Annotated in this window: 44 protein-coding genes and 1 riboswitch; of the genes, 29 read left to right on the top strand and 15 right to left on the bottom strand. The window is 63.1% G+C overall.

The genetic code is table 11. From position 1 onward, the window contains the following. Positions 1-218: 218 nt before the first annotated feature. On the top strand, positions 219-1,265 hold the full coding sequence (locus ABI546_RS00785; protein WP_348043124.1) for a homocysteine S-methyltransferase family protein: 1,047 nt from the start codon (positions 219-221) through the stop codon (positions 1,263-1,265). A 205-nt stretch (positions 1,266-1,470) separates the two neighbouring features. Continuing rightward, positions 1,471-2,475: a tripartite tricarboxylate transporter substrate binding protein gene (locus ABI546_RS00780; protein WP_348043122.1), complete on the top strand. Its 1,005-nt coding sequence runs from the start codon at positions 1,471-1,473 to the stop codon at positions 2,473-2,475. A 58-nt stretch (positions 2,476-2,533) separates the two neighbouring features. On the opposite strand, the gene ABI546_RS00775 is transcribed toward ABI546_RS00780, so the two are convergent. Beyond that, positions 2,534-3,139, bottom strand: a complete 606-nt coding sequence (locus ABI546_RS00775; protein ID WP_348043120.1) for a cyclic nucleotide-binding domain-containing protein — start codon at positions 3,137-3,139, stop codon at positions 2,534-2,536. An 88-nt stretch (positions 3,140-3,227) separates the two neighbouring features. Next, a riboswitch (S-adenosyl-L-homocysteine riboswitch) is annotated at positions 3,228-3,324 on the top strand. A 15-nt stretch (positions 3,325-3,339) separates the two neighbouring features. Here ABI546_RS00775 and metH point away from each other — a divergent pair. After that, positions 3,340-6,159 (top strand): methionine synthase, encoded by a 2,820-nt coding sequence (metH, locus tag ABI546_RS00770; RefSeq protein WP_348043118.1) that lies wholly within the window; start codon positions 3,340-3,342, stop codon positions 6,157-6,159. Between the two features lie 268 nt (positions 6,160-6,427). Then, positions 6,428-7,228 (top strand): glycine zipper 2TM domain-containing protein, encoded by an 801-nt coding sequence (locus tag ABI546_RS00765; protein WP_348043116.1) that lies wholly within the window; start codon positions 6,428-6,430, stop codon positions 7,226-7,228. A gap of 75 nt (positions 7,229-7,303) precedes the next feature. Here the strand turns inward: ABI546_RS00765 and ABI546_RS00760 are convergent, their stop codons facing one another. Continuing rightward, complete coding sequence (locus ABI546_RS00760; RefSeq protein ID WP_348043114.1) at positions 7,304-9,229, bottom strand: sensor histidine kinase; 1,926 nt, start codon at positions 9,227-9,229, stop codon at positions 7,304-7,306. A 77-nt stretch (positions 9,230-9,306) separates the two neighbouring features. On the opposite strand from ABI546_RS00760, the gene ABI546_RS00755 reads away from it, so the two are divergent. The 7 genes from ABI546_RS00755 (at position 9,307) to ABI546_RS00725 (ending at position 24,689) form a co-directional block, all read left to right on the top strand. Next, positions 9,307-9,999, top strand: a complete 693-nt coding sequence (locus tag ABI546_RS00755) for a response regulator transcription factor (RefSeq protein WP_348043112.1) — start codon at positions 9,307-9,309, stop codon at positions 9,997-9,999. A 214-nt stretch (positions 10,000-10,213) separates the two neighbouring features. After that, complete coding sequence (locus ABI546_RS00750; RefSeq protein ID WP_348043110.1) at positions 10,214-17,908, top strand: SdrD B-like domain-containing protein; 7,695 nt, start codon at positions 10,214-10,216, stop codon at positions 17,906-17,908. Then, positions 17,905-22,044, top strand: a complete 4,140-nt coding sequence (locus ABI546_RS00745) for an OmpA family protein (protein ID WP_348043108.1) — start codon at positions 17,905-17,907, stop codon at positions 22,042-22,044. The genes ABI546_RS00750 and ABI546_RS00745 overlap by 4 nt, the downstream gene beginning before the upstream one ends. A 342-nt stretch (positions 22,045-22,386) precedes the next feature. Continuing rightward, the gene (locus tag ABI546_RS00740) at positions 22,387-23,025 is read left to right on the top strand and encodes a DsbA family protein (protein ID WP_348043106.1); all 639 of its coding nucleotides are present in this window, start codon (positions 22,387-22,389) and stop codon (positions 23,023-23,025) included. Positions 23,026-23,095: 70 nt separating this feature from the next. Next, entirely contained in the window at positions 23,096-23,992 is an 897-nt protein-coding gene (locus ABI546_RS00735) for an MBL fold metallo-hydrolase (RefSeq protein WP_348043104.1), read from the top strand. Then, complete coding sequence (locus tag ABI546_RS00730; RefSeq protein ID WP_348043102.1) at positions 23,983-24,387, top strand: nuclear transport factor 2 family protein; 405 nt, start codon at positions 23,983-23,985, stop codon at positions 24,385-24,387. The genes ABI546_RS00735 and ABI546_RS00730 overlap by 10 nt, the downstream gene beginning before the upstream one ends. A gap of 65 nt (positions 24,388-24,452) precedes the next feature. Further along, positions 24,453-24,689 (top strand): hypothetical protein, encoded by a 237-nt coding sequence (locus ABI546_RS00725; protein WP_348043100.1) that lies wholly within the window; start codon positions 24,453-24,455, stop codon positions 24,687-24,689. 30 nt (positions 24,690-24,719) lie between these two features. Here ABI546_RS00725 and ABI546_RS00720 read toward each other — a convergent pair whose 3' ends face one another. Then, complete coding sequence (locus ABI546_RS00720) at positions 24,720-25,670, bottom strand: LysR family transcriptional regulator (protein ID WP_348043098.1); 951 nt, start codon at positions 25,668-25,670, stop codon at positions 24,720-24,722. Between the two features lie 96 nt (positions 25,671-25,766). Then, positions 25,767-27,311: a YifB family Mg chelatase-like AAA ATPase gene (locus tag ABI546_RS00715; protein WP_348043096.1), complete on the bottom strand. Its 1,545-nt coding sequence runs from the start codon at positions 27,309-27,311 to the stop codon at positions 25,767-25,769. A gap of 525 nt (positions 27,312-27,836) precedes the next feature. Between ABI546_RS00715 and glnK the strand changes: the two genes are divergently transcribed. The 8 genes from glnK to ABI546_RS00675 all read left to right on the top strand — a co-directional run bounded on the left by glnK (position 27,837) and on the right by ABI546_RS00675 (position 35,378). Continuing rightward, positions 27,837-28,175, top strand: a complete 339-nt coding sequence (gene glnK, locus ABI546_RS00710) for a P-II family nitrogen regulator (RefSeq protein ID WP_077591625.1) — start codon at positions 27,837-27,839, stop codon at positions 28,173-28,175. Positions 28,176-28,203: 28 nt separating this feature from the next. Beyond that, on the top strand, positions 28,204-29,748 hold the full coding sequence (gene amt / locus ABI546_RS00705; protein ID WP_348043094.1) for an ammonium transporter: 1,545 nt from the start codon (positions 28,204-28,206) through the stop codon (positions 29,746-29,748). A gap of 216 nt (positions 29,749-29,964) precedes the next feature. Further along, positions 29,965-30,891: an SMP-30/gluconolactonase/LRE family protein gene (locus ABI546_RS00700; RefSeq protein ID WP_348043093.1), complete on the top strand. Its 927-nt coding sequence runs from the start codon at positions 29,965-29,967 to the stop codon at positions 30,889-30,891. Between the two features lie 95 nt (positions 30,892-30,986). Then, the gene (glcE, locus tag ABI546_RS00695) at positions 30,987-32,072 is read left to right on the top strand and encodes a glycolate oxidase subunit GlcE (RefSeq protein WP_348043092.1); all 1,086 of its coding nucleotides are present in this window, start codon (positions 30,987-30,989) and stop codon (positions 32,070-32,072) included. A 7-nt stretch (positions 32,073-32,079) separates the two neighbouring features. Next, the gene (gene glcF / locus ABI546_RS00690) at positions 32,080-33,318 is read left to right on the top strand and encodes a glycolate oxidase subunit GlcF (RefSeq protein WP_348043090.1); all 1,239 of its coding nucleotides are present in this window, start codon (positions 32,080-32,082) and stop codon (positions 33,316-33,318) included. A gap of 247 nt (positions 33,319-33,565) precedes the next feature. Further along, positions 33,566-33,949 carry a VOC family protein gene (locus ABI546_RS00685; protein ID WP_348043088.1) on the top strand — a complete coding sequence of 128 codons (384 nt, stop codon included), beginning with the start codon at positions 33,566-33,568 and terminating at the stop codon, positions 33,947-33,949. Between the two features lie 22 nt (positions 33,950-33,971). After that, a complete protein-coding gene (locus ABI546_RS00680) occupies positions 33,972-34,493 on the top strand; it encodes an EVE domain-containing protein (protein WP_348043086.1) in 522 nt (173 codons plus the stop codon). Positions 34,494-34,697: 204 nt separating this feature from the next. Then, positions 34,698-35,378, top strand: a complete 681-nt coding sequence (locus tag ABI546_RS00675) for a YafY family protein (protein WP_348043084.1) — start codon at positions 34,698-34,700, stop codon at positions 35,376-35,378. Between the two features lie 74 nt (positions 35,379-35,452). Here the strand turns inward: ABI546_RS00675 and ABI546_RS00670 are convergent, their stop codons facing one another. The 3 genes from ABI546_RS00670 to lplT are packed head-to-tail and all read right to left on the bottom strand — an operon-like array spanning position 35,453 to position 38,234. Continuing rightward, the gene (locus ABI546_RS00670) at positions 35,453-35,944 is read right to left on the bottom strand and encodes a glutathione peroxidase (protein WP_348043082.1); all 492 of its coding nucleotides are present in this window, start codon (positions 35,942-35,944) and stop codon (positions 35,453-35,455) included. Positions 35,945-35,970: 26 nt separating this feature from the next. Beyond that, positions 35,971-36,954 (bottom strand): DMT family transporter, encoded by a 984-nt coding sequence (locus ABI546_RS00665; protein ID WP_348043080.1) that lies wholly within the window; start codon positions 36,952-36,954, stop codon positions 35,971-35,973. Further along, positions 36,954-38,234 carry a lysophospholipid transporter LplT gene (gene lplT / locus ABI546_RS00660; RefSeq protein ID WP_348043078.1) on the bottom strand — a complete coding sequence of 427 codons (1,281 nt, stop codon included), beginning with the start codon at positions 38,232-38,234 and terminating at the stop codon, positions 36,954-36,956. The genes ABI546_RS00665 and lplT overlap by 1 nt, the downstream gene beginning before the upstream one ends. 198 nt (positions 38,235-38,432) lie before the next feature. On the opposite strand from lplT, the gene alr reads away from it, so the two are divergent. The 3 genes from alr to ABI546_RS00645 all read left to right on the top strand — a co-directional run bounded on the left by alr (position 38,433) and on the right by ABI546_RS00645 (position 40,663). Next, positions 38,433-39,527 (top strand): alanine racemase, encoded by a 1,095-nt coding sequence (gene alr / locus ABI546_RS00655; protein WP_348043076.1) that lies wholly within the window; start codon positions 38,433-38,435, stop codon positions 39,525-39,527. A 135-nt stretch (positions 39,528-39,662) separates the two neighbouring features. Then, positions 39,663-40,136, top strand: a complete 474-nt coding sequence (locus ABI546_RS00650) for an RDD family protein (RefSeq protein ID WP_348043074.1) — start codon at positions 39,663-39,665, stop codon at positions 40,134-40,136. Between the two features lie 59 nt (positions 40,137-40,195). Further along, complete coding sequence (locus ABI546_RS00645) at positions 40,196-40,663, top strand: GNAT family N-acetyltransferase (protein WP_348043072.1); 468 nt, start codon at positions 40,196-40,198, stop codon at positions 40,661-40,663. 89 nt (positions 40,664-40,752) lie between these two features. On the opposite strand, the gene ABI546_RS00640 is transcribed toward ABI546_RS00645, so the two are convergent. The 4 genes from ABI546_RS00640 to ABI546_RS00625 form a co-directional block, all read right to left on the bottom strand. Then, the gene (locus ABI546_RS00640; RefSeq protein ID WP_348043070.1) at positions 40,753-41,646 is read right to left on the bottom strand and encodes an NAD(P)-dependent oxidoreductase; all 894 of its coding nucleotides are present in this window, start codon (positions 41,644-41,646) and stop codon (positions 40,753-40,755) included. 43 nt (positions 41,647-41,689) lie between these two features. Further along, the gene (locus tag ABI546_RS00635) at positions 41,690-42,664 is read right to left on the bottom strand and encodes a 2-dehydropantoate 2-reductase (protein WP_348043068.1); all 975 of its coding nucleotides are present in this window, start codon (positions 42,662-42,664) and stop codon (positions 41,690-41,692) included. A gap of 213 nt (positions 42,665-42,877) precedes the next feature. After that, on the bottom strand, positions 42,878-43,864 hold the full coding sequence (locus ABI546_RS00630; RefSeq protein WP_348043066.1) for a Bug family tripartite tricarboxylate transporter substrate binding protein: 987 nt from the start codon (positions 43,862-43,864) through the stop codon (positions 42,878-42,880). Positions 43,865-43,954: 90 nt separating this feature from the next. Continuing rightward, entirely contained in the window at positions 43,955-44,362 is a 408-nt protein-coding gene (locus ABI546_RS00625) for a 5-carboxymethyl-2-hydroxymuconate isomerase (RefSeq protein WP_348043064.1), read from the bottom strand. Between the two features lie 98 nt (positions 44,363-44,460). On the opposite strand from ABI546_RS00625, the gene radA reads away from it, so the two are divergent. The 6 genes from radA to waaF all read left to right on the top strand — a co-directional run bounded on the left by radA (position 44,461) and on the right by waaF (position 49,723). After that, positions 44,461-45,828: a DNA repair protein RadA gene (gene radA, locus ABI546_RS00620; RefSeq protein WP_348043062.1), complete on the top strand. Its 1,368-nt coding sequence runs from the start codon at positions 44,461-44,463 to the stop codon at positions 45,826-45,828. A 20-nt stretch (positions 45,829-45,848) separates the two neighbouring features. Continuing rightward, complete coding sequence (locus ABI546_RS00615) at positions 45,849-46,637, top strand: metallophosphoesterase family protein (RefSeq protein WP_348043060.1); 789 nt, start codon at positions 45,849-45,851, stop codon at positions 46,635-46,637. A gap of 170 nt (positions 46,638-46,807) precedes the next feature. Next, the gene (locus ABI546_RS00610; protein ID WP_348043058.1) at positions 46,808-47,242 is read left to right on the top strand and encodes a glycerate kinase; all 435 of its coding nucleotides are present in this window, start codon (positions 46,808-46,810) and stop codon (positions 47,240-47,242) included. 99 nt (positions 47,243-47,341) lie between these two features. Continuing rightward, on the top strand, positions 47,342-48,283 hold the full coding sequence (locus tag ABI546_RS00605; RefSeq protein WP_348043056.1) for a branched-chain amino acid transaminase: 942 nt from the start codon (positions 47,342-47,344) through the stop codon (positions 48,281-48,283). A gap of 105 nt (positions 48,284-48,388) precedes the next feature. Then, positions 48,389-48,616 (top strand): zinc-finger domain-containing protein, encoded by a 228-nt coding sequence (locus ABI546_RS00600; RefSeq protein WP_348043054.1) that lies wholly within the window; start codon positions 48,389-48,391, stop codon positions 48,614-48,616. 99 nt (positions 48,617-48,715) lie between these two features. Next, entirely contained in the window at positions 48,716-49,723 is a 1,008-nt protein-coding gene (gene waaF, locus ABI546_RS00595; RefSeq protein ID WP_348043052.1) for a lipopolysaccharide heptosyltransferase II, read from the top strand. 24 nt (positions 49,724-49,747) lie between these two features. On the opposite strand, the gene ABI546_RS00590 is transcribed toward waaF, so the two are convergent. The 4 genes from ABI546_RS00590 to ABI546_RS00575 form a co-directional block, all read right to left on the bottom strand. Continuing rightward, positions 49,748-50,386, bottom strand: coding sequence for a carboxymuconolactone decarboxylase family protein (locus ABI546_RS00590; RefSeq protein ID WP_348043050.1), 639 nt, complete (start codon positions 50,384-50,386; stop codon positions 49,748-49,750). 290 nt (positions 50,387-50,676) lie between these two features. Next, positions 50,677-51,912, bottom strand: coding sequence for an ATP-binding protein (locus ABI546_RS00585; protein ID WP_348043048.1), 1,236 nt, complete (start codon positions 51,910-51,912; stop codon positions 50,677-50,679). Between the two features lie 158 nt (positions 51,913-52,070). Continuing rightward, on the bottom strand, positions 52,071-52,787 hold the full coding sequence (locus tag ABI546_RS00580; protein ID WP_348043046.1) for a response regulator transcription factor: 717 nt from the start codon (positions 52,785-52,787) through the stop codon (positions 52,071-52,073). 186 nt (positions 52,788-52,973) lie between these two features. Further along, the gene (locus ABI546_RS00575; RefSeq protein WP_348043044.1) at positions 52,974-54,371 is read right to left on the bottom strand and encodes an AmpG family muropeptide MFS transporter; all 1,398 of its coding nucleotides are present in this window, start codon (positions 54,369-54,371) and stop codon (positions 52,974-52,976) included. A gap of 31 nt (positions 54,372-54,402) precedes the next feature. Here ABI546_RS00575 and ABI546_RS00570 point away from each other — a divergent pair. Then, on the top strand, positions 54,403-55,222 hold an 820-nt coding region (locus ABI546_RS00570), incomplete at its 3' end, for a M48 family metallopeptidase (RefSeq protein WP_348043042.1).

The following is a 55,222-nucleotide window of genomic DNA, read 5'->3' as shown; positions in this document are numbered from 1 at the left end:
CCTTGGGTTGAAAGTTTTTCATGATGGGGCCAATCCCCCTATTGTCGTCTAAGGCCCCCACGCTTTTCACTTCGTGTAATGCGCTGCCCCCCGAGGGGGCCGGTGCGCCTGCGGCCCGGCAAAGCCGGTTCCGCGGCCCTGGCTGGGTTGTGGGATTCATCGCTTGCTCGGGTGGCATCGTCGTACAGGGTTAAGCGCCCCGGCCTTAAAATCGGGGCATGAAGCCAATCATCTACACCCGTGGGCAGCAACTGCCGGCCATCCTCGAACAACGCATCGCCATTCTTGACGGCGCCATGGGCACGATGATCCAGCGCTTCAAGCTCAATGAAGCCCAGTACCGCGGCGAGCGCTTCAAGAACTTCCACAAGGACGTGAAGGGCAACAACGAGTTGCTGAGCCTGACGCGCCCCGACGTGATCCAGGACATCCATGAAGGCTACCTGGCCGCGGGCGCCGACATGATTGAAACCAACACCTTCGGCGCGACCACGGTGGCGCAGGCCGACTACGACATGGCCGAGCTGGCCATTGAAATGAATTACGAGTCAGCCCGCATTGCCCGCGCCGCCTGCGACAAGTTCTCGACGCCGGACAAACCGCGCTTTGTGGTCGGTGCCCTCGGCCCCACGCCCAAAACAGCGAGCATCAGCCCCGATGTGAACGATCCGGGCGCACGCAACACCAGCTTTGAGGAGCTGCGCAAGGCTTACTACGACCAAACCGAAGCACTGGTCAAGGGTGGCAGCGATGTGCTGCTGGTTGAGACCATCTTCGACACGCTCAACGCCAAGGCGGCGCTGTTTGCGATTGACGAGTACTTCGACAACTCCGGCGAGCGCCTGCCGCTCATCATCAGCGGCACCGTGACGGATGCGTCGGGCCGCATCCTGAGCGGCCAGACCGTGACGGCTTTCTGGCACAGCGTGCGCCATGCCGCTCCGCTTGCCGTGGGCCTGAATTGCGCCCTGGGTGCAACGCTGATGCGTCCTTACATCCAGGAACTGGCCCGTGTGGCGGGCGACACCTTCATCAGCTGCTACCCCAATGCCGGCCTGCCCAACCCCATGAGCGACACCGGCTTTGACGAAACGCCCGATGTGACGTCGCGCCTGCTGCGCGAATTTGCCGAAGAAGGCCTCGTCAATATTGTGGGCGGCTGCTGCGGCACCACGCCGGACCACATCGGCGCCATCGCGCACGCAGTCGCGCCGGTTGCCGGCCGTGCCCTGCAGCCCGGCATGTTCTACAAAGAAGCCGCCTGAGCATCGGGCGGCTTCGTCCCGGCCTGGGATAAAGCCGCCGTCGAGAAGGTTGGCGCTCGCAGCCGCGCCGTCAATAAGCATGCTTATAAAAATGCCATGCGGCTGTGCCGGAATGTCACATTTCGCGGCTATAGTCAGGCCCTTTTGCCAAGCCCTGTTTCATTCTTTGCGCTGCGCCCTGCGGCGCTGACGGCTGGCAAAACCAATGCAATACACAAAGGAAATCATGAAGGTGGGTTTATTTATCAAAGCTGCAGCGGCGTTCACGCTGGCCATGACGGCTCTCGCTGGCCATGCGCAGCTGTCTCCCCAAAAACCGGTGACGATCATCGTCCCCTATCCAGCCGGCGGCCCGCTGGACAACGCCGCGCGCATCCTGGCCGAGAAGCTGCGGCCCCTGCTCAAAACGGAAGTCACTGTTGACAACCGGCCGGGATCCGGCGGAAACGTGGGCGCGGCCCTCGTCGCCAAGGCGCCTGCAGACGGCCATACCCTGGTGATGGGCGCAGTGGCCACCCACGCCATCAATCCCTGGCTCTACCCGAACATGCCGTACGACGCGTTGAAGGACTTCACGCCCATCACGCTGGTGGCGCGGGTGCCGAACGTGCTGATCATGAATGCCGAAACGGCCAAGCGGCTGAAAATCAAGGACACACGAGACCTCATCGCGTACGCGCGCAAGAATCCCGGACGTCTGACCTACGCCTCGGGAGGCAACGGGAGCGCGGGCCACCTGGCTGGTGAGCTGTTCAAAAACCTGGCCAAGATCAGCGTGGTGCACCTGCCGTCCAGCGGTTCGGCGCAGGCGCAATCAGGCCTGCTGACCGGCCAGACCGACCTGATGTTCGACAACCTGGCCTCCGCCAGCGCCAACATCAAGTCGGGCAAGCTGGTCGCTTTTGGCGTGACCACCATCAACCGCTCCAGCAGCTTCACGGAAATCCCCACCATCAACGACGTGCTGCCCGGCTTTCACATCAGCACCTGGTTCGGCATTTTTGGCCCGGCCAATCTCCCCAAAGCCACGGCAGACCAGCTTCAGCGGGCGTTTGCTGACGCGCTCAACACCCCCGACACCGCGGAAAAGTTTGCGCGTATGAGCGCGACGCCCAGCCCCATGAGCTCTGCCGATTTTGCCTACCTGGTGATGAAAGAGCATGCCGACTATGGCCGCCTGATCAAGGTCGCCAAGATCAAGCTCGACTAGACAGAAGAAGTACGAAGGGTGTCTGCGAAGGGGCGTCCGGCCCCTTCGGTCAGAAGGTTCAGCCTGGCATCAGCCGGTCGATTTCCTGCTGCATGGCGAGTACCAGCTGGCTGTACATCTTGAGTTTTTCGCTGGCATCGCGCAGCCGTTCGGCGATGCGCAGCGAAACGGCAAACATCAGTTTGGCCGCAGTCACCGGTTGCTCCGCCCCCATTTTTTCAAGCGCCGCGCGCGACAGCACGGCGCAGCGCACCTCGCTGCTGGCGGTGCAGGACGCCAGCCGGGCCTGCCCGTCGACCAGCCCCATCTCACCGATCAGGCTGCCAGGGCCCAGCACCGTGATGGTGATGGGCGTGCGCCGGCTCACGACAATGCTTTCGACGGTGACTTCGCCCTCGAGCAGCAGCACCATATACCCCGTGTCGCTCTTGTCGCCTTCGCGGATGAAGGTGGTCCCCTCGGCAATCCGGCGCGGCATCATGTAGCTGACGACAGTGAACGCTTCCTCCAGCGTGAGCTGCATCAGTGCGGTGGGTGCAATCAGCAGCTGGGCGGCGAGTTCGGCCGTGCTGGAGCCTTCGATGGCCCGCATGCGGTCTTTGGGGCGCATGGACTCGGGCGCGTCGGGCATGTGCCGCTTTTTGCCGAAGAGGTTTTCAAACATGATGGCTGGCAATCCCTTGACTTTGTCGCATCTGTGGGCTTTGGCGCCGGAATATGGCGCGGGCTGCTTTCAGCCCTTAAAATGATGGTAACCCAAGGAGCGTTGCAGCGGACCATAGCGTTCGTCAGGCTTGGGTTACAGGCGGCCTCTTTTGGCGGTCCCTGCGGCAACGACGCTCACCTTTGCCTCAAGGTGAGTCCGTGTCTGAATCTGAATCTTTGTCCTCTGTCCCTCCCATGAAGCTGTCCGGCCTGGAGCCGGTCGCCATCGGCGCGGGCACGCTGTTCGTCAACATCGGCGAGCGCACCAATGTCACCGGCTCCAAAGCCTTCGCCCGCATGATCCTGAACGGCGAATACGAGCAGGCGCTGGCGGTGGCGCGCCAGCAGGTGGAAAACGGCGCGCAGATCATCGACATCAACATGGATGAAGCCATGCTGGACAGCCAGGCGGCCATGATGCGCTTCCTGAACCTGATCGCCAGCGAACCCGACATCGCCCGCGTGCCCATCATGATCGACAGCTCCAAATGGAGTGTCATCGAGGCTGGCCTGCGCTGCATCCAGGGCAAGGGCATCGTCAACTCGATCTCGATGAAGGAAGGGCTGGAGCCTTTCAAGCAACAAGCCAAGCTGCTCAAGCGCTACGGCGCGGCGGCGGTGGTGATGGCCTTCGACGAAAAGGGTCAGGCCGACACCTACGAACGCAAGGTCGAGATCTGTGAGCGCGCTTACCGGGTGCTGGTTGACGAGCTGGACTACCCGCCTGAAGACATCATCTTCGACCCCAACATTTTTGCCATTGCCACCGGCATCGAAGAGCACAACAACTACGCGGTTGACTTCATCAACGCCACGCGCTGGATCAAGCAAAACCTGCCGGGCGCCAAGGTGTCGGGCGGGGTTTCCAACGTGTCCTTCAGCTTTCGCGGCAACGACCCGGTGCGCGAAGCCATCCATACCGTGTTCCTCTACCACGCGATCCAGGCCGGCATGGACATGGGCATCGTCAACGCCGGCATGGTCGGCGTGTACGACGACCTGGACCCGGTGCTGCGCGAGCGCGTCGAAGACGTGGTGCTCAACCGCCAGCCGGTCTACAAGCCGGGCGAGGCGGAACTCACGCCCAGCGAGCGCCTGATCGAAGTGGCCGAAACCGCGAAAAGCGGCGCCAAGGACGACAGCAAGAAGAACGAATGGCGCGCCCTGCCCGTGCGTCAGCGCTTGTCGCATGCGCTGGTGCACGGCATGAACGAGCACATCGTGACCGACACCGAAGAGGTGTACCAGCAGATCGTGGCCGAAGGCGGCCGGCCGCTGCACGTGATTGAAGGCCCGCTGATGGATGGCATGAACATCGTCGGTGACCTGTTTGGCCAGGGCAAGATGTTTTTGCCCCAGGTCGTTAAAAGCGCCCGCGTGATGAAGCAGGCTGTGGCGCACCTGCTTCCCTATATTGAAGCGGAAAAACTCTTGCTGGAAGCCGCTGGCGGCGACGTCAAGACCAAGGGCAAGATCATCATCGCCACGGTCAAAGGCGACGTGCACGACATCGGCAAGAACATCGTGACGGTGGTTTTGCAGTGCAACAACTTCGAAGTCGTCAACATGGGCGTGATGGTGCCCTGCCACGAAATCCTCGCGCGCGCCAAGGTCGAGGGCGCCGACATCGTCGGCCTCTCGGGCCTGATCACGCCGAGCCTGGAAGAGATGCAGTACGTGGCCGCTGAGATGCAGAAGGACGACCATTTCCGCATCAGGAAGATTCCGTTGCTCATTGGTGGCGCCACCACCAGCCGCGTGCACACGGCGGTCAAGATCTCGCCGCACTACGAGGGCCCGGTGGTTTATGTGCCCGATGCATCCCGCAGCGTGAGCGTGGCGCAAAGCCTGTTGTCCGACCAGGCCGCCAAATACATCGACGAGCTCTACACCGACTACGACAAGGTGCGCACGCAGCACGCCAACAAGAAGCAGGTGCCGATGTGGCCGCTGGCCAAGGCGCGCGCCAACGCCACGGCGATGGACTGGGCGCACTACACACCGCCCGTGCCCAAGTTCATTGGCCGCCGTATCTTCAAGAACTTCGATCTCGCCGACCTGGCGCAGTACATCGACTGGGGCCCCTTCTTCCAGACCTGGGACCTGGCCGGTCCGTTTCCAGCCATCCTGAAGGACGAAGTGGTCGGCACCGAGGCCGTGCGTGTCTATGCCGACGCCCAGCGCATGCTCAAGCGCCTGATTGAGGGCCGCTGGCTGACTGCCAATGGTGTGATGGCGCTGTACCCCGCCAACAGCGTGGGCGACGACATTGAAATCTACACCGACGAGACGCGCAGCGAAGTGGCCATGACCTGGTATGGCCTGCGGCAACAGACTGAAAAAACAGCCGTTGACGGCGTGATGCGCCCCAGCCGCTGCCTGGCTGACTTCGTGGCGCCCAAGGTGCTTGCTCCTGATTTGATAGCTGCTCGCGCTCATTCAACGGGGGCTACAGGCCAAAATGCCTCAAAAATCGCAGACTACATCGGTCTTTTTGCCGTCACGGCCGGAATAGGCGCCGAGAAAAAGGAAAAGTACTTCCTCGACGACCACGACGACTATTCGTCCATCATGCTCAAGGCGCTGGCCGACCGGCTGGCCGAAGCTTTCGCTGAAGGCTTGCACCAGCGTGTCCGCAAGGACTTGTGGGGCTATGTACCGACCGAGTCCCTGGACAGCGAAGCGCTGATCTCCGAGAAATACCAGGGCATACGTCCGGCCCCCGGCTATCCTGCCTGCCCTGACCACAGCGTCAAGAAAGACATGTTCGAGCTCCTCAAGGCTGAAGAGGTCGGCATGGCCTTGACTGAAAGCCTGGCCATGACTCCGGCGGCCAGTGTGAGCGGCTTTTACCTGAGCCATCCGCAAAGCGCGTATTTCAACGTTGGCAAGATTGGCGATGACCAGCTGCAAGACCTGGCCCAGCGGCGCGGGCTGAAGGCGCAGGAACTGCAGCGCCTGCTTGCGCCGAATCTTTAGCAAGCGCCACACCCGCGAGGGCCCAGGCTCTCGGTGCGGGCGGCGACCCTCTTTGGCGCCTTTACCGCCCCTTTACCGAACCATCGCGGGCGTTTACAAAAAAACACCGCGAATTGCCCGGCCGTGTGTACTTTCCAGCTGTCGGCGCGTTGAAGGTCATGAAGGGTCCGCGTCTGACGCACTGCACGCCGGTCATAACGGCTTTGTGCCGGACCTGAAATTCGCGAGAGCGGACTCAAAAATCGGTTTACCAGGAAGGGAAAATGTCATGAACACATCCATCGAAAATCTTCAACCGGGGCAACAAGCCTCGTCGGCCAGCAAACCTTTGTGGGCCGCCGTCGGCATACTGGGCGTGGCCGTGCTGGCCATGGGCGGCACCATGATTTACCAGATGCGCAACCCTGTCACGGCAAGCCCCGTGGCGCTGGCTGCACCGCAGGCGGCGCCCCAAGTGGCCCCACCCCTGGCCGCCGCCAGCAATGCGGCTGACGATCTGGCCGAAAAGCCGGTGGCTGCACCTGCCAAACCCGCGCCCGTGCCGGTCAAGAAGGTGGTCAAGCCGACACCCAAACCTGCGCCCGCCCCGAGTTATGCGGGTGTCTCGCCCGCGCCGGCGCCATACCCCGCTCCTTACCCGACGCCGGTGGCTGCGGCACAGGTGTGCCATGTCTGTGGCGCGGTTGAATCGGTCACCCCCGTCGAGCGCTCGACCAAACCACCAGGCGTTGGCGTCGGCACGGTCGCCGGTGGTGTGCTGGGCGCGGTGCTGGGTAACCAGGTCGGCCATGGTAACGGCCGCACGGCTGCCACCATTCTGGGCGCGGTCGGCGGTGGTTTCGCGGGCAATGCCATCGAGGGGCATGTGCGCAAGGAAACGGTTTACCAGGTCGGCGTGCGCATGGAAGACGGTTCGCAGCGTATGGTGGAAGTGGCCCGTGCTCCCAGCGTTGGCAGCCGTGTGACGGTGGAAGGTTCCACACTGCGGACCCAGGACGGCGCCAGCTACGGTCCGAAGCCGCCGCCGGCCCCGGTCGTTCAGCAACAGCCTGAATACAACAACCGCTGATCAAGGCGCCTTGCCGGCAGCGCCTGTGAACGCCTGCCTGGCGACTCCGACGGGCCAGGTCCGAATCTTGTCAGGTCAAGATGACGATTGAGGTGAGGCCGATCCTCTGGGAAGATGAATCCTGAAGGTGCTGCCGTTTTCCGACGAAGACACCTCGGCCGACCCGCGATGAATTTCGGCGACCCACATGACCAGGTAAAGCCCCAGGCCCGATCCTGAAACGCCGCTTTGGTTTTCCAGGCGCACGAACTTCTCAAATATCCGTTGCTGAGATTCGGGGGCAATGCCCGGGCCCGTGTCGATGACTTCAATCGACAGCGTGTCATCTGCAGCAAGCACCCGCAGCACGATGCCGCTTCCGGGCGGTGAATACTTGGCGGCATTGTCGACAAGGTTGCCCACGGCGATGCTGATCAGCTTCCAGTCCGCCATCAGGTCAGCCCCTGCCGCTGCCGGCTCAAACCGGATGACGCGGCCGTGCCGATCCGACAGGGTCACCGCCAGATCGCGGCAAAAAGCGTTCAGGTCACCGCGTCGGGTCTGCACCGCCTTCAGGCCCATGGCCAGGCGATCTTCATCGAGCAGGTCTGTGATCAGAAGCGAAAGCCGGTTGACGGCGCCCATGATTTTGTCCAGCCGCGGTTTCCATTCCTGTTGCTTTGCCTGCGTCAGGATGGCGAGCATCTGGGTGGTGTTGCCAATCACCGCCAGCGGCCGGCGCACTTCGTGGGCCATGGTGTACAACAGGTTGGCCTGGGTGGCGCGCAGTTTTTTCTCGCGGTCAAGCGCAACGGTCAAAATCTTTTGGGCATCCAGCAACTGCTGCGTGCGTTGCTCCACTGCGTTGGTAAGGGTGTTCTGGTTCTGCTGGACGGCGTGTGCCATGGTGCGAAAACGCGTCTTCAACGCCATGATTTCCCCACCGCCTTCCTCGTCCGGCTCAGGGATGAATTCGCTGTCTTCAATGCGCGTGGCGGAAGCGGCCAGGTTGCCCACAGGACGCAGCACAAGCTTGTGCAGCGAGTACGCGAGGATGGTGAGAATGCTCGCAATCGAGAGGAGGGAGAGCCCAAGTATTTGCAGAAAATCGCGCTGCGGCAGCAACACGCCCAGGTCCAGCAGGGTGACGTCGTACCAGCCGAGTTCGGGCAAGGCCGCCACAGCGGCAAGGTATTTTTTCCCCGCAAAACGCACGAACCGCGTCTCCACGCCCGACGGCTCATTCTGCAATTCATGAATGGTGGAGCGAATCCAGTTTCTGTCTGCGGGCCTGCTCAGCAAACGATCCACCGAACTTTGCTCCGCCGCAGAGTTGGCCACACTGGCAAAATTGATGTGATTGATGTCACGGGAGATCTGGATTGCCGCATCCTGGTTGATCAGGAAGTTGCTGATGCCAGGCTGCGAAGTATCGGCCACGCGGTTGATGAACTGGTCCAGATCCAGCCCGGTGCCAATCGTGCCCAAAATGGTGTCGCCGTCGCGCAGCGGCACATTGATCCAGACTTTGGAAACCCCGAGGGTTTTGTCTTCATCAACATGGAGCAGGACATCCTGGTTCTTTTTCAGCGCTGCATAAAACCAGGCGTGTGCAGGGTCAGAGGGATTCAGCGGGTAGCTTCCCCTTGCCTGCTTTCCCCGCGGTTCGTAAAAATAGTAGTTCCCTGAACGGGCCACCGCGACGGTGTAGCTTTGGCTGTGGAGGTTGAGGCGGAACTGCTCCAGCACGGCCTGTGCGGCTTCATACAAAACGGGATTTTTTTCGTCTTGCGCCCATGCCTTGATGGTGGGGCTTTGTGCCATCTGGCGGGCCAGCGCGACGTCGCTGATAAGCGGCTGCAGGGTGCGTGTCTTGTCATAAAGCACCTGCTTTTCGGCAAAACGCGCACCGAGCCGCTCAACCAGGCGCTCGGCAGCGTTGTAAAACGCTACCCAGATCACCAGGAGAAAGAAAAGCGAAACGGAACCGACGATCAGAAAAAACCTGCTTTGCAGATTCATCCCGCCGACAAACGATCTCAGGCGTTGAAATGACTTGGGTAAAGTGGGTGGCAACGTTACTTTCAGGCAGACGACTTATGGCCCGCATTATCGTGGTGGAAGATGACCTCGAGCAACAAGAGGAATTGCTCTCCTTTTTGTCCCACTCAGGGCACGCGGTTTTGGGGGCCAGTAGCCGCGCGCAGCTCCTGGATACCCTGCGCCGCTTTACGCCCGACATCGTGTTGCTGGACTACAACCTTGGCAGCGATACCGAAAACGGTGCGTCACTGACCCGTGAACTGCGGGAGAGATACGGGCCGTCCATCGGCCTGGTGATGGTGACCGCCCGCGGCATGGCCGCTGATCGCGTGGAATGCCGGCGCGCCGGTGCGGACGATTACCTGGTCAAGCCCATCAATTTTTCCGAACTGCAGGTCTTGATCGACAACCTTCGCCTGCGGCTTGCGCCTGGAGGGCGGGAGCAGGCCTGGCGGCTTCTTGTTGCGCAATCCCAACTGGATATTCAAGAACACGGCTCCGTCTCCCTGACGAGATGGGAGCTGGTGGTACTGGGCGCTATCGCCCGGTCGGCCGACCAGCAGGTCAGTCGCGAAGCCCTGATCGAGGCCATTGGGAAGAACCCAGCCGCCTACGACCCCCGAGCGCTGGAAGCGGGAATCAGCCGCCTACGACGCAAGTTGCCCGTCCTGCAAGACGGCCGGGCACCGCTGCAAGCCGTCTGGGGGCACGGTTACAAGTTGATGCACCTCTTGGTGGTCGTGCGTTAAATAGTTCCCACTTTGTTTCCAGAAGCCGACAAATATCAGCATTTGTCAGTACAGCCTAGCGCCATCTAGTTACTCTCCACACAGTTTGAAACCGGCACGTTGTCTGACGTGAGACCTGCCGAGTGACGCTGTGTTCTTTTTATGCAGCGTTGACTCGGTGCTCACGGACCGCCTGCCGGCCTGGTTCCCAAGCATTCAGAGAGTCGATCTGCCTATGTTGTTCTCAAAATTTCTGGCGAAAGCCGCTGCCAGCTCGCTGTTTCGTGTTGCAGCCTTTGGGCTGGCTACCGGGCTGATGCCCGCCGCGGCCTTTGCCCTGACGGCGTCCGTCACTGCCATCATTGCGCCGGCCGGGATGTATCCCGGCGAGACAGCCACGTTGCGGATTACCTTGTCCAACAGCGATGCCGGCGCAGCCACGAATGTGGCGTTCAACAACACCCTTCCGGGGGTTTTGCCCAACGGCCTTAGCGTGGCTTCGGCAGCGACCAACGGTTGCGGCGGTGCCTTTACGACCACCCCCGGCACACAGGGGCTGACCCTGACCGGCGGGACCATACCTGCCGCTTCGGGGGGTATCGACGGCCAGTGCGTCATTGACATTCCCGTCACGGCCGGCACGTCGACGGGCAACGCAACCTCTTACGCGTACCAGATCCTGAATGGCGCCGTTACCAGCAGCGTCGGCAGCAACAGCGGCGATGTGTCACAGACCTTTACGGTGCGGCAGCTGTTGCAGCCTCAAATTTCCAAGGCCTTCACAAGTAACAACCTGGTGCTTGGCGGTGCGTCGACGCCGCTGACCATCACGGTGAACAACCCAAATCCCGTCGCGATTTCGGGGTTCAGCATCACTGACGCCTTTCCCCAGCTTGGTGGCACCGCCATCATCAAGGTCGCAGCCGCACCCGGCGCGAACGCGACTTGTACCAGCGGGCCGGCACCGGCATTCAACCCCGCACCGGCCGCCGGCGCGACCAGCGTGACCGGAACCGGCGATTTGCCGGCGAGCGGCAGCTGCACCTTCGTGGTCAACGTAGAGGCGGCCCAGACCAATGGCCAGTACTCAACGGGTTCCCAGAACAACACCATCAATCGGAGCACCCAATTCACCAACGCGCTCGGGTTGCCCGCCCAGGCCAATGCGCAAGCTGGTGTGACGGTTGTGTCGCCGCTCAGCGTGGGCAAGATTTTTTCCAGCACGTCGCTTTCAAGCGGTTCGACCGGCACCCTTACCATCACGCTGAGCAATGGCGGCGGCACACCCCTGACCGTCGCCACCTTCGACGACAACCCGATCGATGGCATTGGCGGAGTCGACCCGGCCAAGGGGCTGACCGTCACGACGGCAACGACCGACTGTCCAGGTGGCAACGTTGCGAATATCAACAGCAACAAGGGTGTCAGGCTGACGGGTGGCGTTATCCCGGCCAATGGCAGTTGCACGGTAACGGTCAACTACAACGCGGCGGTTCAGACGACCGGCGTGCCCGTGACCTATACCAACACAATCCCTCAGGGCGCCGTGGATGTCGGAAACCCCGCCATCATCAGCCAAACGTTCTCCGCCACCATACTTGTGGCTGACGACCTGCGCGTGCTCAAGTCGGTACAGCCGTCGACTCCTGTGGCGCCGGGTAGCCCGATCCGGTACACGATTACCGTGCAAAACTTTGGTACGGGTCCCCTGACCAACGTGTCGGTCACCGACACCCTCACCAACGGCCAGACTTTCCTGACCGGCACCATCAACGGTTTCGATTACACGCCCACCGTGGCACCAGCTTGCGGCATCACGACGGGCAGTGTGGTTGGCAGTGCCGCACCGGTATTGACGATCGGCACATTGCCGGGCCGCGGCTCTGTCAGCACACCGGGCGCTTGCGTCATCACGATGTGGACGATGGCCTCCACCGCCACAGTGGCTTCGGCATCCAACACGATTGCCCCTGGTGGGGTTTGCTACAACTCGGGTGCGACCTGCAATGGCGGTGGCTCCAACTCCACGAATATCGGCACGAATGCGGCTGTTCTGGCCGCCAGCAAGGCGTTCGCCCAGTCGTCTCCGGGCGCCAGCGTTTTTGCCGAAGGCACCATTGTCCGGATGACGATCACGCTGACGAACAAGTCGGCGAATCCGCTGACCAACGTGTCGATCTCCGACACCCTGCAACTGGCAAACAGCGGCGGCGGCCAGCTTCGCCTCGCCAATCCGGCCAACGCGGCAAGCACCTGCGGCGCTCCGAGCATCACGGCGGTGGCGGGGGCCACTTCGGTGGGCATGAACGGCGGCACCGTTCCGGCTCGTGCCAACAACGGCCTGGGCGCGGACGGTACCTGTACCTTGCAGGCGGATGTCGTGGGGCCGGCCGGCGTTTATCCCAACACCGCGACGGTTGGCGGCACCGAAACCTACGGGAACGGCACTACACACACGCTGGTTCCGGTGTTGACCAATACCCCAAGCCTGACCTACACCTCCGCGCTGACCGCGAACAAGAGCTTCAATCCACCCAGCGTGTCCTCGGGCGGCAAATCCACGGTCACGGTTCAGCTCCTCAATTCGAGCGCGCTCGCGCTGACCAACGTCAGCGTGACCGACCCACTGCCTGCGGGCATGGTGCTGGCCACGCCGCCCAATGCGCAGACCACCTGCGCGGGAAGCACCTCCATCACGGCGGTTGCAGGCGCAAGCAGCGCAACGCTGACGGGCGCCAATGTGGCAGGCAGCGGTAATTGCGCGTTTCTGTTTGATGTGGTGGCAACAGGTGGGGCGAACTGGGTCAACAGCATTCCTCCCAACAATATCGTGGCCGATGGAGGCGTGCGAAATGTCAGCGCCGTTACCGGTACGCTGCTTTTCAGTGCGCCCACCGGCCTGTCGATCAGCAAAACCACCTCCATCAGTTCCCTGGCTTTTCCGGGCCAGGTGAGCCGACTGACCATCAATGTGTCCAACGGCACGCAGCCGGTGACCAATCTGCAACTGACCGACTACTTCACGGTAGGCGGTACTTCGGGTGCTGCTAACAATGGATGGGTGTTGACGCCTGACCCGGCGCCGACAACGACGTGCCCCGGCGGCGTGGTAACGGCTGCGGCAGGCGCGCGCCTGGTAAGCCTGACCGGCGTCAATCTTGCCGCGAACGCAACTTGCCAGGTATCGGTCAACGTGACTTCCGCGGTGACGGGTGGCAACACCAACACCATTCCGCCCGGCGCGATCATCACAGACCAGAATCTGACCAACGCCAATCCGGCGACGACCAGCCTGGCGATCAGCACGAATATCGGCATCGTCAAGCAGTTCACGCCCAATGTGGTGAAGCCGGGCACCCGCTCGCGCCTGCGAATCACCTTCTATAACCCGCTGTCCCAACCGGTCAGCAGCCTTGCGGTGACCGACACCCTGCCAGCGGGCGTGACGATCCCTAGCGGCGCCAACCCGACGACGACGTGCCAGGGCGCGACCATTTCCTCAACGGCCAACACCGTGCAGCTTTCCGGCGGAACCATTGTCGCGGCAAGCGGAAATACGCCAGCGACCTGCCAGGCGGAAATTGACGTCTTCGTGGCCGCGCAAGGTGACTATGTCAACACCATCCCGGTCAATGCACTGACAGCCATGGCCGGCGGCAATGCCCTGGCCAATACCCAGCCGACCAGCGACACGCTGCGCGCGCGGTCCCCGGTCGTGGTGCACAAGGCTTTCAGCAGCCGTACGCTTGATGCAGGCAATCCGGTCGGATTCACAACCGGGTCCGATACCAAGGCGCCCGGCGCGGCGGCGGTTTTGACGATTCGTTTCGACAACCCGAACAACACGCAGCTCACCGGCACGACCTTGACGGATAGCTTGCCTGCAGGGATGGTCGTTGCGCCTACGCCGGCCGCAGCGACAACCTGCACTGCGGGTACGGTGGTCGCCGCGGCGTCCACAACCAGCGTTCGCTTGACGGGCGCCACACTGGCGGCCAACGGGTTCTGTACGGTCACGGTCAATGTGCTGAGCAACATCTCGGGTGTGTACACCAACACGATTCCCAATGGCAGCATCGCCACCACGGAAGGCGTGACCAATGAGGAGCCCACCAGCGCGCAACTGATCACTTCAACGCCGCCGACCGTCGGCAAACAGTTCGCCCCTGCGGTGATTCCGCCAACGGGTGTCTCGCGCCTGAGCATCGTCCTCGGCAACGGAAACGCCGCTGCGATGACGCTGAGCGCAAACTTTGACGACATCCTGCCAACGGCGCCCGGCCAGATCAGCCTGACGGCGACTCCCGGCATGACAACCACCTGCGTGGGCACGGTGGTGGCTGCGGCGAATGCCACCACCGTGAGACTTAACAGCGGCGGCACCGTCCCTGCGGGCGGCTGCACGATTGATGTCAATGTGACGGGGCTGACGCCAGGTGTGCACACCAACAACATTCCAGCCGGCGCCCTGCAAACCAACCTGGGCAACAACCAGGCGCCCGCCAACGCGACCCTGACGATCAGCACCCTTGGCTACATATCGGGCAAGGTTTTCAAGGACAACAATGTTGCGCCAAATGGAACTTTCCAGAGCGGCACCGACACGCCCATTGCCGGCGTCGGCATTGAATTGCGCAACGGCCCGAACTGCAGCGGCGCGTTGCAAGCCACCGGTACCACCGACGCGTTGGGCAACTACCTGTTCTCGGCCCTCGCGGCCGGCAGTTATTCGGTCTGCCAGACTGCACAGCCCGCTGGAACGACCAACGGCATCACGACAGCCGGCACCATCAGCAGCATCAATGGAAGCGCGGGCTCGGCCGGTGTGGCGAACAATCCCACGGCAACGACCAGCCAGATCACGAACATCACCCTCAATGCCAATGGCGGCGGCGAAGTTTCGGGCTCCGTGAACAACAACTTCGCTGAAGTCGCGCCTTCCACGATTTCGGGCAAGGTCTTCAAGGACCAGAACAACAACGGCGCCCAGGATGGCGCAGATGACCCGCTCGCCGGTGTCACCGTGGAGCTGCGAGACGGCGCCAATGTGTTGGTCGCCACCACAGTTACCGATGCGGCGGGCAACTATTCTTTTGCGAACCTGTTGCCCGGGACTTACAGCGTGGTGGAGCCTACACAACCTGTGGGCACCTCCAACGGCATTACCACTGCAGGCGCTGTTCCCAACGGAGGAACCGCTGGAACCGCCACCACGCCAGCCGTGACGCCGAGCCGGATCAGCAGCATCGTGTTGCCTCCCAACACGGTTTCTACAGGCAACAACTTTGCTGAAGTGCCCAACGGCGGCACCATCTCCGGCAAGGTCTTCCTGGACTATGACAACAGCGGTGCGATGAATGGCAGCGACCACGGCATTGACGGACAGACGATCAACCTGACGGGCACGGACGTCAACGGGTTGGCTGTTTCCAAGTCCACGGTCACATTGGCCGACGGCACCTACAGCTTCACTGGGTTGGCCCAGGGGACCTACACCGTCACGCAGCCGCTGCCGCAGGCGGTAGGCACGACCAATGGCAAAACCATTGCCGGAAGCACCGGTGGGGTGGCGACCACGCCAGCCGCTCCGGTGTCCGTGATCTCGGCGATTCCGCTCGCCAGCGCAAATGCCGTGTCGGCCGACAACAATTTCGCCGAGATTCCGGGCAACGCGCCCGATCTCGCGATCGCAAAAACACACTCGCCGACCAGCTTTGCGCAAGGCTCCAGCACCGGCTTCTACAGCATCACTGTTTCCAATGTTGGCGCAGCCGCGACGTCGGGAACGGTGACGGTGGTTGACACCTTGCCCGCGGGCATGACGGTGGCTGCTGTCAATGGTGGCGCCACGTGGTCGTGCACCAACACGGCAACAACGATGACCTGCAACACCAACAGTGTGATCGCCTCCGGCGCACAGGCTCAGCTCATCACCGTGCGCGTCGCGGTTGCCGCCGGCTTGTCCGGCCAGGTTCTGGTGAATACGGCCGTGGTGTCGGGCGGCAACGAGCCGAGCGGATTCACGGGCAACAACACCGCGACCGACCCCACCGTGATTTCCGACGTGGCGGCGGTGCAAGGCACGGTGTGGCGCGACCTCAACCATGACCGCATCCGCGATCCGGGCGAGTCGTTGGTGCCCGGCTGGATTGTTGAGCTGACATTGGGCGGCGTGGTCGTGGGCACCACCACCTCTGATGCGAATGGCGCTTACAGCTTCCCGAGTGTTGCACCGGGCTCGGGTTACCAGATCCGTTTCCGTGAACCCACAAGTGGCCGCATCTATGGACGTCCGGTGCCCAACGAAACCGGATTGCCCTACACCAATGGGCAGATCAATTCGACGTCCAACCCTGCCGGTGCCAACAACACCGACGGTACGTTGAAAGGACTTACGCTGACCGCGGGTACCACGACCGTATCCCAGAGCTTGCCGCTGGATCCGAGCGGTGTGATCTACGACGCTGTCAGCCGTCAGCCTGTACCCAACGCCATCGTCACGCTTTCGGCGCCTGGTCTGACGGCAGCCGACGTGATTGGCGGCAGCCTGACGCAGACGACCGGACCCGACGGTTCCTACCAGTTCCTGCTGCTGGGCGGCGCGCCGACCGGCGCCACGCTCTACACGCTGACGGTGACGTCGCCGCCCGGCTACCTGCCAGGCCCATCGGCGATCATTCCTGCCTGTACCGCCACCCTGGGTGTGGGCCTGGCTCCGCCAAGCCCTGACCCGGCACTGGTGCAGAACAGCAACTTCGCACCTGGTACGGGCGTGCCACTGCACAACCCTGCGGCCTGCCCCAACAGCACCCTTGCTCTGGCGGGTGGTGCGGCCACGACGCAGTACTTCTACACGTTTACGTTTGCCGCGGTGCCAGGTTCTGCCAATGTGCTGAACAACCACATACCACTGGATCCGGTGCTGGGCGGCGCAATCGCGATGACCAAGAGCACCCCGCTGGTCAATGTGGTGCGCGGTGACCTGGTGCCCTACACCATCACTGCCACCAACACGCTCAATGCGGTGCTGGGCAATATCAGTGTGGTGGACGTGATTCCGGCGGGCTTTCGTTACCGCACCGGCTCGGCGTCGCTCAATGGCGTTGCGCTGGAGCCCGTGGTGAGCGGTCGCAACCTGACATGGGCCAACCAGACATTTGCCGGCGGCGAACGCAAAACATGGCGCATGTTGCTGGTGGTCGGAAGCGGCGTGTCGGAAGGCACCTATGTCAACCAGGTTGCGGCGCGCAACGCGCTGGTCAACGCGCAGGTTTCCAACACAGCCACTGCGACGGTACGTGTGGTGCCTGACCCGACCTTTGACTGCTCCGACATCATTGGCAAGGTTTTTGACGACAAGAACGCCAACGGCTACCAGGACGAAGGCGAGCCTGGCATCGCGAACGTTCGCATCGCGACGGCGCGGGGCCTGCTGGTCACCAGCGACCATGACGGGCGCTTCCATGTGGCCTGCGCGGCCATCCCGAATGCGGACAGAGGCTCCAACTTTGTCATGAAGGTGGACGAAAGGACCTTGCCTTCGGGCTATCGCCTCACCACCGAAAACCCACGCGACGTTCGCGTCACGCGCGGCAAGATGGTGAAGCTCAATTTCGGTGCGACGGTTCACCGTGTGGTCCGTCTCGAACTTTCCGGCGCTGCGTTCGTGAACGACAGCACCGATCTGCAAGCCACCTACCTGGCCACGCTGGAGAAACTGCCTTCGCAATTGGCGGCTCGCCCTTCCGTTGTGCGCATCGCCTACCGCCGTGGCGGCGAGGCTGCAGGACTCGCGGAAAAACGTGTGTCGGCGGTCAGTGACAAGGTGCAGGCCCTGTGGGAGGCCAGACGGAAAAAGGAGCGTGCGGAAACAGACAGCGAACCCCTCCATCCCTTGATGATTGAAACCGAGCTGGAGTCGGCGAAATGAATTTCCGTACACATACCATTGCCGTTGCCGTCAGCATTCTTTGCACCGGCTTTTCCGCCGGAGCTGTTACTGAAATCAGTGGCAAGCGAATTGACAACGGCCGTGTCGACCTGTTCTCGGTCCCGCCTCCTACAGAGGTGCAGCCCGCCATCGCTTACCCGATGCCGTCGGGCGTGACGCGGGAAGAGGCGGCGGGCATGCGCAACCGCGCGGCGCAGGTTCCGCAGAGCACGGCGTCCGTCAGCAAGGCCTTGGAAGAAGCCGGCGGGCGGAGTCTTTTTGTGTCTGGGAAAGCTGATTTGACACCAGAAGCCCGAGCGTCCATCGAAGCGCTGGCAGCCGAGATACGCACCAAGGGCACGGCGGCTACGGGCATGCGCATTGCCGTGGTCGGGCACACAGACAACCAGCGCCTGGCACCCGAGACAAAACGTATTTTCAAGGACAACCAGGGTCTTTCCGAAGCGCGCGCGCTGGCGGTTGCGGCGTATCTGAAAAAGTTGCTCAATAACCCCGCCATCGTTTATTCGATGGAGGGTGCGGGTGAAACCAAGCCGCTTGCATCAAACGCCACGCCAGAGGGGATGACGCGAAACCGCCGTGTTGAGCTGCGCGTGTGGTTTGAAGCCGCAGCACCGGCGGCTGTGCCCGTCCCGCTGGCAGTTGCCAAGCCATGCACTCCCCAGTCGGTCGGGCAATCTACCGTGCCGTTTCGCATCACGATTGATGGCGAGCCGATCAATGCGTCCGAAATTCCCAATGAGGCAGACGGGCAGCGTTGCGCAGACGTTGCCCTGGAGAAGGCCGACATTCAGGTGCGCTACGACAGCCTGGCCATCGCGCCGGTGATGAACGCCTGGGCCACGCCCAACGCAGCCGTCAAGGGCGAGGCCGTGGAGTTTCGGGTCTGGTCGAACTACATCCCGTGGATCAAAAAAGTCGAGCTGCGGATTTTCCGTGCGGGCCAAAAGACACAGGAGCAACCGCTGGAGGTTGTGCCTATCGGTTGGTCGGGCCCGGTCAAATGGACGGTGCCGGCGACGACGGCCGACGATCAGGTGTTCTACCTGCTACGTGTGTATGACGCCCAGGGTCGTTTCGACGAAACCAGCCTGAAGTCACTGAATCTTCTGACGCGTGCGATGCCCGCAAACGAAGATGCGGAAAAGCTGGAGCGGGAGCGACTGACGGGCTATGGCGAAAACAGCCTCGCCCTGCGCAATATCCCGGTGACGGGCGGCACGGTCACTGTCAACGGCAGCAATCTCAAACCAGGCCAGCGCATCGAGGCGCTGGGGCTGGACCTGCCGATCGATGCGCAGGGCAAGTTTGCGATGAAGCAGATCATGCCCGCCGGCCCACAGTCGGTGGAAGTGACGCTGAAAGAATCCGACGGCCGCGCAAGCACCTTCCGGCGCAACCTGAACATTGCTGCTGACGACTGGTTTTACCTGGCACTAGGGGATTTGACGGTCGGAAAGAACAATGTCTCCGGGCCTGCGAAGCTGGTGACCGGTGACTTGAGTCACTACGAAGACAAGGTGTACGTCGATGGCCGCGCGGCTTTCTACCTGAAAGGAAAAATTAAGGGGGAATGGTTGCTGACGGCCTCGGCCGACACCCGTGAAGGCCCCATCGAGGACCTGTTCTCCAATTTCTCGAGCAAGGACCCCAAGTACCTCCTGCGCAGCATTGACCCCAACCTTTATTACCCTGTTTACGGGGATGACAGCACGACCGTGGACGATGCGCCGACGCAGGGCAAGTTTTTTGTCAAACTGCAAAAAGGCGACTCGCACGTCATGTGGGGTAATTTCCAGACCTCCTGGAGCGGAACAGAGCTCATGCAGTATTCGCGCGGCCTGTACGGCGCGCAACTGCGCTTCCGATCGGAAGACGCCACAACCTACGGCGAAAAGCAGACCCAGATCGATGCCTTTGCCGCTGATCCGGGGACACTGGCGTCGCGGGAAGAATTCCGCGGCACCGGAGGCTCCCTGTATTACCTGCGCCATCTGGACATCACGCAGGGTTCGGAACGGGTCTGGATCGAAGTCCGCGACAAGGACTCCGGCATGGTGATTGAGCGCCGGGAACTGGCTCCCGCGCAGGACTACGAAATCAACTACCTCCAGGGCCGCATTCTCTTGCAGTCGCCCCTGTCGGCCACCGGTAGTGGCGCCGGCCTGATCATGACGTCGGCGGTGGGGGGGCAACCGGTCTACCTCGTGACGACCTATGAGTTTGCGCCCGGGGTAACGGCCATCAACAATCTGTCGACCGGCATTCGCGCAAGCCAGTGGCTGAACGACCATGTGCAGCTGGGCGCCAGCAGCTATCACCAGGGTGAGACCGGGTCCAGCCAGACGCTCAAGGGCATTGACGGGACGCTTCGCTACAAGCCGGGCACCTGGCTGAAGTTTGAAGCAGCCCGCTCCAACGGCCCCGGCAACGGCACCCAAACCTCGCTGGACGGGGGCTTCGGGTTCAACACACTGAGCAACGGCGGCATTCAGTCCGCCGGCGCGGAACGCCTGGAAGGTTCGGTCGATCTCGCCGAAGTGACCGACACCATGAAGGGGAAAATCACCTCTTATGTTCAGAACAGAGACCGCGGCTACTCGGCCCCGGGGCAGATCGGGATTGGCGGTGAGGCTGTCCGGCAGGCGGGCGCCGCCGCCGATGTGGAGGTCGCGGCGGGCACGCGCGTGCTGGTCAAGGCAGACCAACGCGACGGGGATCTGCAGAACGGCCAGAACGCGGAAGTCGCTGTGCGGCAAACGCTCAACAGCGAATGGGAACTCGCCGTGGGTGTTCGCTCTGACGACCGTTCCAATGTCACGCCGAATGCGAGCGCCTTGCTGTCCCAGACCGGTTCTCGCACCGACGGGCAAGTGAGGGCGGACTACCGTCCGGACCGCACCGATGGCAAGCCCGGTGAAAAGGAAAACTGGGAAGCCTATGGTTATGTGCAGGGAACGCTGGCACGGGACGATACGCGCGATCCCAATAACCGTGTTGGCCTGGGCGGTGCGCTACAGGTCAGCGAACGGGTGAAGCTGAGCGGCGAGGCCTCAAGCGGCAGCATGGGTATAGGTGGCAAGCTGGGCGCCGACTACCGCATCTCTGACCGAAGCAACGCCTACCTCGCCTACACGATGGAAACGGAAAGCCCGGACGTCGCCTGGCGCGGCCGGCAGGGAACGCTCGTTTCCGGTGCCAGCACCCGTGTGTCTGATCAATTGCGTGTGTTCGGCGAAGGCCGAGCCGTCAACGGCGCCGGTCCGCAAAGCCTGACGCAGGCCTTCGGGATGGACTGGTCGCCCAATGACCGCTGGAACTGGGGCGCCAAGGTCGAGTTTGGAACGGTATCCGACCCGCTGGCGGGCGACCTCAAGCGCCGCGCGCTGGGTGGCTCGGTCGGCTACAAAAAAGACGGCCTGAAATACGGCGGCAATCTGGAGTGGCGCAACGACCGGAGCAATGTATCCGGCGAGCGCACCACCTGGCTGATGCGCAACACGGTCGGTATGCAGGTGGACCCCGCATGGCGCGTTTTGGGCAAGCTGAATGTCTCGCGTTCAAGCAACAGCCAGGGCGCATTTGTCGACGGCAACTACCATGAATTTGTGCTGGGTAGCGCTTATCGGCCGGTTGACAACGATCGCTGGAATACGCTGTTCAAGTACACGCATTTGAACAATGTGCCGACTTCGGGCCAGCTCACGCCTTCGGGCCAGGCAGCCGACTATGCACAGCGCAGCCAGGTATTTTCTGTCGACACGATTTACGACGTGAAGCCCTGGCTCTCCGTTGGCGCCAAATACGCGTTTCGCATTGGCGAGCTGAAAATGCCGGTGGCCGGCGGAGAGTGGTTTTCCAGCCGTGCTGATCTGTTGATCTTCCGTGCAGACCTGCACCTGGTCAAGGAATGGGACGCCCTGATTGAATGGCGTAACCTGCGCGCCACAGAGGCGCAGGATGCGAAGGCCGGTGCCTTGCTTGGCGTTTACCGCCACCTTGGCAAGGGCGTGAAAGTCGGGGTCGGCTACAACTTCACCAAGTACTCGGACGACCTCACGGACCTGTCTTACCGCAGCCGGGGCTGGTTTCTCAACGTGCTGGCTACCTATTGACCGGTACGCCTTTGCGTCCTGATGCAAGGGCCGCGGAGGATGGCGGCTTTGAACGCTCTCCAGCGCCGGGTTGACTTAACGCGACAACATGTCGCCAATCAACCCGCCGCCTTGAGGGATGCAGGGCACTGCACGGCTTGCGCTTCTGATGACAGTGGTTGTCTGCCTCAGGCAGCGCGTTGACCAGTTCGTCGGTAGCGCGTCACTTCAGACTGGCGAAGTTGCAGGGTCGGATTCGACCTGATTGTTTGCTGTTGGCATACGCACTGTCTGCGGTAGCCGTCTTTATCTGCCCGCCCTTCTTTCCTACGATGAGACACCGAACAACCGGAAGCTCTTCTCGTGCCCAACTCGCTTTACTACCTCTTCGACCCGCTGTGTGGCTGGTGCTACGGCGCCACCGCCGCCGTGTCCGCCTTGGCGGCCTCGCCCGAGGTTGAACTGCACCTGCTGCCCAGCGGCATGTTTTCGGGCGGAGGTGCCCGGCCAATGGACGATGCGCTTGCCTCATACGCCTGGGCCAACGACCAACGCATCGAACGGCTGACCGGCCAGCCCTTCACGGAGCTCTATCGCACGCAAGTGTTGGCCGACCGCCGGCAGGCATTCGACAGCGGCCCCGCGACGCTGGCTTTGACGGCCGTCGCGTTGACGGCGGCAAGTCATGAATTGCGGGCGCTCAAGTCGATCCAGCATGCACGCTACGTCGAAGGGCGCGACATCACGCAGCTGGAGACGCTGGCTAACCTGCTCGACGCCCTGAATCTTTCCGATGCGGCCACCCTCATGCGGACGCCGACGCCCGCGCTTTCCCAGGCCGTAGAGGCTCGCGTGAGCAAGGCAAGAGTCCTGCTGCAGGAGCTTGGCGGCCGCGGTGTACCTGCTTTCATTCATGAAGTGAACGGTACCCGCCAGCTGTTGGACGGCAGCACGGTGTATGCCGACCCGCAGGCATTCCTGGCTCAATTCTCCGCGGCGTAGCGGCGCGCCGCCGCGCTGTTTTCTTCAATTCGCCTCACTCCGATAACTCGCCCATCACCAAAGGAAAACCATGATGACCCGCAGAAATTTTGTTCAGACAGCCGCAGCCGCTGGTGCCGCAGCAATGACAGGCGCAAGTGCCGTCGCCCATGCCGAGGGGCCGCTGCAGTGGCGACACTTTCCGGCCAGCTCCGGCGGTTTTTTCCGCGCACCCGTACTGCTCTCCGGGGCGAAGGAAGCCATCCTGATCGATGGCGGTTTTTCGCTACCTGATGGCCGAACGGTCGCCGAAGCGATCAAGGCATCGGGCAAGACGCTCACCACCATTTACATCAGCCAGAGTGATCCGGACTATTATTTCAGCCTGGGTCCGATCAAGGCGGCGTTCCCCTCTGCCAAGGTCATCGCGGCCTCTGCCACCATCGATGCCATTCGGGGCAGTGTCGAGAAGAAGCTGGCCGTCTGGGGACCTCAACTCAAGGAGAACGGCCCACAGGCGGTGGCAGACATTGTGATGCCTGAAGCCTTTGACGGCCCGGCGTTGAGCCTGGAAGGTCATACCATTGAGATCGTGGCCGCCGACGGCATGGCCAACCGCCGATACCTCTGGGTGCCGTCGCTGCAAGCTGTGTTCGGCGGTGTGATGGTGTTCTCCGGCTTGCACGTCTGGACGGCCGATACCCCCACACCGCAGTCGCGTGCCGCCTGGATCAGGAACCTTGAGGCGATGGCCATGCGCAAGCCTGCGGTGGTTGTGCCGGGTCACATGGCCGAAGGTGGGCCCCTCGACGTTTCAGCCCTCAACTACACGCGCGATTACCTGCTTGCCTTCGAAGAGGAAGTGGCCAAGGCGGCCAACAGCGTCGCACTGATCGCCGCGATGAACAGGCGCTATCCGAATGCAGGCCTTGCGCCTGCGTTGGAGATAGGTGCCAAGGTGGCCAAAGGCGAGATGAAATGGGGCTGAGCACCATGCCGACCAACCTGGAGATTATCCGGGTGACCTACGAGGGCAGTTCCGAAGAGAACGGGAAGCATCTGCGCGCTGCGTTGGCGCCAGACGCGCACTGGACGGAGGCCGCCGGCTTCCCCTATGCAGGGACTTATGTCGGTCCCGAGCAGATCGTCGCTGGCGTCTTTCGCCGGTTGGCCACCGAATGGGAGGGCTACAGCGCGAAGCCGCACACCTATCTGGCTGACGGCGATCGTGTGGCAGTGTTCGGCCTGTACTCGGGCACATACCGCAAGACGGGCAAAGCCATGACGGCCAGTTTTGCCCATCTTTACCGGCTAAAGGACGGCAAGATCGCGAGCATGGAACAGTACGTCGACAGCCACCAGGTGCAGCAGGCCTTGAGGTAGAAGTGACGGTCCGCGAGGAGCAGGCGCGGACCTGCTCTTTAACTTACTGGCCCGGAGAATGACCCATGACTGAACTGCGGGATATCCTGGCGCTCATGAAGTCGGGGCGCTGGAACGAAGCCCACGACCTTGTGCAGCTTGATCACTCAGAACTTGCGGCATGGCTGCATGGGCTGCTGCACGTCCAGGAGGGTGACCTGGAAGACGCGGAGAATTGGTACAACCGCGCGGGCCGGCACTTTCGCAGTCGTGGAACCTTGGAAGAAGAGATGGCGCAACTGGAGGCATTGCTGCATGTTTGAGGCGATGTTTCAATCTTCACGCGGCGCAAATTACTGCGGGCCGGCAGTGGCATCGCGAGCGATCCGCTGCGCCAGCAAGTCAACAAAAGCCCGCACTTTGGCCGGACGAAACCGGGCCGACGGAAACACGGCATGAATGCCCCCCGAAGGCAGCTTCCAAGGTGAGAGGACGCGAATAAGGCGACCGGCAGCGATGTCGTCGGCCACGGCATAGTCGGGTAGCACCGACAATCCACCGCCCTGAAGAACCGCTTCGCGAACTGCCAGCGTTGCATCAAGAAAGAGCCTTGGTTGAAGCGCGACCTCGCTGTGTTCAAGGCTGCTCTTTGCAAAGCGCCAGCGAGCCGGCTCTCGCAACGCGGTATTGGCCACAAAGGGCAGTGCACCCATCTCACCGGGATGGGTCAGACGATCGGTCTGCGTGCGCCAAGCCGGCGCCGCCACCAGCATTTGCTCGAACGTACCGATCTGGCGCGCCTGCAGCTGTGAGTCGGTGAGCCAGCCCACGCGAATGGCCAGCTCGACCTGTCCGGCCGTCAGGTCAAGCGACTGGTCGCTCAGGACCGCATCCACGGTGCACTGAGGGTGGCGGCCCATGAAGTCCGCAATGGCCGGTACGACCACACTGATCCCATAGTCGAGGGGTGCGGTCAGCCGCAGCATGCCCGAGGGCTCCGCAGACACATCGCCGAGTTCATCAAAGGCTTCTCCCGCCTCGCGCAGGATGAGCGTGCAGCGCTGGTAGAAAGCCCTTCCGGCGTCAGTCGGGTGCACCTTGCGAGTCGTTCGGGTCAGCAGGGCGGTCCGGAAGTCCTCTTCCAGCCGCCGCACCTGTTGACTGACCACGGCCTTGGTGATTCCCAGCCTGTCGGCAGCCGCAGTGAACGAGCCGGTTTCCACGACCGCCGCAAAGTAGGCCAGCCGCTTCAGATTTGCAAGATTGACGCCGCCGCTGTCTCGTCCATCGTTTGCTTTTTGCATCTGCTCGTTCACTTCTTCAATATTTGTCTGTCAATGAATGGCCGCGCCTGAATGCTTCATTCGACTACGGATTACGCAACGAGATGCCGTCAAAGGTCAATGGGCTGCTTTGAGGGCGCGGCGGTACTGCACGGCTTCCGCCACATGGCTCATCTGCACGCTCTGGGCGCCGGCGAGGTCGGCAATCGTCCGGGCCACCTTCAGGCAGCGATGGATGCTGCGGCCGGACCAGCCCAGCCGCGCTGCCGCAGTGTTCAGAAACTTCGCCGCCGCGTCGTCCAGCTGGCATTGCGCGTCAATGGCCTGGCCTTCCAGTGCCTGGTTGGTGGTGCCTTGCCGGGCAATGGCACGCTCGCGCGCCGCGGCAACCCGGGCTCTGATGACGGTGGTTGATTCGCCGGGTGGCGCGTTGACCAGCTCGTCGGCGGCGAGTGCGCCCACTTCCACATGCAGATCGATCCGGTCCAGCAGCGGGCCGCTGAGCTTGCCCTGATAGCGCGACACCTGCTCCGACGAGCAGCGGCAGGCGCGCAGGTTGGAGCCCAGGTAGCCGCACGGGCATGGGTTCATGGCCGCAACCAGCTGAAAGCGCGCTGGAAACTCTGCGCGTTGGGCTGCCCGCGAGATGGTGATGGTGCCGGACTCCAGTGGCTCTCTCAGCGCTTCGAGCGCGGCCCTTGGAAATTCAGGCAATTCATCCAGGAACAGGACGCCGCGGTGTGCGAGGGAAATCTCGCCAGGCCGCGGCGGTGAGCCACCGCCCACCAACGCAACTGCGCTGGCGGTGTGGTGCGGCGCGCAGGTCGGGCGAATCGACCATTTGTCGAGCGTGAAACGGCCACCCAGTGATGCCACCGCGGCGCTTTCCAGCGCCTCGTCGGTGGTCATGGGCGGCAAAAGACCGGCAAAGCGCTGTGCCAGCATGGATTTTCCGGAGCCTGGAGCCCCCACCATCAGCAAGCTGTGCCCGCCGGTGGCCGCAATCTCCAGGGCGCGACGGGCGGCTGCCTGGCCTTTGACGTCGGCCAGGTCCGGGTAGGGAGACTGCCCCGAGGGAACAATCGGCGTTACGCGGGACCAGCCTTCCAGCGCCTCGATGGGCGTATCACCCGGTAAAAACTGCCTCACCACGTCCAGCAAATGGTGCGCCCGAAAGATTTCAGCGCCGGGGACCAGCGCCGCTTCCTGGGCACTGGTCTCGGGCAAGACCAGTTTTGGCAGCTTCTGTGCAGCCGCCCGGGCGGGGCCTGCCAAAGCCAGGCTCATGGCAAGCGCGCCCCGTATGGGCCGCAGCTCGCCGCCCAGCGATAACTCGCCGGCGAACTCATACCCTTCAAGTTTGCGCGCGTCGATCTGGCCGCTGGCTGCCAGGATGCCGAGTGCAATGGGCAGATCAAAGCGCCCTGAATCCTTGGGCAGGTCGGCAGGCGCCAGATTGACCGTGATCCGCTTGTTGGCAGGAAATTCGAGCCCGGTATTCTGGATGGCGGAGCGCACGCGTTCGCGCGCTTCCTTGACCTCGGTCTCCGCCAGCCCGACCAGCGTAAAACTGGGCAAGCCATTGGCCAGATGCACTTCCACCTGGACGGGCTTTGCTTCCAGGCCCAACAGGGCGCGGCTATGCACTAAAGACAAGCTCATTTTGAATTTTTCTCCCTCACCAGTGGCGCACCATCGAAACCGAGATCATCTCGCCTTGCAGGTGCATGTTGACCAGACGAGTATCGCCTAGCAATCAGGCGGGTGCGGGGTGCCTCGCGTTCCTATGTCCGGCCCTGCCTCGACAGCCGCAAATACAGCGGCAGTCTTTGCTCCGACGGTCAGCCATTCGTCCCCAAACGGGCGCGCTGCCGATGCGATGCACTAAAGATAAGCCTGAATGCGTTGTTGCAGCGTTGTGCGCCAAAATTGTGCATGTATGTGCCCTTTATTGGTGCGAAAAAAGACAAGAGCTGAGATCGCCGCGCAGGGTTCAGCGTCAGACTGGTGGCCGAGACAACGCATCTTTGGCACGTTACCTGCTAAGAACCTCACGCAAGTTGCCAACCTTCAGAGCTTTCACGGAAGCTCTTTTCAGCAATGACTCGTACAAAAGCCGGGTATTCCGGCTGAGGTGGTGGTGCTTGGCGCTGCTGCTCCCTATTCATCCCTGGAGGAAACCTGAAAATGAAACTCGTAACGGCCATCATCAAACCGTTCAAGCTGGACGAAGTGCGTGAAGCGCTCTCCGGCATTGGCGTGCAAGGCATTACCGTGACTGAAGTCAAGGGCTTCGGCCGCCAGAAAGGCCACACCGAACTGTACCGCGGTGCCGAGTATGTCGTCGACTTCCTGCCCAAGGTCAAGATCGAGGCAGCAGTTTCCGACGAGCTTGTGGATCGCGTGATTGAAGCGGTTGAGGGCGCTGCCCGCACCGGCAAGATCGGCGACGGCAAAGTGTTTGTTTACAACCTCGAGCAGGTCGTGCGCATCCGCACCGGTGAAACCGGCAAGGAAGCGCTGTAAGGCTCAACCCAACGAAGAGAACATAAACATGAAAAAACTACTTGCCTCCCTGGTATTGGGATTGAGCCTGCTGACGACTGGCGCCGTGATGGCCCAGGCCCCAGCAGCAACGCCTGCCGCTTCGGCTGCAGAAGCCAAACCGGCTGAAGCTGCTGCTTCCGCTGCCGCGCCTGCAGCAGCAGTCGCACCCGCCGCTGCTGCTGCAGCCTCTGCACCGGCTGCCGCCGCGCCAGCACCTGTTCCCAACAAGGGCGATACCGGCTGGATGATGGTTTCCACCATCCTGGTGATCCTGATGACGATTCCAGGCTTGGCCCTGTTCTACGGCGGCTTGGTGCGCAGCAAGAACATGCTGTCGGTCCTGATGCAGGTCATGGTGACGTTCTCGATGATCGTCGTGCTGTGGTTCATCTATGGCTACAGCCTGGCTTTCACCGAAGGCAATGCCTTCTTCGGCGGCTTTGACCGGCTCTTCATGAAGGGCATCTGGGACAACGTCGCGGGCACCTTCGCCAATGGTGCCACCTTCAGCAAGGGTGTCGTGATTCCCGAGATCGTGTTCGCCGCCTTCCAGGCCACGTTCGCCGGTATCACCTGCGCACTGATCGTCGGCGCCTTTGCCGAGCGCATCAAGTTCTCCGCCGTGCTGCTGTTCATGGTGATCTGGTTCACTTTCAGCTATGCACCGATGGCGCACATGGTGTGGTTCTGGATGGGCCCCGACGCTTACACCGGCAAGGAAGTGGTCGACGCGATGAACGGCAAGGCCGGCTACATCTGGCAGATGGGCGCGCTTGATTTCGCAGGCGGCACGGTGGTGCACATCAACGCCGCTGTAGCGGGCCTCGTCGGCGCCTACATGGTCGGCAAGCGTATCGGCTACGGCAAGGAAGCCATGGCGCCTCACAGCCTGACGCTGACCATGGTCGGTGCAGCACTGCTGTGGGTGGGCTGGTTCGGTTTCAACGCCGGCTCTGCACTCGAAGCCAACGGCTTCGCAGCCCTGGCCTTCGTCAATACGCTGGGTGCTACCGCAGCCGCTGTGCTGGCATGGTGTGTTGGTGAAGCGCTGATGCGCGGCAAGGCTTCCATGCTGGGTGCTGCATCCGGCGCGGTGGCAGGCCTGGTGGCCATCACCCCCGCTGCCGGCAACGTCGGCATCGGCGGCGGCCTCATCATCGGTCTGCTGGCTGGTTTTGCCGGCCTCTGGGGTGTGAACGGCCTGAAGAAGCTGCTCGGCGCGGACGATTCACTCGACGTGTTCGGCGTGCACGGTGTGTGCGGTATCCTCGGCGCGTTGCTGACGGGCGTTTTCAACTCGCCAGCCTTGGGTGGCCCGAGCGCTGTTGCCGACTGGACCACCGTGGCCATGGTGACGCCAGAGGCGTACTCCATCGCCGCCCAGGTCTGGATCCAGGCCAAGGCTGTGCTGATCACCGTTGTGTGGTCGGGTGTGGTGTCCTTCATTGCCTACAAGATTGTTGACCTGACCATCGGTCTGCGCGTCAGCGAAGAAGACGAACGCGAAGGTCTGGACATCACCTCGCACGGCGAGACTGCCTACAACCGTTAATCGTCAGGTAGTACGGGCTGCTTTAGGGCAGCCCCCCTGACAAAGAATCTCCTTTGGATGTTCAGCCCGCCGGTGCAAGCCGGTGGGCTGTTTTTTTTCTGCACGCGCTTGGAGCTCATTCGCCTTTGGGCGCCGGATTGCGTCTGGAGCGGCCGCGCCGGACCGCCGGTGCTAACCTTGGGCATTCTTTATCCTGCATTTCAAGGAACGCACCGCATGACCTGGCAAACCGTTGTCACAGAGCCCAGCGAACTGGGTGAATCCCCGTTCTGGCATCCCGACGAGCAAATGCTGTATTGGGTTGACATTCCGGGCCGGGCCATTCACCGGTGCAATGTCTTCATGGGCACGGTGCAAAGCTGGGCCATGCCGTCGGAGCCCGGCAGCATCGCGCCGGCCCGTACACAAGGCCAGGGCAGCGGGCTGGTGATTGCGTTGCGCGACGGCATTTACCGCGTCCGTGAGTGGGGCGCCGAGCTCCAGCAGATCATGGGGGCCGGCCACGACACAGCGACCACGCGCTTTAACGATGGCAAGGCCGACCCCCGCGGGCGCTTTTGGGCCGGCACGATGTACGAACCGCGGGACAAATCGGTTGCCGAACTTTTTTCCATCGACTGCCGCAACAGCCTGGTGCCTGCGGTGGAACGCAAGGCGGGCGGCGCCATCATTGCCAACGGCCTGGCCTGGTCACCGGACGCGGCAACCGTGTACTGGACGGATACCCCCACGCACACCACCCATGCCTGGGACTGGGATGCCGACAGCAACGCCATGGCGAACCGCCGCGTTTTCCACCAGTGGCCGGGCAAACCTACTGGCTGGCAGTTCGGCATGCCTGGTTATGGCGGCCGGCCCGACGGCGCCGCGGTGGATGTGCAGGGCAATTACTGGGTCGCCATGTTTGAAGGCGCGCGCCTGCTCAAGCTGTCGCCTTCGGGCGAACTGCTGGCCGACATCGCGGTGCCGGCGCAATGCCCGACCATGCCCTGCTTCGGCGGTGACGATCTGTGTACGCTCTACGTCACCACGGCGCGCTACAACCGGCCGGCGGCCGAGCTGCAGGCGTACCCCGAGTCCGGCGCCGTGTTTTCCATGCGGGTGGACGTGCCGGGCCTCCCGGTCAACTTCTTCGAGGACTGAAGCGCGAAGCTGATCCGCCCTGCTGCAAAAAAACGAACAGCCGGCATGCAAAAAGATCAAACACCCATCAAAGGGAGCCGCGTACCATCGCGCACATGGCTTTAGAAACTGATGTGATCGCTTCGATGGCGGCCCGCGTGCAAAGCGCCACGGCCGCCGGCACGCAACTGCGCATCCGCGGCGGCGGCAGCAAAGACTTCTACGGGCAGTCCCTCGAGGGTGACATCCTGGACATGACGGCATATGCCGGTATCGTCAGCTACGAGCCCAGCGAACTCGTCGTTACCGTGCGTGCCGGCACCCCGCTGGCCGATCTGGAGGCGCTGCTCGCCGCGCAAGGCCAATGCCTGCCGTTTGAACCGCCGCATTTCAGTGCTGCGGGCGCGCGGGCCACGGTGGGCGGCATGGTCGCCAGCGGCCTGAACGGCCCGGCCCGCACAAGCGTGGGCGCCGTGCGCGACTACATGCTGGGCGTGGTGCTGCTCAACGGCAAGGGCGAGCGGCTCGTCTTCGGCGGCCAGGTGATGAAAAACGTGGCCGGCTACGACGTCTCGCGACTGATGGCCGGCTCACTCGGCACGCTGGGGGTGTTGCTTGAGGTCTCGCTCAAAGTGCTACCCGTCGCGCCGATGGAGGCCACACTGGTCTTCGACATGGGTGAGGCCGCCGCCCTGCAACAACTCAACCGCTGGGGCGCCATGCCCCTGCCCGTCAATGCCTCCTGCTGGCGGGAAGGCCGCTTGTGGGTGCGCCTGCGCGGCGCGAAGGCCGCTGTGGCCGCAGCGCAAAAAACCATGGGCGGAGACGTTTTAGACGGCGACGCGGCCCGCCATTGGACTGCGTTGCGCGAGCAAGCCCAGCCCTTCTTTGCATTGCAAGGCGATGAGTCGCTGTGGCGGCTCAGCGTGCCCGACACCACAGCGCCGCTCAACCTCGGAGAAACGCTGGTGGAGTGGGGCGGCGCGCAGCGTTGGGTCAAGCGTCCCGATGGCGATGCGGCGCTCATTCGTGAAGCGGCTGCGCAAGCCTCAGGCCATGCCACCTTGTTCCGCTCGGCTCACAAATCCGTTCCGGTGTTTTCCGCGCTCAAGCCGCCGCTGGACCGCATCCACCGCGAACTCAAAAAACAATTCGACCCGGCGGGCGTGTTTAACCCGCGCCGCATGTACGCGGACTTTTAAGCCAGCCATGCAAACCCACCTCGCCCCTGAATTCAAAAACAGCCCCGACGGCCTGGAGGCCGAAGCCATTTTGCGCAAATGCGTGCACTGCGGCTTTTGCACGGCAACTTGCCCCACCTACCAGTTGCTGGGCGATGAGCTTGACGGCCCGCGCGGCCGCATCTACCTCATCAAGCAGGTGCTGGAAGGCGAAGCGCCCACGCGCAAAACCCAGCTACACCTGGATCGGTGCCTCACCTGTCGCAACTGTGAAAGCACTTGCCCGAGCGGTGTGGAGTATGGGCACCTGGTGGACATCGGCCGCAAGCTGGTGGATGAGCGCGTGCCGCGGCCGGTCGGCGAGAAAGCCTTGCGCTGGGCCCTGAAGGAAGGGCTGCCTTCGTCGTTGTTCGCCCCCGCCATGAAAGCCGGCCAGGCCGTACGCAGCCTGCTGCCTGCGGCCCTCAAAAACAAGGTGCCGCAAAAGCAGGATGCGGGCGCCTGGCCACAGCGCACCCATGCGCGCAAGATGCTCATGCTCGAAGGCTGCGTGCAGCCGGCCATGATGCCCAACATCAATGCCGCCACGGCGCGCGTGCTGGACGCGGCCGGCATACAAACCGTCGTCGCGCCCAAGGCTGGCTGCTGCGGCGCGGTGAAGTTTCACCTCAACGACCACGAAGGCGGCAAGGCCGAGATGCGGCGCAACATCGATGCCTGGTGGCCGCATGTGGAAAGCGCAGCGCAAAGTAACGGCGTCGAGGCCATCGTCATGAACGCTTCGGGCTGCGGCGTCACCGTCAAGGAATACGGCCACATGCTCAAGGACGACCCGGCCTATGCGGCCAAGGCGGCCCGCATCAGTGACCTCACACGCGACCTCAGCGAGCTGATGCCCGAGCTGATTGGCGAGCTGCAGGGCAAGGTCAGCGCCAAGGGCGGTGCCATGGTGTTTCACCCGCCTTGCACCCTGCAGCATGGCCAGCAGTTGCGCGGCGGTGTGGAGACGCTCATGCGTGCGCTGGGCTTCGACGTGAAGTTGGCGGCCAGCGAATCGCACCTGTGCTGCGGATCAGCGGGCACCTACTCCGTGCTGCAACCCGACATCGCCTACCAGCTGCGCGACCGCAAGCTCGCCAACCTGCAGGCCGCTGCACCGCAAGCCATCATCTCGGCCAACATCGGCTGCATCACGCACCTGCAAAGCGGCACGGCCACACCGGTGCGGCACTGGATAGAAGTGCTGGACGACGCGTTGCAACCCTAAGCGCAACATGAAGCGCGCGGCCAGCCTGGGCCGCAGAGCCGGCTCCGCCATGCGCCGACGCAGTACCTCTTATCCTCACCAGCAGGGGCCGCGGGCCCGGCTTAGCGGGACCGCAGGCGCAGCGCCCCCTCGGGGGGAAGCGCATCACGCGAAGCGGGAAGCGTGGGGGCCAAATCGTCTGCTGACACCACGCTGTCAGTAGCAGGTCCGCATCATCAAGGCTTCTTTCACGCAACAGGAGCTTTCCATGAAAAACGCCATCAGCTGGTTTGAAATCCCCAGTACCCAGCTCGACAAGGCACAGGCCTTTTATGAAACCGTGCTCGCCTGCACACTGCGCCGCGAGCCCATGGGCCCTTCCGAGGGAGCTGTGTTTCCCTACGAAGGCGACGGCGATAACGCCGGCGTGGGCGGCGCCCTGATGGCGGGCCCCACCGCGCCAGCGCCAGCGGCAGGCGGCACACTGGTCTATCTGGATGCCTCGCCTTCGCTCGATGCAGCGCTGGCGCGCGTGGTCCAGGCCGGCGGCAAGATTGCTCTGTCCAGGCAGGCCTTGCCGCCTGGCATGGGCTTTTTTGCCCACATCACCGACCTGGACGGCAACCGCGTCGGCCTGCACGCGCTGAGCTGAGCTGAACGGCAGGGGATGACGTATGACGAAGAACTGGATTGCGGTGGCAAGCGCAGAGCATGCCCGGCGGGGCCGGGACAGCAAGCCGGGATTCATGCAGGGTTGCCACGGCAAATGCGCACCGCTCAAGCGCCTGCAGCCCGGCGACCGCATCGCCTACTACTCGCCGTCGCTCGCTTTCGGCGGGCAGGACAAGTTGCAGAAGTTCGTCTCGCTGGGTGTGGTGCGTGAGGGTGAGCCTTATGCCTTTGACATGGGTGGCGGCTTCGTGCCGTTTCGCCGTGACGTCGCTTATGTCCGTGCGCAGGAGGCGCCTATTTCGCCCTTGCTCGACGCGTTTGATTTTGTCGAAGACCGTCAGCGCTGGGGCTACAAGTTTCGCTTCGGCCTCTTCGAGGTCAGCGAGCATGACATCCTGCTGATTGCCCGCGCGATGCGCGCAGACCTGGCGGCGCTGTCGCTGGCCGGCGACCCGGTCTTGGCTGCCGGGAAGACAAGGCCGTTTGACGCAGCCGCTCCACGCCGACAAATGCTATTGATTTGATAGCTGCTTGCGTAGGTTTGTATTGGGCTGGGGCTGATATTGCTTAAACTCCGGTTGCCGCAGATACGTGTGAAGCTCCGGACGGACCTGCGGTACAGCTCAGTTACAGTGGATCGCCGTCATGGCATGGGATGACACGCGCGGCACGCGTGCCGCCCTTGTCGTTCCTGCCGCGGCTTTGCCGCTCTTATCCACCATCCAGCCATGCGCCGTGCAGACCGCCTTTTCCAACTCGTCCAGCTGATACGCGGCCGCCGGCTTAGCACGGCGAAATTCCTGGCCAAGCGGCTGGAGGTATCCGAGCGCACGATTTACCGCGATGTGGCCGACCTGCAGCACCAGGGCGTGCCGGTCGAAGGCGAAGCGGGTGTGGGGTATCGGCTCGGGTCGGGCTTTGACTTGCCACCGCTGATGTTTACGCAAGCGGAGGCCAACGCACTGGCCGCGTCGGTGCGGCTGGCCCAGGCCTGGCTGGACCCGGCCATGGCCGAGAGCGCGGAGACGGCCTGGAGCAAGATTTTTTCCGTATTGCCGCCAGCGGGGCGCACGGCGGCAGAGAACGTGCCGCTGTTTGCCGTGGTGATGAACCCCGATGAGGCAACGCAGCAAACGCTTCAGCGCTTGCGCGAGGCGGTGCATGCGCGCCGCAAGCTCGAGCTGCGTTACCGCGATGCCCAAGAGCGGGAAAGCCGCCGCGTGCTGTGGCCGCTGGGCTGCTTTTATTGGGGCAGTGTCTGGACGCTGGGAGCCTGGTGCGAAAGCCGGCAGGACTTTCGCAGCTTTCGCGTGGACCGCATGGCGGCGGTCAGCGTGCTGGATGAGCAGGTGGACCATGTGCCCGGCCGCACGCTGGCCGATTTTCTGCGGGCCGTCAAAGCAAAGTAAGCACAAGTTGCTATCGAATTAATAGCTGGTGGCGCACGTTCGACCTGCGCTACAGCCTCTTTTTGCCTTAAAAATCAGGCGGCAAGCGCCGCTTCAATATCTTTCGCAAGATCGGCCGGTTTGTCGGTGGGCGCATAACGCCGGATCACCTGGCCGTCCTTGCCGACCAGGAATTTGGTGAAGTTCCATTTGATGGACTTGCTGCCCAGCAGACCTGGTGCTTCGGCCGAAAGCCATTGGTACAGCGGGTGCGCATCGGCGCCGTTGACCTTGATCTTCGACATCATCGGAAAGCTCACGCCATAGTTGACCTGGCAGAACTGCTCAATTTCGCCGTCCTGTCCCGGGTCCTGGGAGCCAAACTGGTTGCACGGAAATCCCAGTACCGCCAGCCCTTTGCCTGCGTAAGCCTTGTGCAGCTCTTCCAGCCCGCCAAACTGCGGCGTGAAGCCGCAGGCGCTGGCGGTGTTGACGATCAGCAGCACCTTGCCGCGGAATTCGGACAGCGGGATGTCCTTGCCGTTGATCTGGCGTGCCTCGAAGTCGTAGACGGTGGAAGTGCTCATGGTGTCTCCTGTATTGCAGCGTGGATTCAGTGCGATTTTGCGCCTTCCGGCCCTTCGGCGGAGGCAGACGGCGACAAAGCCGCCAGAACCGCGGCCAGCACGATCAGGCTGCCGCCCGCCAGGATGCGCGGCGTGATGTCTGCGGCACCCAGCGCCGCGGCCGACAGGCTGGCAAACAGGATCTCGGTGAGCATGACGATGGAGGTTGTGCTGCTGGGCAGGCGCGCCGCCCCGTACTGCAAGCCCGCATTGCTGGCCATGAAGCCGACGCTGAGTGCCAGCACCACCGGGATGCCGGCCATCGCCAGCGCGGGCGCGGGCACCAGTGTCTGCGACATGCCCAGCAGCGCAGCGGCCGCAGCCATCAGCCCGCTGCCGCCGAACATGGCCAGCATGCGGGACTCGCTGGGTGTGTGCCGGTACTTGCGCAGCACGGCGTTGGTCACGGCAAAGCTGAAGCCGCCCATGATGGACAGCCAGTCGGCCCAGCCCTGGGGCACCGGCCAGGGTGAATCCGGTGACTTCAGCACAATCAGCACACCGGCCATGGCCAGCACCAGACGCAGCAGCGAAGCCGCTGAGGGCTTTTCGCCCAGCATGACCCAGGCCACCAGCACGGCCCAGGCGGGCATCAGGTAAAACAGCAGCACGACGCGCACCACGTCGCCGACGGTCACGGCCCAGTTGAAGCCGACATTGGTGAGGCCTGACGCGGCCGCCAGAAACCAGAGTTCGGGATGGGCAAAAAAGCCGCGCCAGGCCCGCGGCCGGACCAGCGTCAGCCCTATCACCACGATGAGGTAAACGAGGGCGGTGGCCCACAGCGGGTGCAGGCCATGGCCCTGCAGCTGGCGGAACGGCCACCAGGAGCAACCCCAGATAAAGGCATTGAGGACCAGGGCCGCAGCGGCCCCGGCGCCGTGGCGCTGCAAAGCGCTTGATTCACCCTGCGCCAATGGGGCGGGAGACGGAGACGGCCCCGCGTGGCTTGCCTTGTCGCGCGCCGGCATCAGTGTGATTGGTCGCTGCGGGCGATGTTCAGCAGGTGATCAACCTGCTCCTTGTGCTTGATGCAATTGCTTTTGTGCCAGCGCTGGATCAGCCACATGAAGCCCGCCACCACCACCCCAAAAGCGGTGATGGCGCCGAAGGCCGACAGGCCCATGCCGGTGGAAAGGCTGTAGAACGCGCCCAGGCTCAGGATGCAGGCCTGCTCGTTGAAGTTTTGCACGGCGATCGAGCGGCCCGCACCCATGAGGTTGTGTCCGCGATGCTGCAGCAGCGCATTCATGGGCACCACCAGAAAGCCGCCCAGGCCGCCCAGCAGGATCAGGAAGGGCGCAGCCACCCAGACATTGCCGATGAAATTCATCAAAATGACCAGCACGCCCATGGCAATGCCCAGCGGCATCACGCTGGTGGCCTGGTCCAGCCGCATGCGCATGGAGGCCAGCACGGCGCCGACAGCGGTGCCGATGGCGACCACGCCGACGAGAGAAGAGGCCTGCGTGGTGCTGTAACCCAGTGCGGCGGCGCTCCAGGCCAGCACGATGTAGCGCAGGTTGCCTGACACGCCCCAGAACAGGGTCGTGGTGGACAGGGAAATCTGCCCCAGCTTGTCGCGCCACAGCGCCGAGTTGCAGTTCCAGAAGTCGGGCAGCAGCTCGAGCTTGTTGCGCGGCATGGGCCGCATTTCCACGCCGGTGTCGGGAATGCGGGTGTTGAACCAGGCTGCAATGATGTACAGCGCGATCAGCACCGAGATGGCCGCTTCGGGGGGGGTATCGATGCCGGTGTCAAACACGGGAAGATCAAAAGACAGCAGAAAGCGGGACACCGTGTGCCCGACCAGCTGGCCCCCCAACAACACGCCCAGAATGATGGACGAGATCGTCAACCCTTCAATCCAGCCATTGGCCTTGACCAGCTGCGACGCGGGCAACAGCTCGGTCAGGATGCCGTATTTGGCTGGGGAATACGCCGCCGCCCCGAGCCCGACGATGGCATAGGCCAGCAGCGGATGGGAGCCAAACAGCATCATCAGGCAGCCAATGACCTTGATGGCATTGCTGACGAACATGACGTTGCCCTTGGGGCGCGCATCGGCAAAAGCGCCCACGAAGGGCGCCAGAATCACATAAAACAACGCAAACATGGGCACCAGTGCCGCTGGCTGCCATTTGGGCGCGCCACTGGTCTTGAGCAGCTCCACGGCGGCGACAAACAAGGCGTTATCAGCCAGCGAGCTGAAAAACTGGGCCGCCATGATGGTGTAAAAACCGCGCTTCATTAAACTGTTGTGATCACTTCATCAATGCATCAGTGGATCTGATGCGGCAGGATATGGGTGAATGTCTCCAGACGATTCCGGTTTATAGCATGGGGGCCGGTGCCAGAATCCCTAAAGACCCTCGATATGCCCTAGCGAATCGTGCTGAGCCCCCGCCGCCGTCCCGCCGTCCCGCCGTCAACCAACCCTCATTGCGTCATGCCACGTCCCATTCTTGCCACCGTCCACACCGCAGCGCTCGCCCACAATCTGGCCCGTGCCCGCACCGCCGCACCCGATGCACGGGTCTGGGCGGTCGTCAAGGCCAATGCCTACGGCCACGGCATCGAGCGCGTCTTTGACGCGCTGCGCAGTGCCGACGGTTTTGCGCTGCTGGACCTGGCCGAGGCGCAGCGCCTGCGCGCGCTCGACTGGCGCGGCCCCATCTTGCTGCTGGAGGGGTGTTTTGACGCGCGCGACCTTGAGCTGTGCTCCCGCCTGGGTCTGTGGCACACCATTCATTGCAACGAGCAGATCGACATGCTGGCCGCCCACAAGACGCAGCTGCCGCATCGCGTGTTCCTCAAGATGAACTCGGGCATGAACCGGCTCGGGTTTATCCCCGAGCGTTACCGTGCCGCCTGGACGCGCCTGAACGCGCTGCCGCAGGTCGAGGAAATCACGCTGATGACCCACTTCTCCGATGCTGACGGCCCCAAGGGGATTGCCGCGGCGCTCCAGGCGTTTGACGCCGTGACCCACGACCTGCCGGGAGAGCGCACCCTGAGCAACAGCGCGGCCAGCCTGCGCCACGGCGATGTGCTGGCCGGCCGCTCTGACTGGGTACGGCCCGGCATCCTGGTGTACGGCAGCGCGCCTGACTTTCCCGAGCACAGCGCGGCAGCATGGGATTTACAGCCCACGATGACCCTGTCGTCCAAAATCATCGGCGTGCAAGAGCTCAAGGCCGGCGACACGGTGGGTTACGGCTCCAGCTTCACCGCCGACGGTCCGCTGCGCATCGGCATCGTGGCTTGCGGCTATGCCGACGGCTACCCGCGCCACTGCAGCACCGGTACGCCGGTGTTGGTGGGCGGCGTGCGCACCCGCATGGTGGGGCGCGTCAGCATGGACATGATCACCGTCGACCTCACGCCAGTACCCGCTGCGAGCATTGGCTCGGAAGTCACGCTGTGGGGCCGTGCCTCAGGCGGCGCGGTGCTGTCGATCGATGAAGTGGCGCAAGCCGGTGGCACGGTGGGCTATGAGCTGATGTGCGCCGTGGCCCCGCGCGTTCCTTTTCAGGTCGAATGAAGAGCCTGTCGAACCGGCGCTCGGTGCGTTTGCTGGAAGGCCGCATCGAGCGTCAACTGCACCAGCGCCACAGCCCGGCATTGCACGGCGGCTCCGGGGCACATTAAAAACTTCGTCACCCAAGAAAGCACGCGCATGGAATCATCGAATGTGGAATACGCCGGTTTCTGGATACGGGTCTGGGCCTCCGTCATCGACACCGTCATCCTCGGCGTGCTGATCTATCCGGCGCTGACGGCGATTTATGGCGGTGAGTACTGGGACGGCACGGACTTCATCAAGGGGCCGGCCGATTTCCTGATCTCCTGGGTCCTGCCCGCCATGGCCGTGATGTGGTTCTGGATCGCGCGGCAGGCGACTCCCGGCAAGATGGCTGTCGGCGCCCGCATTGTCGACGCCAACACCGGCAACAACCCCGGCACCACGCAGCTGGTGGTCCGGTACCTGGGCTACTTTGTCGCGCTGATTCCGCTGGGCCTGGGCATCTTCTGGGTCGGCTTTGACGCGCGCAAGCAGGGCTGGCATGACAAGCTGGCGCGCACGGTGGTGGTGCGCAAGAGGCGAAGTGGCGTGCAGCCCATGAAACCCGACGAACAGTGGCCTGAGTGATCATCCCCACCCATCTACACATCCATACATCGACAGACATCGCATCACGCAGGGTCACCATGGCACCATCTCTTCCCGTCACCATACGCACCGTTCGCAGGGACGACTTCAATGCCTGGTTGCCGCTCTGGGCAGGCTACAACCAGTTCTACGGGCGCTTCGGCCCCACCGCCCTGGCAGATGACATCACGGCCATGACCTGGTCGCGCTTTTTTGATGCGTATGAACCGGTGCACGCACTGGTCGCCGAATCTGGGGGAGAGCTGGTGGGGTTGACCCACCATCTCTATCACCGCAGCACCACACGCATAGAGCCGGTCTGCTATTTGCAGGACTTGTTTACTGCTGAATCGGTACGCGGCCGGGGCGTGGGGAAGGCCTTGATTGAAGCGGTATATGAGCAGGCGCAAGCCGCCGGCTCGACGCGCGTGTATTGGCAGACCCACAAGACCAACGCCACGGCCATGCGGCTTTATGACCAGGTGGCCGAAAACCTGCGCGCGGAGGTCTACGCCAAGCCGCTGTAGGGGCTTTGGCGGCGCCGTCCCTATCGCGCCCCGTTTGGCCGTGATGATGGCTTCAAGGGCGGGCACTGGGCTCGCCGCTTTCGGCCGCCTTACTGCGGCGTGATTTTTGCGCCGGTGATCTTTTCCTGCGCCTTCACCAGCGCCGGCACGAATTCTTTGCCGTGTCCCAGTGCGCTGGCCGTGGCCAGGCTCTGGTGTACCGCTTCGCCGACGTAGGAGGGCACGTTCACCATCTCTGCAAGGTGGGTGTAGTAGCGCAAGTCCTTGCGCGCGTTGTCGAGTTCGAATTTGATGCCTGCGAAGTCGCCGCCCAGCGTCTTGGCCATGGCCTGGAAGAGGCCCGAGTTCACAGCGCCGGCGGAAATCACGTCGACCAGCTTTTGCGGCTCAATGCCGGCCAGTGCGCCCACCGCAAAGGCTTCGGCGGTGGCCGTGCAGATCGCCTGGCCGATGAAGTTGTTGAGCAGCTTGATCACATGGCCGGCGCTGGGGCCGCCCACATGGAAGATGTTTTCACAGTAGGCCGCCAGCACCGGGCGGATTTTGTCGAACACGGCCTGCTCGGCGCCCACCATGGTGTTGAGCTTGCCGAGCTCGGCCTCTACCGGCGTGCGCGCCAGTGGGGCATCGACCAGCGTGGCGCCATGCTGCGCGCACAAGGCAGCCAGACGGCGAGTGGACTCGGGCTCGCTGGTCGAGGTGTCAATCACGATCAGGCCGGACCTGGCTTTGGACAACACGCCGTTGGAGCCCAGCAAGGTTTCTTCCACCTGCGGTGAGCCGGTCACGCAGATGATCACGGCGTCGCAGGTGCCGAGTTCGGCCGGGCCGAACGCCTGTTTGGCGCCGGCGGCCAGCAGGTCGGCCACGCGCTCCTTGTTGCGGTGAATGGTCAGGCTCACCTGAAAGCCTTTGGCCTGCAGGTTGCGTGCAATGCCGTGCCCCATAAGACCCGATGCACCGATAACGCCGATATGTTTCATGTCGTCTCCTGAAAAAAGGTGAGTGAGAAAAAATCCATGCAGGTCAATAAAGGCCTTTGACGCGAGCCTGCAGCCGGGCCAGCCCGAGCAGCGCATCGGTGAACGGCGTGGGCACCTGCGTCAGGGCGCCAAGCTCCCTGACCGCCGTCACCAGCGCGTCGAGCTCGACCGGTTTCCCGGCCTCCACGTCCTGCAGCATGGACGTCTTGAAGGCGCCCAGCTTGCGCGTGATGACGTGCCGTTCCGCAGGGGTCTGGTTGATCGGTATGCCAATGCGCGCGCCAATTTCCTTGGCTTCCAGCATCACGCTGTGGGTGAAGCCGGTCACCAGCTCATCATCGAGCACACGGTCCATGGTCGCGCCGGTCAGCGCGCTGATCGGGTTGGCGGTCATGTTGCCCCAGAGCTTGAACCAGATGTCTTTCTGGATCTGCTCGGACACCGGCGCTTCAAAGCCGGCTTTCTCCAGCAGCTCCGCGAGTTGCTGCACCCGGGCGGTTTTCTCGCCGGAAGGCTCGCCGATGATGAGTTTGTTGCCGAAGTGGTGGTGCACCTGGCCGGGCTCGTCGAGCGAGCAGCTGGCATGCACCACGCAGCCGACGATGTGTTTGGCCGGAATGGCCTGGGCCAGTTCACCGGTCGGGTCGACGGACTTCAGCCGCTGGCCGGCCAGCGTGCCGCCGAAGCCCTGCAAAAACCACCAGGGCACGCCGTTCATCGCGGCCAGCACGATGGTGTCCGGGCCGAGCAAGGGGGCTATCTGGCGCACCACTTCGAGCAAGGAAGGCGCCTTGACGGCCAGCACCACGAGGTCCTGCACGCCCAGGTCGGCCGGCCTGGCGCTGGCGCTCACAGCCTGCGACGTGACCTTGCCCGCCTGGTTCAGACGCAAGCCGTGTAACTGAAGGGCCTCCAGCGTGGCGCCGCGCGCCACCACACTCACGCTACAGCCCGCACGCGCCAGCCCCATGCCGATCCAGCCTCCAATGGCGCCTGCGCCGTAAATGCACACCTTCATCCGTGGTTCCGTTTCTTAAGTAAAATCGGGCTGCAGCCCAATAAGGACAAGCGCAAGCAGCTCCTTATTTAATAGCAAGGTGATTTCACTCCGTGTGCGCCACAACAAGCCGAAAATCCAGCCAGGGCCGCGGAACCGGCTTTGCCGGGCCGCAGGCGCAGCGCCCCCTCGGTGGCAGCGCAGTACGCGAAGCGACAAGCGTGGGGGCTCCATTTAGCCTTCAGGGGTGAAACCAACGGCTTTGACCAAGGGACCCCAGAGATCGGTATCAGCCTTGAGCATTGCCGCCAGCTGGGCCGGCGACGTGGGCGCAACTTCCAGGTAAGACACGGCCAGCCCGTCGATTACGTCTTGCGAAGCCAGCGCCGAGCGGATGCCGGCGTTCAGTCGCTGCACCACGTCTTGCGGCGCCTTGGCCGGCAGGAAGAAGCCAAACCATTCGGTGAACGCCAGGTCCTTGAAGCCTTGCTCCACCAGCGTCGGCGTGCCCGGCGTGAACTTGCCGCGCCTGGGGCCGCTGGTCGACAGCAGGCGGCATTTGCCGGCCGCCACGTGCTGGGTGAATTCACCGGTCGGGCCCGACACGGCGGCGATTTGTCCGCCGATCATGTCAAGCACCGCAGGCTGCGTGCCGCGGAAGGCGATGTGGCGCAGGTCCACATTGCCGGCGCGGCCCAGTAGTGCACCGATGAAATGCGGCGACGAGCCCGCAGCGGGTGAGCCGAAATTGGCCTGGCCGGGGTTGGCCTTGCACCAGGCGAGAAAGTCCGGCACGGTCTTTACGCTGGCCGGCACCATGGGCCCGACGGCAAAGCCGTAGTCAAAAATCGCCGCGGCCGAGACAGGCGTCAGGTCGGCCACCGGGTCGTACGGCAGTTTTTTGTAGGTGTGCGGGTAGATGCCCAGCATGGACATCGGCGTGAGCAGCACCGTGGCACCGTCGGGAGCGGCAGTTTTGACGAACTGCACGGCGATCTGCCCGCCCGCGCCGGTCTTGTTTTCGACCACCGCGCTTTTGGCGTAGCCGGGGTGCAGCTTGTCGGCCACGCGGCGCGAGACGATGTCGGCGGTGCCGCCCGGCGCGAAGCCGGCGATCACCCTGGTGCTGTCAATGGCCTGGGCCCAGGCCCGCTGGCCGATGCCTGCGAGCAGCGCAGCCGCGCTGGACGACTGGATAAGCTGGCGGCGAGAGATGTTCATGGTGTGTCCTCGTGAAGTTGTTGGGGGCTATGGCGCCGCTGGCGGGGCGCAAAAAAGCCATTGTTGTGCAAGATGCGGTTTTGTGCAGGATCAGGCGGCGTCCAGATGCGCGGCGAGGTTGTTGCGCTTGCCTTCATACACGGGGGCGCCTTCGTCGATCTGCAATGTCATGCCCACAGCATGCCGTGCAAACACGGCGTCCAGGTGCGTACTGGCGCAGGCCAGCACGGCGTCGCCGGCGCGCTTTCTCATGGCTTCGCTGCGGCCCGGGGTGATCAGGAGGTTCAGGTAGATAAAGGCGCGATCGGGCTGGCCGTCGGCCACGGCAAAGTGCGGCGCCGGCCAGGCCATGACGCGTGTGCCGGCCACGGGGAACAGCGGCGTTACGTCATCATCTGTACGCAGGGCGACCAGTGTAGCGGCCAGCTTTTGGCACAAATGGCCCATGTCGGTGTGGGCGTTCAGATTGGCGGTGTAGTGAAGAGTGAAGTGAGGCATGGCAGGTGTGGAGGGGAGGGAGAGGCTTGCGCGTCGTGAACGAAACCCGCATCATGACCAAAACCCAAAGGCTGGTTATTTATACAGTAATATCACGCATGGCCAAAGACAAAACGATATACACCTGCACCGAATGCGGCGGCATCAGCCCCAAGTGGCTGGGTAAATGCCCGCATTGCAACGCCTGGAACACGCTGATCGAGTCAGCGGCGGAAAACACGTCCCCCGTCAAAAACCGGTTTGCTTCCCTGGCCAAGGCCTCCGAGGTGACGACGCTGTCTGACATCGAGGCCACCGACATGGCACGCACGCCCACCGGGCACGAAGAGCTGGACCGCGTGCTGGGCGGCGGCATCGTCGAGGGCGGGGTGGTGCTGATCGGCGGCGACCCGGGCATCGGTAAATCGACGCTGCTGCTGCAGGCGCTGGATTCGCTGCAGCGCGCGGGGCTCAATACCCTGTATGTCACCGGCGAGGAGAGCGGCGCGCAGGTCGCGCTGCGTTCGCGCCGGCTGGGGCTGGACGGCTCGCAGGTCAAGGTGCTGGCCGAAATCCAGCTCGAGAAAATCCTCGCCACACTGGAGGCCACCCAGCCGACGATTGCGGTTATCGACTCGATTCAGACGGTGTATTCCGACCAGCTCACTTCGGCGCCCGGCTCGGTGGCGCAGGTGCGCGAATGCGCGGCGCACCTCACGCGCGCAGCCAAGTCCAGCGGCGTGTGCATCGTGCTGGTGGGGCACGTCACGAAAGAAGGCGCGCTCGCCGGCCCGCGCGTGCTCGAGCACATGGTCGACACCGTGCTGTACTTTGAAGGCGACACACATTCGAGCTTTCGCCTGGTGCGCGCCATCAAAAACCGCTTCGGCGCGGTCAACGAGATCGGCGTGTTCGCCATGACGGAAAAGGGCCTCAAGGGCGTGGCCAACCCGAGCGCTATCTTTTTAAGCCAGCACAGCGAGCCGGTGCCCGGCAGCTGCGTGCTGGTGACACTGGAAGGCACGCGCCCCATGCTGGTCGAGATCCAGGCGCTGGTCGACAACGGCGGGCCGAGCCCGCGGCGTCTTTCGGTGGGCCTGGACCGCGACCGCCTGGCCATGCTGCTGGCCGTGCTGCACCGGCATGCGGGCGTGGCCTGTATGGACCAGGACGTGTTCGTCAATGCCGTGGGCGGCGTGCGCATCAGCGAGCCGGCCGCCGACCTGGCCGTGATGCTGGCCATTACCTCGTCTTTGCGCGGCAAGCCGCTGCCCAAAGGCTTTATCGCGTTCGGAGAGGTTGGGCTGGCCGGCGAGGTACGCCCCGCGCCCCGCGGCCAGGAGCGACTGAAAGAGGCGGCCAAACTCGGGTTTAGCGTGGCCGTGGTGCCCAAGGCCAATGCGCCCAAAAAGCCCATCGAAGGCCTGACCATCCATGCTGTCGAGCGTGTGGAAGAGGCCATGGAAGTGGTGCGCAGCCTGAGCTGAGGCGTTGCACAATCGGGGACATGAAACTCGCCGTCATCTCCGACATCCACGGCAACCTGCTGGCGCTTGAAGCCGTGCTGGCGGATATTGCGGGGCAGGGCGTTGACCAGACCGTGAACCTGGGCGACATCCTGAGCGGCCCGCTGCAACCTGCGGAAACGGCCGACCTGCTGATGGCCCGCAACCTCACCACCATTCGCGGTAATCACGAGCGGCAGGTGCTGGACCTGCTGGATCAGGGCCAGCATCTCGACCCATTCGGCACCGACGGCTACACGGCGGGCCAGTTGTCGTCGGCGCAGGTGGCGTGGATCAGGTCACTGCCGGCGAGCCTGGAACTGGCAGGCGGCGATGTCTTGTTGTGCCACGGAACGCCCGGCAGCGACCTGGTCTACTGGATGGAAACCACGGCGCCCGGTTTTCCGGAGGCACATCCGACGGGTATCCGGCCCGCCACCGCTGAAGAAGTTTTTCTGCGGCTTGGTGAAATCGGCCCCCAGCTGCCTTCGCTGATTCTCTGCGGCCACACCCATGTGCCGCGCATGGTTCAGTGTGGCAATTCCCTCATCGTCAACCCCGGCAGCGTCGGCCTGCAGGCCTATGGCGACGAACATCCCCACCCGCATGTGGTGGAAAACGGGGTGCCGCACGCGCGCTACGCGGTGGTGGAAAAAACCGAGCAGGGCTGGCGGGTGGACTTGCGCGCCGTGCCCTACGACCATATGGCGGCATCCAAAGCAGCATTCAGCCGTGGGCGCCCCGACTGGGCACAGGCGTTGGCAACCGGGTGGGCAAAGCGTGGTACCTGACTGAATGCTATTAAAAACATAGCTGCTTGCGCACATTCCTATTGGGCTGCGGGCCATTTTCATATAGAAAAAGCGTCGCAAGGCATTTGCCGGCGGTTTTCGGCGGCTTTTTCATGGGGCTACGCACTCCCCGCAGCGCTGACATCCCCGGCGGCTGCGAAAATAAGGCCATGAACTTCCAGAAAATCATTGTTCCCGTGGCCGGTGTCGCCGCCGTCGTGCTGGCGTACCGTTTTTACGGCTGGGCCGGTGTGGCCGCCGCCGCCAGCGTCCTCGTGATGTGGGTGCTGCTGCATTTCACCCGCATGATGCAGGTGCTCAAGCGCGCGGCCAACCGGCCCATCGGCTATGTCGACAGCGCCGTCATGCTCAACGCCAAGCTCAAACCCGGCATGACCTTGTTGCATGTTGTCGCGATGACGCGTGCGCTGGGCCTTCTGCAGTCTGCCAAGAATGAGCAGCCCGAAATTTTCCGCTGGACGGACGGTTCCGAGTCGCATGTCACCTGCACGTTTGTGGGCGGCAAGCTGGCTCACCATGAACTCTTTCGCCCGGCGGTGACGGATTCACCCGAGGCTGGGGGCGCTGCGCCGCCCGCACCGTAAAATCAGACTTTCGGTTTACGCCGCCTCCCCGGGCTTGTCGGCAGGCGGGCGCCTCCGATGGCCAAGAATCATTCCACGACTTCATTACAGGATTCCATCATGTCCCCAGTAGCACCTTCCATGGCAGACCGCGACGGCAAAATCTGGATGGACGGCCAGATGGTCGACTGGCGCGACGCAAAGATCCACGTGCTGAGCCATACCCTGCATTACGGCTGCGGTGCGTTTGAAGGCGTGCGTGCCTACAAGCAGGATGGCGGCGGCACGGCGATTTTCCGGCTCGAAGAGCACACCGAGCGCCTCTTCAACAGCGCCAAGATTTTGCGCATGAAGATTCCCTTCGGTATGGAAGAAGTCATGGAGGCGCAAAAAGCCGTGGTGCGCGAGAACAAGTTAGAGAGCGGCTACCTGCGCCCACTGACCTGGATCGGCTCGCAAAAACTCGGTGTCAGCCCGAAAGGCAACACCATTCACCTGATGGTCGCCGCCTGGGCCTGGGGCGCTTACCTGGGTGAAGAAGGCATGAAACGTGGCATCCGCGTGAAGACCTCCAGCTACACCCGCCACCACGTCAACATCACGATGACGCAGGCCAAGGCGGTGAGCAACTACACCAACTCCATCCTGGCCAACATGGAGGCGCTGGACGACGGCTACGACGAAGCACTGCTGCTCGACGCCTCGGGTTTTGTCAGCGAAGGCGCGGGCGAAAATATTTTTGTGGTCAAGGGCGGCGTGGTCTATACGCCCGACCTCTCGGCCGGCGCGCTCAACGGCATCACGCGCAACACCATCCTGCACATCTGCAAGGACCTGGGCCTGGAGCTGGTGCAAAAGCGCATCACGCGCGACGAGGTGTACATCTCCGACGAAGCCTTCTTCACCGGCACCGCCGCTGAAGTCACGCCGATCCGCGAATTGGACCGCATTGAAATAGGCATCGGTTCGCGCGGCCCCATCACCGAGAAAATCCAGAGCGCGTTCTTTGACATCGTCAACGGCCGCAATCCCAGGTACGCCCACTGGCTGGCGAAGGTGTGAGCCCCCACGCTTGTCACTGCGTGTACTGCGCTGCCCCCCGAGGGGGCCGTGCCTTGCTTGGGGCGGCCCGGCGCGGCGGCGTCCCTAACTAGATAGAAGGACTTTATGACCACGACGACCTCCCATTCTTCCTCCGCTGTCGAGCTGCTGGCCTCCGACCTGAATGCCCAGGGCGGCGTCTATTGCCCCAGCCCCAAAGCCGACATGAAAATCTGGAACAGCCACCCCAAGGTTTACCTGGATGTGGCGCGCACCGGTCAGGCCAAGTGCCCGTATTGCGGCACGGTCTACGCGCTGAAAGCCGGCGAACACTTCGGCGCTGGTGGACATTGACCCATCCCCGAAGCGGCCTGCGGCCGCCTCCCCCTCAAGGGGGCGCCATCTGCGGCCCGGCAAAGCCGGTTCCGCGCTGGCCCTGGAAGAGAGTGCCTGATGCCTGACTCACTGATCATCGCTCCCCAATGGATAGGCGATGCGGTGATGACGGAGCCGCTGCTGCGGCGGCTGCAAGCGCGTGGCGAGCGTCTCACGGTAGGCGCCTTGCCTTGGGTGGCGCCGGTGTACCGCGCCATGCCGCAAGTGGCCGACGTCATTGAGTTTCCCTTTGCCCATGGCGGCCTGCAGTTTCGTGAGCGTCGCGCGATTGCTAGGCGCATCGAGGGCCGTTTCGACAAAGCCTATGTTCTGCCTAACTCGCTGAAAAGTGCGCTGCTGCCTTTTCTGGCCAGCATCCCGGAGCGCATCGGTTACTTTGGCGAGGCGCGTGTGGGGCTGCTCACGCACCGGCTCAAGAACCCCAAGAACAAGCCGCCCATGGTGGCTTTTTATTCAGCGCTGAGCGGTGGCGCCGGCCTCGAAAATGACCGGCCGCAATTGCAGATGGCGTCGGCCGAGATTGACCAGACGCTGGCTGAGCTGGGCCTGCAGCGCGGTGGGTACCACGTGTTCGCACCCGGCGCTGAATACGGCCCGGCCAAGCGCTGGCCCGCCCGCCATTTTTCAGAACTCGCCGCCCGGCTGGGCTTGCCGGTGGTGCTGCTCGGCTCGGGTAAAGAGGCAGCGCTGTGCGAGGAGATCGCGGCGCCGGTGAATGCCGCGCAGCCCGGAAAATGCCTGAATTTCGCGGGCAAGACCTCGCTGGTGCAGGCGCTGTGCCTGATCGCCGCCAGCCACAGCACCATCAGCAATGACTCGGGCCTCATGCACGTGGCCGCCGCTTTCGGTGTGCCGCAGGTCGCGATTTTTGGGTCATCCAGCCCGCTGCATACGCCGCCCCTGAGCGACAAGGCAACCGTGCTGTGGCTCAAAGCCGATGCGGCCTACCAGCCCCCGCTGGATTGTGCGCCGTGTTTTGAACGCGAGTGCCCATTGGGGCACACCCGCTGCCTGAATGACATCGGCGCCGACCGGGTTCTGGCGGCGCTGCCTTCCGGCGCTTAGGGAGGCGCTGAACAAGTCCCTTGCTTAGGCGGGGAAAGCCGCCAGCGGCGAAAAGCCCGGCTTGCTCTGGGTTGGCGTACGCGCCACGTTCATTACCCAGCACACCATCACAAAGTAGCCGGCGAGGCTGACCAGTTCGACCACGCCTTGCTCGCCGAATGCCGCTACCGCGGCGGCATACGTGGCATCGCAGCAGCCGTGCTGGCGCAACACTTCGAAAGTCAGGTCCAGTGCGACGGCCTCGTCGGCTGCGAGTTCGCGTGGCTGCCGGCCTTCGGCGATGGCGTCGAGCGTTGCCTGGGCCACGCCGGCGCCGAGTGCCAGCGGCGCATGCATCAGCCACTCAAACTGGTTGGCGGTGTGGCGCGCAGCCACGCAGGTGACGAGCTCGCGGATTCTTGCCTCGACCACACTCTCAAACCGCAGGTAAGCCCCGAGGTCGCCGACGCGGCCCATGAGCTGCGGGCTGCGCAGCAGCGGAATGAAGGGGCCAAACACGGCCTTGCGTGGACCGGCGATCAACGCATCCGCGGCTTCGCGCTGCGCCGTGGACATGGCGTCGCGCGACATCAGCGGCATGCGGTCCCCGGCGGACGGGAAGAAACCTTGGGGGACGGTGGACGTGGCGGGGGCCGCCGTCGATGTGGGCGTGGCAAGACTCATGGTGTTCCTGTGAATGCTGAGCCCCTGAGGGTATCAAAGCGCGGGGCGCCATGTTTTTGCGGGCAAAAAAAAGCCACCTTGCGGCGGCTTCTTGCAAAGTTCTTCCGTGTGGAAGAGCATCGTTGGGAGATCATCTACATGCTTCACCGACGTTATTTTTATCCCTTGGTCCCTCAATTGTTGTGACAGCAACGGGAGGACTATCGGGGATCGCGTGTGGATTAGCCATTCTCCAAATAGAGGAGATTCTTCAAATTTCAGGGTCCGCGCCCCAATTTTCGTGATTTATTTCACGCTTTGGAATGGGCCACCGGCAATTCCACAACAAAGGTCGCACCGCCGCCGGGCCGGGCTTCGCAGCGGACACTGCCGCCATGGCGCTGGCTGATGGATTTGACGAGGGCCAACCCCAAACCAACGCCGCCTTCACGCTCACTGGCGCCGGGCAGCCGGTAAAAAGGTTCAAAGATGCGCTCGCGCTGCTCGGCAGGCACACCCGGGCCGCGGTCATGCACCTTGATGACGGCCAGCTGTTTTGCCCCGATCCGGGCTTGTGCCAACTCCAGGCTGATCTCCCCGTTGCTGTAGCGCCGCGCGTTTTCCAGCAGGTTGCGGATCAGGCGGCGCAGCAGGCGTGGAGAACCTTGCACCGTCAGGCTGTGGCTATCGGCGTCCACGCCCAGGCCGGCGCCAGGGCTGTTGGAATTCTGGCCCAGTTCGGCGCTCAGCTCCGCATTGACGCGCGAGCATTCTTCGGCCGCCAGGCCTGTGAGGTCCAGCGTTTCAAATGGTTCGGCGTCGGCTTGCTTGGCGTCGAGCCGGCTGGCCAGCAGGATTTCGTCGATCAGCTGGTCGAGTTCGGTGATGCTGCGCGAAATTTCCTGGCGCTGCGGCGAGGCGGCGTCAGTGCCCATGAGTTCCAGGCCCATGCGGATACGGGCCAGCGGTGAGCGTAGCTCGTGCGACGCGTTGGCCAACAGCGACTTGTGCGAATCCATCAGGGTTTCGATGCGTTCAGCCGCGTGGTTGAAGCGCCTGGCCAGGAAGGCCACCTCGTCTGTGCCTTCGGCATTGACGCGGGCCGACAGGTCGCCTGAACCCCATCGCTCCACGCCGCGCTGCAGGGATTCGAGCCGCAACGTCAGCCTGCGCATGACCGGATAGGCGCCCAGCGCCACGGCCAGTCCGACCACGACCAGCATCCAGCCAAAGCCAAATGGTGGGCGGTTCCACGAGTTGCTGCCGGGTGGGCGCTTGGGCCGTGGCAACACCAGGTTCAGCGTCTGGCCGTCTTTGGTCAGCACATCAAATTCGAGGCCATCACCGAGTTTGCGGTCCGGCTTGGTCTGTGCGGTGCCGATGACTTCGCCTCGCTCGTTGTGAACCAGGACTTCGCGGATCGGCAGTTGCGGAGGATCTGAACTCAGGCGCCAGGCTGCGCCCACCAGAAAGGTGAGCACCAGGACGGTAGCGACAACCGCCAGCCAGATTCGCACATAAAGATGCGAAGTAAAACGACCCCACATATGGAACTCCTATAAATCCAATTTTCGGGCGCATGGCGTCGTTGCGCGGTGCGCGGAATCCTCATGCACCGAAGTGCATTCCGGTGTCCTGCGCTCCGGGCGCCTCGTCCCGCATCCCGACAATTGAATTTCCAGAAGCTCCATGGCCATATCCTTTTTCAGTCCTGTTGCTTGGCGAAAACATAGCCCACGCCGCGCACGGTGAGGATGCGTTTCGGGTCTTTTGCGTCGGCCTCAATAGCGCTGCGGATGCGGCCCATGTGCACGTCGATGGATCGGTCAAAGGCCTCGAGTTCGCGGCCGCGTACGGCCTCCATGATCTGGTCACGGCTCAGCACGCGGCCGGCGCGCTCAGCGAGCGCGACCAGCAGGTCGAACTGGTAAGAAGTCAGTTCGCAGAGCGCGCCCGACACCGAGACGGTGCGTGCATCACGGTCGATTTCCAGCGAGCCGAAGCGCATGACCTTGTGGCCACCGGTGGATGCGGCTGCGGCTGTGTCACCGCCGCGGCGCAGCACGGCCCGTATACGTGCCAGCAGTTCCCGCGGCTCGAACGGCTTGGGCAGGTAGTCGTCAGCGCCGATCTCCAGGCCGACGATGCGGTCCATGGGGTCGCCCTTGGCGGTGAGCATCAACACGGCAGTGTGGGTGTTTTCGCTGCCCTGGGCCTTGATGCGCCGGCATACTTCGAGGCCGTCCATGTCGGGCAGCATCAGGTCGAGGATGACCAGGTCAGGCGCAGCGCCTTCCAGGGCGGCCAGCCCCGCGGCGCCGTCGGCCGCATGGGTAAATCCGTAGCCCGATTGGCGCAGGTATTCGCCCACCATATTGGCCAGGCGGGTATCGTCTTCGATCATCAAAAGCTGTTGGGTCATGGCTGCTCCTCGTTGGCTGGTGTTCCCCAAGGGGGAATCACAATGAAATCATGGTGCGCTGCACGCAACAATCCCGCTTGAAGCCGCCGTAAAGTTACGGTAAACCGGCGGAGAAAGCACCAGCATACTCCCCTGGGCGTCTGCCCGCACGAATCTATGCGCTATTAATTTAATAGCTGCTCGCGCTCATTCGCTCTGGCCTGGCGGTGTTTTTAGCCTGGAAGCCAGGCCCACCAAAATCAGCACCGGAAGGCCCAGCAAGGCTGTGGCCGTGAAGAAGTGGCTGTAACCGAAAGCGTCCACATACTTGCCCGAATACCCAGCGAGAAATTTGGGCAGCAACAGCATCATGGAGCTGAACAGCGCGTACTGGGTCGCCGAATAATTGATGTTGGTCAGGCTCGACAGGTAGGCAATAAAGGCGGCCGAGGCAATGCCACTGGAGAGGTTGTCGGCCGAGATGACGAAAATCAGCGCATTGACATCGTGACCGCGCGTGCCCAACCAGGCAAACAGCAGGTTGCTGCCGGCGCTGAGAACGGCGCCCAGCATCAGCACGCGCATCACACCGAAACGCATGGCCAGCGCACCGCCAACAAAGGCGCCGACCAGCGTCATCACCACGCCGTAAATCTTGGTCACCGCAGCCACTTCATCCTTGGTGTAGCCCATGTCCACATAAAAGGGGTTGGCCATGATGCCCATGACGACGTCGCTGATGCGGTAGACCGCAATCAGCGCCAGGATCAGCAGCGCTTGCTTGCCGTAGCGGCGCAGGAAATCGGCGAAAGGATCGACCAGTGCGGTTTTAAGCCACTCGGCGGCGTTGCGCGATGGCGCCAGCGGGCGCGGCACCGGCTCAGGCGACAGCAGCACCGTCGCCATGCCCAGCAGCATGGAGGCCGCCATGGCCAGGTAAGCCACTTGCCATGCACCGTGCTGGTAAGTGACGGCATCGCCGACGACTTCGGCGCGCGCTGCAATCCACAACGCCCCGGCGCCGGCCCAGATCATCGCGATGCGGTAACCCGTCTGGTAGGCGGCGGCCAGCGCGGCCTGGCGCTGCGTGTCGGCCGACTCGATGCGGTAAGCGTCCAGCGCGATATCTTGTGTAGCCGAACCGAATGCCACGGCCAGCGCGCACCACACGACGGGTTGCAGGGCCAGCTTGGGGTCTGTCATTGCCATGCCGACCAGCGCTGCCACGATGACGAGTTGTGACAGCAGGAGCCAGCTGCGCCGGCGGCCGAGCAGGCGTGTGAGCAGCGGAATAGGCATGCGGTCCACCAGCGGTGCCCACACCCACTTGAAGCCATAGGCCAGCCCGACCCAGCTCAGGTAGCCGATGGTGGTGCGGTCGATGCCGGCTTCCCGCAACCAGAAGCTCAGCGTGCCGAACACCAGCAACAAAGGCAGCCCTGCGGAAAACCCCAAAAACAGCATGCGCAGCGTGGCCGCTTCCGCGTACACATGCCACACGTCGCGCCACGCGGGTTTGGCGGTGGTTGGCGTGGAGGCGGTGGACGTTGCGCCCTGTGCAGTGGTGGGCGCCGGCAGTTCGGAGGTGGGGGTTTTGTCTGACATGGGCATTTTGATTTGTGACTATTATTCACCCATGTGCTTTTTATGCGAGGCCAAAAACTCTGCCTGGGCTGGCCGCCGGGCGTTTCTGCTGGCTGCTGGCGGCGCTGCCGCCACGGCGGTGACCACTCCGCTGCTGGCCCAGGTCGAAGTAGGGCCTGCGTCGAGCATGCGCAAGCTGATCCCTGCGGAAGAGCTTGAAACCGCGGCGACGCAGGAATACGCCAAGCTGCTGGCCGAGGCCAAGTCCAAGGGTGCACTGGCTTCGGCCGGTAACCCCCAGCTTCAGCGCATACGCGGCATTGCCACCCGCCTGGTGCCCCAAACCGCTCAGTGGAACGACCGTGCCAAGCAGTGGCACTGGGAGGTCAACCTGCTCGGCAGCAAGCAGATCAACGCCTTCTGCATGCCAGGCGGCAAGATCGCGATTTACACCGGCATCATCGATCAGCTCAAACTCAGCGACGACGAAATTGCCATGATCATGGGCCACGAAATGGCCCACGCATTGCGCGAGCATGCGCGCGCCCGCATCGCCAAAAGCCAGGGCACCAGCATGGGCCTGTCCGCGCTGTCGCAGCTCTTTGGCCTTGGGCAATTGGGCGACGTGGCCGCCAACATCGGCACCCAGTTGCTGACGCTGCGCTACAGCCGCGACGATGAAACCGACGCTGATCTCGTGGGGCTGGAGCTGGCTGCGCGCGGTGGCTACAACCCGCAAGCCGCTGTGAGCCTGTGGGAAAAGATGGGCCAGGCCGGCGGTGGCGCCAACGGGCCGAGCTTTCTGTCGACCCATCCCTCAGGTCCCCAGCGCATCCAGCAGCTACAAGCCAACGTGCCCAAGGTCCAGGGCC

The sequence above is a fragment of the Polaromonas sp. genome, assembly GCF_039932935.1.
GTDB lineage: Bacteria > Pseudomonadota > Gammaproteobacteria > Burkholderiales > Burkholderiaceae_C > Polaromonas.
This window is presented reverse-complemented; position numbering and strand designations above follow the sequence as displayed.

Excerpts from the sequence above, each read along its gene's own strand:
- glnK (WP_077591625.1), top strand. The coding sequence starts at position 27,837 with ATGAAACTCGTAACGGCCATCATCAAACCGTTCAAGCTGGACGAAGTG.
- waaF (WP_348043052.1), top strand. The coding sequence starts at position 48,716 with ATGCCTGACTCACTGATCATCGCTCCCCAATGGATAGGCGATGCGGTG.
- ABI546_RS00650 (WP_348043074.1), top strand. The coding sequence starts at position 39,663 with ATGGAATCATCGAATGTGGAATACGCCGGTTTCTGGATACGGGTCTGG.
- ABI546_RS00755 (WP_348043112.1), top strand. The coding sequence starts at position 9,307 with ATGGCCCGCATTATCGTGGTGGAAGATGACCTCGAGCAACAAGAGGAA.
- ABI546_RS00635 (WP_348043068.1), bottom strand. The coding sequence starts at position 42,664 with ATGAAGGTGTGCATTTACGGCGCAGGCGCCATTGGAGGCTGGATCGGC.
- ABI546_RS00610 (WP_348043058.1), top strand. The coding sequence starts at position 46,808 with ATGAACTTCCAGAAAATCATTGTTCCCGTGGCCGGTGTCGCCGCCGTC.
- ABI546_RS00775 (WP_348043120.1), bottom strand. The coding sequence starts at position 3,139 with ATGTTTGAAAACCTCTTCGGCAAAAAGCGGCACATGCCCGACGCGCCC.
- alr (WP_348043076.1), top strand. The coding sequence starts at position 38,433 with ATGCCACGTCCCATTCTTGCCACCGTCCACACCGCAGCGCTCGCCCAC.
- ABI546_RS00605 (WP_348043056.1), top strand. The coding sequence starts at position 47,342 with ATGTCCCCAGTAGCACCTTCCATGGCAGACCGCGACGGCAAAATCTGG.
- ABI546_RS00750 (WP_348043110.1), top strand. The coding sequence starts at position 10,214 with ATGTTGTTCTCAAAATTTCTGGCGAAAGCCGCTGCCAGCTCGCTGTTT.
- glcF (WP_348043090.1), top strand. The coding sequence starts at position 32,080 with ATGCAAACCCACCTCGCCCCTGAATTCAAAAACAGCCCCGACGGCCTG.
- ABI546_RS00725 (WP_348043100.1), top strand. The coding sequence starts at position 24,453 with ATGACTGAACTGCGGGATATCCTGGCGCTCATGAAGTCGGGGCGCTGG.
- ABI546_RS00780 (WP_348043122.1), top strand. The coding sequence starts at position 1,471 with ATGCAATACACAAAGGAAATCATGAAGGTGGGTTTATTTATCAAAGCT.
- ABI546_RS00645 (WP_348043072.1), top strand. The coding sequence starts at position 40,196 with ATGGCACCATCTCTTCCCGTCACCATACGCACCGTTCGCAGGGACGAC.
- ABI546_RS00700 (WP_348043093.1), top strand. The coding sequence starts at position 29,965 with ATGACCTGGCAAACCGTTGTCACAGAGCCCAGCGAACTGGGTGAATCC.
- ABI546_RS00600 (WP_348043054.1), top strand. The coding sequence starts at position 48,389 with ATGACCACGACGACCTCCCATTCTTCCTCCGCTGTCGAGCTGCTGGCC.
- ABI546_RS00680 (WP_348043086.1), top strand. The coding sequence starts at position 33,972 with ATGACGAAGAACTGGATTGCGGTGGCAAGCGCAGAGCATGCCCGGCGG.
- ABI546_RS00625 (WP_348043064.1), bottom strand. The coding sequence starts at position 44,362 with ATGCCTCACTTCACTCTTCACTACACCGCCAATCTGAACGCCCACACC.
- ABI546_RS00615 (WP_348043060.1), top strand. The coding sequence starts at position 45,849 with ATGAAACTCGCCGTCATCTCCGACATCCACGGCAACCTGCTGGCGCTT.
- ABI546_RS00730 (WP_348043102.1), top strand. The coding sequence starts at position 23,983 with ATGGGGCTGAGCACCATGCCGACCAACCTGGAGATTATCCGGGTGACC.
- ABI546_RS00735 (WP_348043104.1), top strand. The coding sequence starts at position 23,096 with ATGATGACCCGCAGAAATTTTGTTCAGACAGCCGCAGCCGCTGGTGCC.
- ABI546_RS00675 (WP_348043084.1), top strand. The coding sequence starts at position 34,698 with ATGCGCCGTGCAGACCGCCTTTTCCAACTCGTCCAGCTGATACGCGGC.
- ABI546_RS00670 (WP_348043082.1), bottom strand. The coding sequence starts at position 35,944 with ATGAGCACTTCCACCGTCTACGACTTCGAGGCACGCCAGATCAACGGC.
- lplT (WP_348043078.1), bottom strand. The coding sequence starts at position 38,234 with ATGAAGCGCGGTTTTTACACCATCATGGCGGCCCAGTTTTTCAGCTCG.
- ABI546_RS00745 (WP_348043108.1), top strand. The coding sequence starts at position 17,905 with ATGAATTTCCGTACACATACCATTGCCGTTGCCGTCAGCATTCTTTGC.
- ABI546_RS00685 (WP_348043088.1), top strand. The coding sequence starts at position 33,566 with ATGAAAAACGCCATCAGCTGGTTTGAAATCCCCAGTACCCAGCTCGAC.
- ABI546_RS00590 (WP_348043050.1), bottom strand. The coding sequence starts at position 50,386 with ATGAGTCTTGCCACGCCCACATCGACGGCGGCCCCCGCCACGTCCACC.
- ABI546_RS00785 (WP_348043124.1), top strand. The coding sequence starts at position 219 with ATGAAGCCAATCATCTACACCCGTGGGCAGCAACTGCCGGCCATCCTC.
- ABI546_RS00760 (WP_348043114.1), bottom strand. The coding sequence starts at position 9,229 with ATGAATCTGCAAAGCAGGTTTTTTCTGATCGTCGGTTCCGTTTCGCTT.
- ABI546_RS00665 (WP_348043080.1), bottom strand. The coding sequence starts at position 36,954 with ATGCCGGCGCGCGACAAGGCAAGCCACGCGGGGCCGTCTCCGTCTCCC.
- ABI546_RS00580 (WP_348043046.1), bottom strand. The coding sequence starts at position 52,787 with ATGACCCAACAGCTTTTGATGATCGAAGACGATACCCGCCTGGCCAAT.
- glcE (WP_348043092.1), top strand. The coding sequence starts at position 30,987 with ATGGCTTTAGAAACTGATGTGATCGCTTCGATGGCGGCCCGCGTGCAA.
- ABI546_RS00575 (WP_348043044.1), bottom strand. The coding sequence starts at position 54,371 with ATGTCAGACAAAACCCCCACCTCCGAACTGCCGGCGCCCACCACTGCA.
- ABI546_RS00630 (WP_348043066.1), bottom strand. The coding sequence starts at position 43,864 with ATGAACATCTCTCGCCGCCAGCTTATCCAGTCGTCCAGCGCGGCTGCG.
- radA (WP_348043062.1), top strand. The coding sequence starts at position 44,461 with ATGGCCAAAGACAAAACGATATACACCTGCACCGAATGCGGCGGCATC.
- ABI546_RS00640 (WP_348043070.1), bottom strand. The coding sequence starts at position 41,646 with ATGAAACATATCGGCGTTATCGGTGCATCGGGTCTTATGGGGCACGGC.
- ABI546_RS00720 (WP_348043098.1), bottom strand. The coding sequence starts at position 25,670 with ATGCAAAAAGCAAACGATGGACGAGACAGCGGCGGCGTCAATCTTGCA.
- ABI546_RS00715 (WP_348043096.1), bottom strand. The coding sequence starts at position 27,311 with ATGAGCTTGTCTTTAGTGCATAGCCGCGCCCTGTTGGGCCTGGAAGCA.
- ABI546_RS00585 (WP_348043048.1), bottom strand. The coding sequence starts at position 51,912 with ATGTGGGGTCGTTTTACTTCGCATCTTTATGTGCGAATCTGGCTGGCG.
- amt (WP_348043094.1), top strand. The coding sequence starts at position 28,204 with ATGAAAAAACTACTTGCCTCCCTGGTATTGGGATTGAGCCTGCTGACG.
- ABI546_RS00765 (WP_348043116.1), top strand. The coding sequence starts at position 6,428 with ATGAACACATCCATCGAAAATCTTCAACCGGGGCAACAAGCCTCGTCG.